Source organism: Streptomyces sp. M-16 (genome assembly GCF_052114405.1).
Classification (GTDB): Bacteria; Actinomycetota; Actinomycetes; order Streptomycetales; family Streptomycetaceae; genus Streptomyces.
Map to the genome: position 1 here is coordinate 1 of NZ_JBFRER010000057.1, position 42,082 is coordinate 42,082.

Genomic DNA, 42,082 nt, shown 5'->3' on the forward strand with positions numbered 1-42,082 from the left:
GGCTCGGCGGCCGGCACGGGCGGGCCCGGCGTGGCGGGCGCGGTGGGCACGGGCGTGGGCGTGGGCGTGGTGGGCGGGCCGGGCGGGCCCGGCGCGGCGGGACGTGCGGACATGCCGTCAGACTGCCCTGCCCGCAGGCCCGTCGGCCAGCGGATTTCAGACCTGGTCCTCCGCCAGCTCCGCGACCCCCGTGATCCGGTGGAGGGCGTACGTGCGCACCTCGTCCGCCGTGTGGTCGTAACCGGTGACGAAGCCGCCCTCCACCCGCACCGGGGCGATGACCCGCTGGCTCGCCGCCCCCTCCGCGTTCACGTACCCGATCCACACCGCCGAACCGGTCAGCGCCGCCGCCTGCACCGTCGCCAGCGTCTCCGCCGAGCTCGTGCGCGGGAGTTCACCCGGAGCCGGCACGTCACCGTCGCCCGAGGGGGCCGGTTCCTTGCGGACCGCCGTCGCCGCGAGGTCGCCCGCGCGGATCGCCCGTACCGCCGCGCCCAGCAGCGTGGCGTCCGGCACCGGCGGCCCGTCCGGGACCGGCACCGGCGCCGACCGCGCCGGGGTCCGGTGCGCGTCGGCCCGCGCCACCAGTACGTCGCCCGTACGGGACTCCGCGGCCGGGGCGTAGCCCATCGCCCGCAACCCCTCCAGCAGCGCCCCCGGTTCGGCCTGGGCCGCCAGCACGGTCGGCGCGAGGCGGCGCAGCCCCATCCCGGCCGACCGCTTGTCGGCCAGGATCTCGCCCAGCACGGCGTCGTCGTCGCAGCGCACGTACGAGGAGGCCGCCCCGACCCGCAGGTGCCCGTGTCGCCGGGCCACGTCGTCGATCAGGTACGCCAGCGGCTGGGGCACCGGGGTCCGGCTGTGCTCGGTGAGGAAGGCGTGCAGGTCCACGGCGGTGTGCCCGGCGTCCAGGGCCCGGCGCACCGACCCGGGCGTGAAGCGGTACACCGTCGCCCCGCCCTTGGACTCGACGTCGGCCAGGACCGCCAGGGTGTCGCCGAGCGGCCGCCGCAGCGGCCCCGGCGCGACCGCCGTCAGGTCGGCCTGGAGCAGGACGTGGTCCACCGGCTCCGGCAGCAGCGGGGACAGCAGCGGTGCCGGGTCCAGGCGGCGCAGCAGGGCCCGCCCGAAGACGCTGAGCGCGCCCCGGCCGGTGACGCCCAGGACCTCGGCCTCGGTCAGGGTCCAGTGCGCGAGCCGGGCCCGCAGGTCGCTCGCCCCGCGCACGGGCCGCTCCCACACGAGCCGGTCCAGGAGCGCGTCCGGGTCGGGGGAGCCGCCCTCGGGCAGGTCGGCCAGCAGGTCCAGGACCCGGCGGCGGACCTCGGGCGCGGCGGAGCGGTCCAGGTCGGGGCCGAGCGCGGACAGGGTGCGGCCCTTGGCGTCCTGCTCGCCGACCAGCCCGGCCGTACGGGTGGCGGGCAGCCAGGCCGAGGCCAGCGCCGACCACCGCTCGGCGGGCGGCAGCTCGCACCAGTCGTCGAAGGCGGGGGTGGGCGCGTATCGCTCGTCGGCCTCGCCGTCGCTGGCCAGCAGCCCGGCCGCGTAGGCCAGTTCCACCCAGAACGCCGCCGACGCCTCGGTGGTGTCCAGCGTGGACGCCGCCCGCTTGAGGTCGCGTACGGCGAGCCCGCCGGCCCGCAGCACCAGCGGCCCGGCGTGCTCCCAGGACTTCACCAGCTCCTCGACGGTCCCCAGCGCGGCCAGTGCCTGCCCGGCGGCGTTCGCGTCCACAAGCTGTGGACGGTGTTCCCGGTGCACGCCGACCTCCGGGGCCAGCGGCGCCGTCCGCCGGTGCGCGCGCCCGCCGCGCAGGTGCAGCGCCACCTCGCGGGGCAGCACCACCGTCCGGGCCGTCGCGGGCAGCAGCAGCCCCCGGTCGCGCAGCCAGCGCACCGGCGGCGTCGGGTTCGGGGTCACCTCCCCGTACGGCGGCCCCCACACGAGCCGCTCCAGCACCTGGTGGGCCTCGGCCGGGGCCTCGTCCAGCAGCGCCGACATCCGCTCGGGGTCGGTGAACAGCCCGGTCAGGGCCGTCACCGCCGACACCGGGTCATGGGTGGCGGGCAGCCCCGCCGCCGCGACGATCTCCTGGATCCGGGTCGGCGACATCCCGGCGGTGGCCTCGGCGACGGTGGGCCCCAGCCCGGTCGGCGAGGGCCGTTGCGCGGAGGGGGCCAGCAACTCGCGGGCGGTGCGGACCAGACGCAGCCGCTCCTCGTCGCCCCACACCAGGGCCTGGTCGCGCAAGGTGCCCAGGGCCCGGGGGAGGGCGGCGCGGGCGGCCTCGTCCTCGCCGCCGGTCAGCAGCGACTCCAGCACCGGGTACGGGCACGGGTCGGGCGCCACCGCGAGGGCCTCGGCCGTCTGCAGCGCGAACCGGTCCAGCCGGTCCAGGGCCCGCACCACCGACGCGCGGGTGCCGGCCCGGGTGGCCAGCTGGGTGACGTCGCCGGGCACCGGGTTCAGCAGGTCCGGGCGTGCGTGCAGCAGGGCGGCGAGCGCCACGTCGTCGCGGGCGCGCAGCGCCTCGGCGAGGGAGCGCGGGGGGTTCGCCGTAGCACTGCCGGTGCTTGCCTCGGGCACGGTGGTCGCCTCCTGGTCACGTCGGCCGGTCGTCGGCCGGTCCCCATCCGGTCAACGGTATCCGCTGTGCCGTCGGCTGCTCCATGGGCGCACGCGCTACCTTCCTGTCAGGCGGGACGTGAGGAGCCGGGGCGTGGGGATCGAGAGCGACCATCTGGTCTACGAATATCTGAGCCGGGTCGGGGACTTGGCGCAGCGCAGGCAGCTGTCGTCGGGCGACCGGATGCGGTTGGTGTCGGGGCTGCGGGACGAGATCGACCGTCGGCGCGCCAAGTACGAACCGGAGACGCCGGCGGCCGTGCGGCGGATCCTGGAGCGGATCGGCACGCCGGAGGAGGTCCTGGACACCCTGGGCGAGCTGTCCCGTCCCTCCCGCTCGCCCGCCCCGCCGCCTCCCTCCTCGGTGCCGTCGGTCCCCGCGGTCCCGGTGCAGCGCGGCGGCGGACTGCGGCGCAGGCAGGCGCCCCCGCCTGCGAAGGAGCCGCAGAACGTCCCGCCCCACCTCGCCGGACTCGACGAACTCGGCCCCGCCGACGGCGTCGAGCCCGACTGGTGGAGTTTCGCCCCGGGCGCGTCGGGGGCGGGGCCGCAGGTGGAGGGCTTCGCGGGCGGCATCGAGATCCCGGACCTCTTCAGGAAGCCGGAGAAGGAGGCGGAAGAGGAGCCGCCGGCCCCAGGGACGGCCCCCGGGACGGCCCCCGCGCCGGAGGGCTCCCCGGGCCGTCGGCTCGTGCGGTTCCTGCGGGAGCGGCACGAGCGGCGGAAGGCGGCGGCCGGGCCGGAGGAGGCCCCCGCCCCGGCGGCGGCCCGCCGGCGCCCGCACGTCTTCCTGCTGCTGGCGGCCGTGCTGCTCGTCGCCGGGACGATCACCGCGTACTGGCCCCTGCTCGGGGCCGGCGTGCTGCTGGCCTACGCGTCCCGGGTCCTCGGCCCCGCCGAGCGCAAGTGGGTCGTCCTCGGGCTGCCCGCGGCCGTCTTCACGGCCGGGATGCTGTGGGTGTGGGGCCGGGCCGCCGGCAACTGGGGCGAGGAGCTGCCGCGCGAACAGGTGGGCGCCGCGTTCCGCGACCTGTGGCCCGCCCTGGCCCGTACGGCGGGCATCACGACGGCCGCCTACCTGGCCTGGCGCTCCCGCCGCCGCTAGGCCGTCTCTTCCGGATCTTGCCTGGCCCGCGGCCCCCGGGTCCGGGCCATCGCCCCCGGACCGTCCGGGCAGTCCCGTCGGGGCCTTCGGGACCGCCCGGGTGGTCCCTGCCGTCGAGTCGGTCCTACGCGCCGTTGGAGTCTGCCTGGAGGAATCACCAGGCGCCGAGCCGACATTTCGCTAAATTTCATCGCGCGGCAAGAAGCGAACAAAGGGAGGTTCCCTGGGCTTTGCCGGGCCTCTGCAAAATGGGAACCATGACTTCCACCCCCCCAGAGACCACTGTCCCCGCGCAGCTGACCGTCGGCTTCGACCTCGACATGACCCTCATCGACTCCCGTCCCGGCATCAAGGCCGCCTACCAGGCCCTTTCCGCCGCCACCGGCAGGTTCATCGACGCCGACCAGGCGATCACCCGCCTCGGCCCGCCGCTGGAGGAGGAACTCGCGTACTGGTTCACGCCCGAGGAGATCCCGGAGATGACGGACCGCTACCGGCAGATGTACCCCTCGCACGCCATCGAGCCGACCCCGGCCATGCCCGGCGCCCGCGAGGCGATCAAGGCCGTCCAGGCGCTCGGCGGCCGCGCGATCGTCGTCACCGCCAAGAACACCCCCAACGCCATCCAGCACCTGGAACACCTCGGCATCGAACCCGACGCCGTCATCGGCTGGCTGTGGGCCGAGGCCAAGGCCGGCGCCCTGCGCGAGCACGGGGCCCAGATCTACGTGGGCGACCACGTCGGCGACGTCCGCGGCGCCCGCACCGCGGGAGCGCTCTCAGTGGCGGTTCCCACGGGCCCCTGTCCCGAAGCCGAACTGCGCGCCGCCGGCGCCGACGTGGTGCTGCCGGACCTCACCGCGCTGCCGCAGTGGCTCGCCGAGTACGTCGCCACCCGCGAGGTCTGAGCACCGTACGCGCCCTCAGGCGGCCTGGGACGCCCGGGCCGCCTTGCGCTGCGCGGCGGCCGAACGCAGCACGCCCGCCGCGGAGATGGCGAACCCGACGCCCATGAGCATGCACACGGCCCACGCGTACGACGGGAACGGATCGGTGCCGAGGAACAGCGGGGTCATCGTCACGAGGGTCGCCACGGCGCCGATGGCGAACACGATGCCGCCGGCCTTGACGAGGCCGTCGCCGGGCCGCGCGTCGTCGGGATGAGGAGTAACAGTCACCCCACCAGGGTAGTTCCCTGGCCGAAGCCGTGAAGAGGGAAGGACCGGGGAACGTCTTGTCACCCGTTTCCGGACCACTAGCCTGGAGGGGGCGGGTCGAAGGACCCGCTGCACTGCTATCCGGAGCCGCTCATCCCGGCCCACCGGACCCGACGAGCACAAGGACAGAGGACGGACGTGCCTACCGGCAAGGTCAAGTGGTTCAACAGCGAGAAGGGCTTCGGCTTTCTCTCCCGCGACGACGGCGGCGATGTCTTCGTCCACTCGTCGGTGCTTCCCGACGGGGTCGAGGCCCTCAAGCCCGGACAGCGCGTCGAGTTCGGAGTCGTCGCAGGACAGCGCGGTGACCAGGCACTTTCGGTGACGGTCCTGGATCCGGCACCCTCGGTCGCGGCCGCCCAGCGCCGCAAGCCCGACGAGCTCGCCTCGATCGTGCAGGACCTCACGACCCTGCTGGAGAACATCACTCCGATGCTGGAGCGCGGCCGCTACCCCGACAAGGTGCACGGCACGAAGATCGCCGGCCTGCTCCGCGCGGTGGCCGACCAGCTCGACGTCTGATCCCGTCGCGTCCGCGCGTGCCCCGCCGCTCCCCGGAGCCGCGGGGCACGCGCGCGTCCGGCGCCGGCCGTGCCGTTCCGCTACGGGAAGCGCAGCGCGTCCGGACCGATGGCCGGAACCAGCCCCTCGGCGGCGGCCCTGGTCAGCAGCCCGCGGACCGCCGCGTACCCGGCTTCGCCCAGGTCGGCGGTGAACTCGTTGACGTACAGACCGATGTGCTGGTCCGCGACCGCCGGGTCCAGCTCCTGCGCGTGCGCGCGGACGTACGGCCGTGACGCCTCCGGGTCCTCCCACGCCATCCGCACCGACGCCCGCGCCGACCCGGCCAGCGCGCGCAGCGTCTCGGCGCCCAGGGACCGCTTGGCGATGATCGCGCCGAGCGGGATCGGCAGACCGGTCGTGGACTCCCAGTGCTCACCCATGTCGGCCAGGCAGTGCAGCCCGTAGTCCTGGTAGGTGAACCGGGCCTCGTGGATGACCAGCCCGGCGTCCACCCGCCCGTCGCGCACCGCCGGCATGATCTCGTGGAACGGCAGCACGACCACCTCGCCGACCCCAGCCGGCAGCACGTCCGCCGCCCACAGCCGGAACAGCATGTACGCCGTCGAGCGCTCGCTCGGCACCGCGACGGTCTTCCCGCCCAGGTCCAGTCCGGGCTCGCGCGTCAGCACCAGCGGTCCGCAGCCCCGGCCCAGGGCGCCGCCGCAGGGCAGCAGCGCGTACTCCTCCAGCACCCACGGGAGCACCGCGTAGGACACCTTCAGCACGTCCAGCTCGCCGCGCTCGGCCATGCCGTTGGTGATGTCGATGTCGGCGAAGGTCACGTCGAGGGCGGGCGCGCCCGGGACCCGGCCGTGCGCCCAGGCGTCGAAGACGAAGGTGTCGTTCGGGCAGGGCGAGTAGGCGATCGCGATCGGCTCAACGGTGCTCATGGCGTTCTCCCCAGGAGACGAGTACGGGGCCCAGCGCGCGGAATCCGGCGGCGAGCGCGCCCAGCGCGTCCCCGATCCGCCAGGCGTCCCGGTCGCGCGGCCCGACGGCGTTGGACACGGCACGGACCTCCAGCACGGGCAGCCCGTACGCGGCGGCGGCCTCCGCCACCCCGAACCCCTCCATGGCCTCGGCCCCGGCCATCGGGTGGCGGGCCGCGAGCTCCGCGGCGCGGGAGGCGCTGCCGGTGACGGTGGACACGGTCAGCACGGGCGCGAGCAGCGCCCCGGTGGCCTCGGCGGCCCGGGCGGCGAGTTCGGCGGGCGGCAGGTGCACGCTCCGGCCGAAGCCGAGCGCGTCGACGGGGGCGAAACCGTCGGGGGTGCCCGCTCCCAGGTCGGCGGCGACGATCGCGTCGGCGACCACGAGGGAGCCGAGCGGGGCGGCGGGCACGAACCCGCCGCCGATGCCGGCGGAGATGACGAGGGAGTAGTCGGCCAGCGCGAGCGCGGTGGCCGTGGCGGCCGCGGCCGCGGCCGGGCCGACACCGCCGACGAGCACGTCGACGGCGGCGCCGGGCAGGTCACGGCGGGTGATGAGGTACCCGCCGCGCAGCGTGCGCGGCTCGGGGGTGACCGGGTCCGGATGAGGGGTCAGACCGGTGGCCACGGAGTCGGCCTCCGCGGCCACCGCGGTCACCACGAGCGCGCGCACGACGGTGCCCGGCTTACTTCAGCTTGAGCTTGAAGGACCAGACGGCGAGCGGCTTGCCGTCCTCGCCGACCTGGACCAGACCGAGCATCTTCGAGGCCGGAGCCTCGCCCTGGCCGCCGGTCGCGAAGACGTCGGCGCCCTGGAAGCTGCGGTAGGTGTTGCTGGACGGCTCGGTGATCGGCTGTCCGTCGAGGACCGCCTGCCACTTCTTGCCGTCCTCGACGACGGCGGGCTCGACGCCCAGGCGCAGCGTGTCGCCGCGGCCGTACTCGACGGTCTTCGCGTTCTTGAGGCCGGTGAGGCACTCCTGGACCTTGTCCATGGAGAGCTCCTTGCCGTCGCCGCGGCRCTCGGACTCGGCGGACACCGACGAGCTGCCGACGGTCACCGTCGCGAGCGGCGTCGGCTTGTCGCAGGCGGACAGGAGGAGGAGGCCGGCAGAGACGGCTCCGAGGGCCGCGACGCTGCGGCGGGCCCTACCCGGGAAAAGCGGTGCGGTCATGAGCCGAAGGCTATCGGGCCACCGGCCCGCGCCGCCGCACGGGGGGTCTTCGGCCMCGCCGCGGCCCCGGCCGGGCGGTACGGGACCACGCGGCTTCGGCCCCGCCGCGGCCCCGGCCGGGCGGTACGGGACCACACGTGCGGAGCCGCCCCCACCCCTCGGGGGCCTTTGCCCCGGCCCCGCGCCGGCCCCGCGCGCGGGAGCGATTCGTGTGCGGCGCCGTGGCCGGAGGCGGGCCCCCGGACCCCCGCGCCTCACCCGCCCGGCGGGGCCGGTCCCGCCGGGCGGGCGCTACGCCACGCGGGGGCGGGCGGAGCCCGGAGGGTGGGGGCGCGGAGTCGCCAGGAGGCCTCGGAGGGCCATGACCGTGCCCGCGGCCACCATCGTCGCGGCGACCGCCATCCCCAGCACCCCGTTCAACGGCAGCACGATCCCGATCCCGCCGCCCAGCACCCACGCCACCTGCAGCGCCGTCTCCGAGCGCGCGAACGCCGACGTCCGCACCGCCTCCGGCACGTCGCGCTGGATCATCGCGTCCAGCGACAGTTTCGCCAGCGCCTGGCAGAACCCCGCCGTGCCGGCGAGCACCGCCATGAGCAGCCCGCTGAACAGCACCGCCGCCAGCACCGCCACCGTGAGCGTCACCGACAGCACCGCCGCGATGATGGCCTCCGGGGCCCGGGCCCGCAGCCACGCGCCCACGGCCGTCCCCGCCGCGTTGCCCACTCCCGCCGACACGCCGACGATCCCGAGCGACACCGCCGCGCTCTGCCCCGCCAGGGGGTGCTCGCGCAGCAGGAACGCCAGGAAGAAGATCAAGAACCCCGACAGGGCGCGCATCGCCGCGTTCGCCAGCAGCCCGCACAGCACCGGCCGGCTGACCGTCCGCAGCCCCGGACGCTTCGAGTGCGCCTCGTGGGTGGACAGCCGTGCCCGCCGTTCCCCCTTCGCCTCGTCCACCTTGTGCGGCAGCTGGAACGCCGCGAAGGTCCCCCACACGAAGATCGCGCAGGCCCCGTACAGCGGCCACGGCGGCCCGATCGTGTGCAGCCCGGCGGCCACCGGCGCGGCGGCGCCCGTCGCGAGCAGGCCGGCGAGCGTGACCCGGGAGTTCGCCTTGACGAGTGAGAACTTCGGCGGCAGCAGCCGCGGCACCACGGCGCTGCGCACGACCCCGTACGCCTTCGACGCGACGAGCACCCCCAGCGCCGCCGGGTACAGCTCCAGGCCGCCGGTGGCCACCGCGCCGGACATCATCACCGCCAGCAGGGCCCGCGCCAGCATCGCGCACGCCATCGCCGCCCGCCGTCCGTGCGGCAGCCGGTCCAGCAGCGGCCCGATCACGGGGGCCAGCAGGGTGAAAGGGGCCATGGTGATGGCCAGGTACAGGGCCACCCGGCCGCGCGCCTCGTCCGTGGGAACGGAGAAGAACACCGTGGAGGCCAGCGCGACTGTGATCATCACATCGCCGGCGCCGTTGATGGCGTGCAGTTCGATCAGCCGGCCGAGGCCCGATTCACCCGCCCCGTGGGCGTGCGTGACGCGCCGGATTCCGCGCGCCGTACCGGTGAGGGGGAGGTGCAGGGCACGCCCGACGGCCCGGCCGGCCCGTCTGGCCGGTCCCGAGCCGTCGACGGACGACCGTACGGGTGCCACGTGGCCATAGTGCCCCACTCGGCCCTCCCGAAGCCGCCCCGGCGCGTCGCGGGYCACCGGGATGTCCGCGAATCGGACCTCGCATGTGGGCCGAAGGCTTCGGAGGAGGTAGCGTGCGTAGCGCGCCACCGGCGGTTGCTCTTGGCCGCGCGCCTCTTCGCGATCCCGCAGAATGGATCGCAGTGGGGTGCGCCCGAGGCCGATCGGGCGCGGACGTCGACGCGGCCCTCTGGTCCGCTCCGCCCGCGCTACGTACGGACGAGACCGACGGGTCGTTGTGGACGACAGTACGGACGGCGCACTCGTGAGACGGCGTAGGAGAGAACGAGACCTGTGAGTGCTGCGACGACGACGCGAAGCCGTACCCCGCGTACCCCTGACCGCCTCTGCGTCGAGGCGGTAGAACTCGCCCGTGCGGCGGCCGAGGAGGCCGCCTTCCCCGGCGGGGTGGGCGAGCACGTCTCCGCCGTCGCGGAGGGCGACCGGGTCGTCACGCACTTCTTCGAGTGCGAGGAACCGGGCTACCGCGGCTGGCGCTGGGCCGTCACCGTGACCCGTGCCTCCCGCGCGAAGAACGTCACCCTCAACGAAACGGTGCTGCTGCCGGGCGAGGACGCCCTGCAGGCACCCGAGTGGGTGCCGTGGAGCGAGCGGCTGCGGCCGGGGGACATGGGCCCCGGCGACCTGCTCCCCACGGACGCGGACGACCTGCGGCTGGAGCAGGGCTACTCGGGCGAGGACGCCCCGCCGCCGAACGCGGTGGTCTCCACCGAGATGGCCGAACTGGTCGAGGCCGAGGACGCCGACGTCACCGACCGGGTGGTCGTCCCCGCGCGCGGCTCCATCACGGCCGTCGCCGAGGAACTGGGCATGCGGCGGGCACGGGTGCTCTCGCGCTACGGGCTGCACAGCGCGGCCGACCGCTGGGACGAGTCCTTCGGCGCGAAGACCCCGATGGCGCAGGCGGCGCCCGCGTCGTGCGTCTCCTGCGGCTTCCTCGTCGCGATCGGCGGCTCGCTGGGCCAGGCCTTCGGGGTCTGCGCGAACGAGTTCGGACCGGCCGACGGCCGGCTGGTGTCCCTCTCCTACGGGTGCGGGGGCCATTCGGAGGCCGCCGTCATGCCGAAGCCGCTCCGGCCGGCGCCGCCGGTGCTCGACTCGATGGCGACGGACGAGTTCCCGCTGCGGCCCGCCGCGGGCACCGGCTCGGTCCCGGAGGCGGACCTCCCGTCCGCCGACCTCGGCCACTCCTGACCGTCCCCCCGGACACGTTCCCCGCGTACGCTCGGGGAATGGGGGAGACGGACGCTGACATGGTGGGGATGACCGGTCGGGTGACGGGGACCGTCGGGCCGGGCCTGGTCGGGGAGGTCATCGTGCGGATCCGGGGCGGGGCCGAGCACTTCCTCGCCCACCCGGCCCCGGGCGAGGGCGTACTGACGGTCGGAACCCTCGTGACGGTCGTCGAGCACCTTCCGCCGCGCACGGTCTACGTGATGGCCGCCTATCCGGCCGGCTGAGCGCGGTACAGCTCCCGCGCGCGGGCGGTGTCGACGGGGCCGTCCAGCGACAGGAAGTGCTCCAGCTGCCAGGCCTGCGTACGCTCCGCCTGCCGGCTGGTGGTGGTCACCCACGGCGGATAGACCCGGAAGGCCCGCTTGCCCCCGGCGCCGTCCACCGAGACGATGCCCCGGCGGCGGAGCACGCCGAGGGGCAGGACGAACTGGCCGAAGCCGTCGCCGTCCCGGCTGCTGACGACGAAGAGGTCGACCGGGTCCGACACGTCGAAGGGCGCGATGGGTCCGCCGCCCGGGGACCTCTTCCACACGGTGACGAACTGGCCCGCCTTGGTCGGCGTCGTCCTGGCCGACCGGAAGCGGACGGCGAGGCCGTCCAGGGTGAACGCGCACGCGTCGTACGCGGCGCTCTCGGCCTCGGGGACCGGCGGCGAGCAGTCGAACCCGCAGGGACCGTAGACGCGCTCACGCGCTGCGAGCAGGTCAGCGGGGGGCCAGGAAGGGTGCGCCGTCATCCGCCCACCCTGTCATGTCCACCGTCCGGTCCGGTCCGCGGCACCCGTGCGTATCAAGATGGCGACAAGAACGATCCCGCCACTTCTCCGGCGGCCCCACCAGGCGCAGACTCGCCCTCGTCGGTGTCGAACGGCACCGCGATAAGGGGGCGTTGCCGATGGCTATCGGCGTCGTGGCGGGAATCGTACTCGCCGCAATCATTGCTTTGATCGGCCTGTTCAAGCTCATGTGGCGGGTGGCCGAACCGAACGAGGCACTCGTCATCTCCGGCTCCACGCACAAGACCGAGGGCATCGGCGAGGGCATGGGGTTCCGGATCGTCACCGGGCGCGGAACGCTGGTGCTGCCCGGGGTGCAGGCGGTCCGCAAGCTCTCGCTGGATCTGAACGAGACCCAGCTGAACGTGGACTGCGTCACCCACCAGGGCATCCCCCTGAGGGTGAAGGGCGTCGTGATCTTCAAGATCGGCGACGACATGGTGTCCATCGCCAATGCCGCGCGCCGGTTCCTGGACCAGCAGAAGATGATGCCGGAGCGGGTGCACATCGTCTTCGCGGGCCATCTGCGGTCCATCGTCGGTGGCCTGACGGTCGAGGACATGATCCGTGACCGCGAGAAGCTGACCGGGCAGACGCGGGCGGCCTGCGGGACCGAGATGGAGAAGCTGGGTCTGATCGTGGACTCGCTGCAGATCCACGAGATCGAGGACCCGACCGGCTACATCAAGAACCTGGCCATGCCGCACGCGGCCGCCGTGCAGCGGGACGCGCGCATCGCGCAGGCCGAGGCGAACCGGCTGGCGACCGAGGCCGAGCAGACGGCCTTCGCGCGGATGGCGGAGGCCACCCGCGACAGCGAGATCCTCCAGGCCGGCTACCAGGCCGAGCGGGACAAGGCCGCGGCCACCGCCCGCCAGGCGGGCCCGCTGTCGGAGGCCGCGGCCAAGCAGGAGGTCGTCGTCCAGGAGACCCGGGTCGCCGAGCTGGAGGCGCACCGGCGCGAGCAGCAGCTCCAGGCCGACGTGCGCAAGCCCGCGGACGCGGCGGCGTACCAGACGAGGACCCTCGCCGAGGCGGAGCGCGACGCCCGCATCTCGGCGGCGCAGGCCAAGGCGAAGGAGACGGAGCTGGCGGCGGCCGCCGAGGCGACCCGGGTGCGGACGGCCGCGTCCGCGGAGGCCCAGGCCACCGAGGCGCGCGGGCTCGCGGCGGCGACGGCGACACGGGCGAGCGGTGAGGCGGAGGCGGCGGCCACCCAGGCCAAGGGCCTCGCGGCGGCCGAGTCGGCGCGGGCGAACGGTCTGGCGGCGGCGGAGGCGGCGAAGGCGAAGGGTCTCGCCGAGGCCGAGGCGATCAAGGCGCGGGCCGCCGCGCTGGCGGAGAACCAGGAGGCGGTGGTCGCGCAGCAGCTCGCCGAGAACTGGCCGGCGATCGTCGAGGCGGGCGCGGGAGCGTTCGGGAACGTCGAGCACATGGTGCTGCTCAACGGGGCCGAGGGGATGTCCGAGATGTTCGCGAAGGCCCTCACGATGGGCGGAGCGGGCCTGGGCATGGCCCGGCAGATGCTGGCCTCGATGGCCCAGCCGTCGCCGGAGCCCCGGCAGGCGCCGGAAGCCCCGCAAGCCCCTGCCGTCACCCCCGTGAACGGCAAGGGCCCGCACCAGCAGATCCCGATCGACGACCGGGCCTGAGCCCGGCCCGGCCGGGGGCCGCGATGCCCGGGGCCCGTGGGGCCCGGCGGGCGGCCCCTGCCGGGTTGCCCCGGCGGTGGCCGGAAATCGAGCTTAGGGCGTGGCCGGGCTCCGGCCCGTGCGCTGCGCGCAAGGATCGTTGACCTTGCGCGCAACGCCTCCTGCCCGAGCGGCCGCCGGCCCCGTCACGGCAGCCGTCCGGCCGGGCCGGTCCGGCGTAGTTCCGACGGGCTGGTCCCGTAGGCCTGTCGGAACGCCCGGCTGAAGACGGCCGCGCTGGTGAACCCCCAGCGGGCGGCGATCGCGTGGACGGGCCGTCCGGCCAGCGCGGGCCGCAGCAGGTCGGCGCGGCAGCCCGCCAGCCGGCGGCGCCGGATGGAGGCGGCGACCCCCTCCGGCCGCCCCTGGAACAGCAGGTGCAGGCGGCGCAGCGAGATGTGGTGGCGGGCGGCGACCATCCCGGGGGTGAGCTCCGGGTCGCCGAGGTTGTGCTCGATGAAGGCGTCGATCTGCCGCAGCAGCACCTCCTCGCGGGCTTCGGCGGGGAGGCCGTCGTACACGTCGAGGCGTTCGGCGAGGCAGGCCGCCGCGAGGCCCAGGGCGGCGGTGCCCAGGTGGGCCAGCTCCCGCTCCCCGCAGCCTTCCGCGTGGGCGTCCACCGAGCCGAGGAACCGGGCCAGGACCGCGCCCGTGCCCCGGCCCGCCGGGATCCGCTGGGCGAGCAGCCGGTCCACCCGGTCGGGGCGCAGCGGCAGCGCGGTGCGGGGGATCTGCAGGACGACGGCGCGGACCAGGGCGTCGTCCGCGCCGGGGGCGCCCGCCTCGTAGGGGTGGGAGGTGCCCCACAGCACCAGGTCGCCGTCGACCGGCCCCGGGTCGGCCCGGTGCGGGGCGATCCGCAGGGGGCCGCCGGTGACCAGGGCCAGCTGGTACTGCTCGGGGTCGCCCCGGCGGATGTGGCCCGGGGTGCGGCGCGAGCGCAGCGGGGCGCAGTCGAAGGTGGAGACCCGGACGGGGCCCAGGTCCAGAACGGCGGCGTCGGCGCGGAAGCCGCCGGGGTCCACGCAGCGGATCGCGGTCGGCGCGAGGGAGCGCGCCACGGCGTCCGGGAACCAGTCGAACCTGTCCCGCGGCGCCACGGCGGCCGAGGACATCGCCGCTCTCATTTTCCGGTACCCCTCCCACCACGCCACGGCGGCCATGAACATGACCAGTCCCGTTCCGTGGGCAGGGACGCGGCCCGACACCCGCCGGTTCCCCGCGCGTTCAGCTGCCGGACCGCCGCCTGAACAGCCGCTTTCCCCCGACGACCAGGGCCGTGGCGGCCGCCAGCACGAGCACGCCCTTGCCGTAGCCGCCGCCCTGGCCGCCGGCCGGCCCGCCGTCCGCCCGGTTCCCGTTCCCGCCGCCCGCCGCACCGGAGGGAGCCGGACCGGAGGCGGAGGGACCGCCCCCGGCGGCAGGTCCGGGCGGGACCACCGCAACGGCCACCACCCTGCTGTTCGCGCCCTCCGCCCCGAACATCAGCGTCTTYCCGTCCGGGGTGTACGTCACCGACTCCGCCTGCCCCTGCCACGGCGCGTCCACCCGCTCGCCCCCGCCCTCGGGCCGGCCGTCCTTCCACGGGTAGGTACGGGCCGTGAAGTAGCCGCGCAGCGTCAGCCGCCCGCCGTCCGGCGAGAACGCCCCGTCCGTCACCCACGGCACGTCCGCGATCCGCCGGAAGACGTTGGGCCCGTCCGCCGACAGCCGCTCCGGGCCCTCGTACAGGCCGCCCCGCTGCTCGTTCTTGCTGGCGATGTACGCCCGGCCCGTCACCGGATGCACCATCAGGGCCTCCGCGTTGCGAGGCCCGTCGGCGTAGGTCACCGTGAACTGCTCGGCCTTGACGGTGGTGTCGCGCAGCTCCTTCGGCTCCGGGAAGCGGTAGATCCACACGTGGTCCCAGGTGCCGTCCCGGTTGTCCCCGATGTCCCCGACGTACAACTGCCCGTCGGGGCCGAGCGAGATGGCCTCGACGTCACGGGGGGTCCCGATGCCGCTCATCGTCACCCGGGCCACGGTCCGGCCCGTCGCCGAGTCCACCGCGTACACGTACGGGCCGTCGTCGCTGTCGTTGTGCGTCCAGTAGACGCCGGGGTGGATCCGGCTCGCCGCCAGTCCGCTCGACTCCGTGATCCGCGGATCGGTGATGGTGAACCCGGACGCGCCGGGCCGGTCGTCCGCCGGGGCCGCCACGGCCGGGGTGGCGGCCCCCGCCGGCAGGGCCGCGCACAGGAGGGCGGCCGCAGCGGCGGCGACGGAGGGAAGGGCGGTCCGTACGGGCAACAGGCGCATTCCCCCAGCCTGCCAGCCCGCCAGGCGTGTCCGGCATCACAGGAGTACCTGTCGCGTGATCCGCGATGATGACCGGATGCGTTTCATGTTCGTCGGCGACTCCATGACCATCGGACGCGCCGGCGACTACACCTGGCGCTACCGGATGTGGCAGCACCTGGCCGCCACCCTGGACGGCCCCTTCGAGATCGTCGGCCCGCGCACCGCGCTCTACGACGCCGCCACCGGCGCGGGCACCAGTCACGCCTACGCCGCCCCCGGCTTCCCCGCCGGCGCCCGCCGCCACCTCGCCGGCTGGGGCGAGGGCTGGCAGCACATGGCCCCGCTCATCGGCCCCGCCGCCCACGAGGGCCGCGCCGACGTCCTGCTCGTCTCCCTCGGCCTGATCGACCTCGGCTTCTACACCAAGGCCGAGCAGACCGCGGCCAACGTGCGCCTCTTCGTCGACGCGGCGCGCCGGGCGCGTCCCGGGATCCGCATGGTGTTCCTGCCCGTCATCCCGAACGTCCGCGCCCAGGAGGACCCGCCCTTCGCGGCGGAGGTCACCCGGTTCAACGAACTGCTCGCCAAGGCGGTCGCCGACCTCACCACCGACGCCTCGCCGGTCCTGCTGGCCGCGCGCCCGCAGGCGTACGAGATCGCCCACGACACCTACGACGGCACTCACCCCAACGCCTCCGGAGAACACCGCCTGGCGGGCGAGTTCGCGGCCGTCCTGCACCAGGCCTGGGGCATCGGCGGCCCCTACCGCCCCGCCTGCGAGCCGTAACACGCCGACAGCGGCGGGGTCTTGCCTGGAGTGGACTCGAAGCAGTTGGCTTGGGACCCATGAAGTACACGCAGCTCGGACGCACCGGACTCAAGGTCAGCCGACTCGTCCTCGGCACCATGAACTTCGGCCCCCAGACGGGCGAGGCCGAAAGCCACGCCCTGATGGACGCGGCCCTCGACGCCGGCATCAATTTCTTCGACACCGCCAATGTGTACGGCTGGGGTGAGAACAAGGGCCGCACCGAGGAGATCATCGGCACCTGGTTCGCCCAGGGCGCCGGCCGTCGCGACAAGACGGTGCTCGCCACCAAGGTCTACGGCTCGATGGCCCCCGAGGGCGCGGCGTGGCCCAACTACGACCGGCTCTCGGCCCTGAACATCCGCCGCGCCGTCGACGACAGCCTCAGGCGGCTGCGGACCGACCACATCGACGTCTACCAGTTCCACCACGTCGACCGGCAGACCCCCTTCGAGGAGATCTGGCAGGCCATCGAGGTCCTCGTCCAGCAGGGCAAGATCCTCTACGCGGGCTCCTCCAACTTCCCCGGCTGGAAGATCGCCCAGGCCAACGAGACCGCCGCCCGCACGGGGCGGCTCGGACTGGTCAGCGAGCAGTGCCTCTACAACCTCGCGGAGCGGCGCGCCGAGATGGAGGTCATCCCGGCCGCCGAGGCGTACGGACTCGGCGTCATCCCCTGGTCCCCGCTGCACGGGGGCCTGCTGGGCGGCGCGGTCCGCAAGGCGGCCGAGTCGGGGCGCAGTGCCTCCGGCCGGTCGGCGGACGCGCTGGCCAACAGCTCGGTACGGGCGCAGGTGCAGGCGTACGAGGACCTGCTCGACAAGCACGGCCTGGAGCCCGGCGAAGTGGCCCTGGCCTGGCTGCTGACCCGGCCCGGCGTCACCGGACCGATCGTCGGTCCCCGTACCGACGAACAGCTCGCCTCGGCGTTGCGGGCGGTGGAGCTGGAGCTCTCCGGGGAGCTCCTCGCCTCCCTGGACGAGGTCTTCCCGGGGCCGGGGGTTTCGCCGGAGGCCTTCGCCTGGTAGCGGGCCGGCCGGCCGGGGCGGCCGCCGGGCGGGTCCTACTGTCCGACGGCGGCCGCCACGGCGACGACGACGAACATCAGCACGAGCACACCGGCCATGACACGGTTTCTGGTCTTCGGGTCCACCCGTCGAGATTAACGCGACCGCCCCCGCCCCCGGCGCCGGGGGCTGCGAGACTTTCGCCATGGTGGTGACCGTGGAAGACGTACGGCGGCTCGCGCTCGCGCTGCCGCGCACCGAGGAGCACCTCGTCCGCGACCGGGTGAAGTTCCGGATCGGGCGGATCGTCTACCTCGCCCTCTCCCGGGACGAGAGCGAGCTCGGGTTCGCCTTTCCCAAGGAGGAGCGGGCCGCGCTGGTCGCGTCCGAGCCGGCGAAGTTCTCCCTGCCCGGCGCCGGTGACCTGCGCTACAACTGGGTGCACGCCCGGATGTCCGCCCTCGGCCACGGGGAGCTGGCCGAGCTGGTCACCGACGCCTGGCGGATGTGCGTACCGGCGAAGGTGGCCCGCACCCACCTGGAGGGCGGGCTGCCGGCCGCGCCCGGCCTCGACGAGCTGCGGGAGGCCGCCGCGGTGTTCGGGGCCTTCCCCGGCGTCGACCGCAGCTGGCGGGCGCTGGCCGCGGACACCGCCCCCGGCCTCGACCTGTCCCGGGCCGCGCACCGCACCGCCCTGCACCGCTGGCTCAACGCCTGGGGCTGCCGCATCCGCTACCCCCGGGACGGYGAGCCCGACCCGCTGGGGACCGGGCTCGACGCCTGGTGGGGCCGGCACAGCCTGCCCGGGGCCCCGCTCGCGGCCCTGGCCGACCGGGACCTCGCCCGGCTCGCGGCCGCGTACGGGGACCTGGCCGCGCTCCCGCTCGGCCGCCGCACCCTCGGGCCGACCGCCGCCGCCAAGGCCCTGTTCGCGCTGCGGCCGCGCACCGTGATGCCCTGGGACGCGGCGATCGCGACCCGCATGCACGGCGCGCGGGACGCCGCCGCCTTCGACCGGCACCTGCGCACCGGCCGGGCCTGGGCGCGGGCGGCGCTCGCCGAGAGCGGCCTGGACGAGGACGCGCTGACCGCCTGGCTGGGCCGGCCCGGACTCCCGCTGGCCAAGGTCCTCGACGAGTACCTGTACGTCACCCTCAGCCACCGGGGCGGCGACGCCCCCGACCCGGCCGTGCGCGCTCAGCCGGCCGCGGGGACCAGTGCGGGCTCCTCGGTGATCCGGGCCGGCCGGGGCCGGGCCAGCGCGACGTAGCTCGACGTGCGCAGCGCCACCGACACGTCGAGCCGGCCCGCGTTGAACCAGATCTCCTCCTGCTCCAGCAGCTCCGGATCGACCACCACCTCCACCGACGGGTCGAAGCTCACCGGCATGATCGAACCGCTGGCGCAGCCCGTCAGCTCCTCGGCGACCGTCCGCACGGCGAAGGAGGCGTTCGTGCCCCCGTACGCCGCCCGCACCGCCTCCAGGTCGACGCGCCGGTGCCCCGGCACCACGGCGATGACGTAGCGGCGTCGTTTGCGTCCCAGCGCGACTCTGATGACCAGGCACTTGGCGGCCTCTTCGAGGCGGTGGCCGCGGATGAGGCTGGCGAGTTCGGTCTGGCCCTCCGGGGCGTGGTGGAGCAGCCGGTAGTCGGCCCCTCCGTCGCCCAGGAGGTCGAGCAGGCGGGTGTAGCTGTCCGCGATCGCGGTCGCAGAGGTCACAACGGTCCTTTCCGGAAACTTCGTTGGCGGTGGCTCAGCGGTCGCGCAGCTCCAGGGTGCAGCACTTGACGCTGCCGCCCGCCTTGAGGAGCTCGGAGAGGTCGACCCCGATCGGCTCGAAGCCGCGCTCGCTGAGCTGGGCCCGCAGACCGGTCGCCGCCTCCGGCAGCAGCACGTGGCGGCCGTCGGAGAAGGCGTTCAGCCCGAAGACCGCGGCGTCCTCGGCGGTGGCGAGGATCGCCCGGGGGAACATCGTGCGGAGCACGGACCGGCTGCCCTCGGAGAAGGCGGCCGGGTAGTACATGACCTCGTCGTCGGAGAGCACGGCCAGTGCCGTGTCCAGGTGGTAGAACTCCGGGTCGACGAGGGTCAGGCTCGTCACCGGCAGGCCGAAGAACTCCTGGGCCTCGGCGTGCGAGCGCGGATCGGTGCGGAAGCCGGTGCCGGCCAGCAGCCGGCGGCCGACGGTGAGGATGTCGCCCTCGCCCTCGTTGATGAACTCGGGCCACAGCACCTCCCGGTAGCCCCGGCGCTCGAACCAGTCGAGGTACGCCGGACCTTCCGCGGTGCGCTGCGCGTGCCGGAAGCGGGCCCCGTAGACCTTGCCGTCGACCACGGTGGCGCCGTTGGCGGCGAACACCATGTCGGGGAGGCCGTCGACCGGCTCGATCTCCTCCACGAGGTGGCCGAGGTCGAGGTACAGGTCGCGCAGCCGCTCCCACTGGCGGAGGGCGAGGGCGGTGTCGGTGCGCTGCTCCGGGTGCATCCAGGGGTTGATCGAGTACCTGACGTCGTAGTGCCGGGGACGGCACATCAGCAGCCTCCGCCGGGTGGCGACGCGGGAGGGGACCGGGAGGGTGGCGGTGGGCTCGGTGAACGGCACGGGGACTCCTTCAAGGGTGACTGGAGGGGCCGGGCCGCCCACGGGATGGGGTGGGCGGCCGTCATCGGGGCACGGTGCGTCAGCGGGCGGAGGCGGGCGGGTACTCGGCGTGAGCATGCCGGGATCGCCTCTACTGCTCCTTTTTCACCGGAATCCGGATTCCGCCCCCCGAAGTCCGGGCCACCGGAACGTGAACCGTCCCGGAACCCTGCGCTTCACCGGCCCGGGCGCGGGGCGGGCGCGGGAGCGGGACGGGGCCTGCTCAGCCCGTCAGGGGCCAGGCCTCGACGACCTCGTACCGGGGCTGCTCACCGGGGACACCGCTGGTGGGGAGGTTGCTGCGGACGAGGCTGAGGGTGTCGACCCGCCAGGGCGTGCCCTCGAAGCCCGCGAGCGCGTCGAGGAACGGCCGCAGGTCGGCGGCGCCCCGGCTGCGGGCGAGGGTGAGATGGGGGGTGTAGCGGCGGTGCTGCTCCATCGGGATCCCGGCCCGCCGGGCGGCGGCGTCGGCCCGCTCGGCGAGCAGCCGCAGGGCGTCGAGGCCGCCGGCGGCTCCGGCCCACAGGGCGTGGTCGCCGAAGTGGCCCGCGCCGTGCAGGCGCAGTGCGAAGGGCTCGGTACGGGTGGCCGCGCGGGCCAGGCGGGCGTGCAGGTCGGGGAGCAGCCGGTCGGGGACCTCGCCCAGGAAGGCGAGCGTGAAGTGCCAGCCCGCCTCGGCGGTCCACCGCAGCCCGTCCCCGCGGGGCACCCCGGCGAGCGCGGCCCGCAGCTCCTCGACGGCCCCGTCGGACGGCAACACGGCGGCGAACAGCCTCATGCCCCGACGATATCCCCGCGCGCGCGGGCTCCGCGGGCCCCGCGCCGGATTTCCGGCCGGGACACGGCCCCGGCCCCGCCCGGTGCCGTCGGCGGGGCGGGCCCCCGGGCCCGGTGCCTGCCCGGAACGGGGCCCCGGGCCCGACCGTGCCCGGAACGGGGCCCCGGGCACGGGGCCCGGGGTCCCGTGCCGGGCTCCGGCCGGGGGAAGGGCTACGCCGCCTTGACCAGGGCGCGGGCGCGGTCGGTGCGGGCGGCGGGGACGAAGGTGATCCCGCGGCGGTTCACGCTCAGGCGGAGGTTGCCGACCCGGGAGAGGACCACCGCGACGCCGAGCGCCGCCGCGAGCGAGACAAGGCCGCCGGCGGCCATGCCGAGGCGGGCTCCGTAGGTGTCGGTGATCCACCCCACGAGGGGCGCCCCGACCGGGGTGCCGCCGGTGAAGACCATCATGAACAGCGCCATGACCCGCCCCCGCATCTCGGGGTCGGTGGCCATCTGGACGCTGGAGTTGGCCACCACGTTCACGGTCAGGCCGAACATCCCGACGGGCACCAGCAGCGCCGCGAACAGCCAGAAGGACGGTGCGAACGCCGTCACCAGCAGCAGGGCGGAGAAGAGGACCGCGGCCGTCACCAGCACCCGCAGCCGTGCCTGGCCCCGGCGCGCGGCCAGCAGGGCGCCGACCAGGGAGCCCGCCGCGATCAGGGTGTTGAACAGCCCGTACGTGCCGGCGTCGCCGTGGAAGACGTCGCCGACGAAGGCCGACAGCCAGATCGGGAAGTTGAACCCGAAGGTGCCGATGAAGCCGACCAGCACGATGGGCCAGACCAGCTCCGGCCGGCCCGCGACGTACCGCAGGCCCTCCCGCAGCTGGCCCTTAGCGCGCGGCTGCGGCGTGACGGGGTGCAGTTCGCGCGTCCGCATCATCAGCAGGCCCGCGATGGGCGCCGCGAAGGACAGCCCGTTCAGCAGGAAGGCCCAGCCGGAGCCGACGGCGGTGATCAGCACGCCGGCGATCGCCGGGCCGACCAGCCGCGCGGACTGGAAGTTGGCGGAGTTCAGGCTGACCGCGTTGGCGACCTGCGCGGGACCGACCATCTCGGAGACGAACGTCTGCCGGGCCGGGTTGTCGAGCACGGTGACCAGACCGAGCAGGAAGGCCGCGAGGTAGACGTGCCAGACCTGGACGTGTCCGGCCAGGGTGAGGACGGCGAGCGCGATGCCGGTCAGACCCATGGCGCCCTGGGTGGCCAGGAGCAGCGGCCGCTTGGGCAGCCGGTCGGCGAGGACGCCCCCGTAGAGGCCGAACACGAGCATCGGCAGGAACTGCAGGGCGATGGTGATGCCGACCGCGGAGGCCGAGCCGGTCAGGGAGAGGACCAGCCAGTCCTGGGCGATGCGCTGCATCCAGGTGCCCGTGTTCGAGACTGCCTGGCCGGCCGCGAAGAGCCGGTAGTTGCGGATCCGCAGCGAGCTGAACATGGAGTTCCTGCCCGCGGGTACCGCGCTAGAGGGGGTGGATGTGTGGCCGGGTGCGGAGTCTGCTCCGGTTCCCGTACTCAAAAGCGTTCGCCTCCTGGCGTCGTTCCTACAGGTGCGCGAGCTTCTCCAGGACGGGTGCGGCCTCGCGGAGCTTGGCCCATTCGTCCTCGGTGAGCTCGGCCGCGAGCCCGGCCAGGAAGGCGTTGCGCTTGCGACGGCTCTCTTCGAGCATCGCCTCGGCCTCCTCGGTCTGGCTGACCACCTTCTGGCGGCGGTCCTCGGGGTGCGGCTCCAGCCTGACCAGTCCCTTGGCCTCCAGCAGCGCGACGATGCGGGTCATCGACGGGGGCTGGACGTGCTCGCGCCGGGCCAGCTCACCGGGGGTGGCCTGGCCGCAGCGGGCGAGGGTGCCGAGGACCGACATCTCGGTCGGGCTCAGCGATTCGTCGACGCGCTGGTGCTTCAGGCGTCGGCCCAGCCGCATGACGGCGGAGCGGAGGTCGTTCACGGCGGCAGCATCGTCGCCATGGGAAAGGTCAAGCATGTACTTAGAATAACTCATTACTTTTCCTAAGGAACACCGGGTGGGGGTCGTCACTCGTACGGGTGAGTCGGCGGCGGAAAGTGACACGCGTCCACGCCGTCTGGCCCGACCCTTTCGGCATGGGGACACATGTGCTGAGCGTGCGCATAGACGGGGAGCTGCTGGAGCGGCTCCGCAACCATGCCGCCAAACGCGGAATGAGCGTCCAGGACTATGTCGTCCGGACGCTCATTCGCGATGACTTCGACGAGCGGTTCAAGACCGCGGTCGACGAGACGGAGAAGTTCTACGGTCTGACGTGACCGCCTGTGGCTCGGGGCGGCTACGTGAGGCCGAGGGCCGGCATCGCGTAGTAGAAGGCGAACACGGCCGAGACGACGTACATGGCGGCCGGGACCTCGCGACCCCGGCCGGTCGCCAGGCGCAGCACGCTGAAGCTGATGAAGCTGATGCCGATGCCGTTGGTGATCGAGTAGGTGAAGGCCATCATCACCATGGCCAGGAAGGCCGGGACGGCGATGGTGAAGTCGTTCCAGTCGATGTCCCTGACCGAGCCGGCCAGGATCAGGAAGCCGACCGCCACGAGGGCGGGGGTGGCGGCCTGCGAGGGCACCATGGTGGCCAGCGGGGTCAGGAAGAGCGAGACGGCGAAGAGGCCGCCGGTCACGATGTTCGCCAGACCGGTGCGGGCGCCCTCGCCGACGCCGGCGGTGGACTCCACGAAGCAGGTGGTGGCCGAGGACGAGGTCGCGCCGCCGGCGGCCACGGCCAGGCCGTCCACCAGCAGGACCCGGTTGATGCCGGGGAAGGTGCCGTCCGGCTGCGTCAGCTTGGCCTCGTCGCCGATGCCGAGGATCGTGCCCATCGCGTCGAAGAAGCAGGACAGCAGCACGGTGAAGACGAAGAGCACGCCGGTCAGCACGCCGACCTTGCCGAAGCCGCCGAACAGGCTGACCTGGCCGACGAGGCCGAAGTCGGGCGCGGCCACCGGGTTGCCGGGCCACTGCGGCACGGTCAGGCCCCAGGCCAGGTCCGGCAGGTCGGCGACCGCCTGGACGGCGACCGCGACCAGGGTCATGGCCACGATGGAGATCAGGATCGCGCCGGGCGTCTTGCGGATCAGCAGGGCGAGCGTGAGCAGGACGCCGACCACGAAGATCAGGACCGGCCAGCCGTGCAGGTGGCCGTTGCTCCCGAGCTGGAGCGGGACGGTGGTGTGCGCGGCGTCCGGGATGCGGGTGACGAAGCCGGAGTCGACCAGGCCGATCAGCATGATGAACAGGCCGATGCCGATCGCGATGCCCTTGCGCAGCCCCAGCGGGACCGCGTTCATGACCCGCTCGCGCAGGCCGGTGGCGACCAGCAGCATCACCACGAAGCCCGCCAGCACCACCATGCCCATGGCGTCGGGCCAGCTCATCCGCGGGGCGAGCTGGAGGGCGACGACGGTGTTGACGCCGAGGCCGGCCGCGAGGGCGATCGGGACGTTGCCGATCACGCCCATGAGGAGGGTGGCGAAGGCCGCCGTCAGCACGGTGGCCGTGACGAGCTGGCCGCTGTCGAGCTGGTGGCCGTACATGTCCTTCGCGCTGCCCAGGATGATCGGGTTCAGCACGATGATGTAGGCCATCGCGAAGAAGGTCGCGAACCCGCCCCGGAACTCCCGGGCCACGGTCGAACCGCGCTCCGAGATCTTGAAGTAGCGGTCGACGCGGGTGGTGGGGGCCGCGGCGGGTGCCGAGGTGCTCATGCGGTCCTCAAACGGGTTGATTGGGTGGTTCATACGAACGAAACCGGCCGTAGGCAAACCGTTTCAGTATGAACACATGAAGGACGGGCAGTCCATCTCCGCGCGTAGACCCCAAATCCGGCCACCTAGACTGGTCTCCATGGCGAAGTGGACTGCTCAGCACGAGGCGCCCGAGCCCCTTGAGGGCCCGGTGGTCGCCACCATCACCGGCGGCACGATCCTCTGGTTCGCCATGTTCCTCGTCCAGCTGCCCTTCTACGGGTGGTTCGCGGACCAGGACCTGCTGTGGTGGGTGTGGACCTGCGCGGCCGGCGGCGGGCTCGGCCTCATCGGCATCTGGTACGTCCGGGGCCGCGACGCCGCCCTCAAGCGCCACGCCGCCGAGCAGGCGGCCGCTGCCGCCCAGGGCACCGGAGCGGACCCCGCGTCCCCCGGTACGCCCGGCACGCCCGGCTCCGAGCGGTAGGGCCCGGACGCCGGCCCCGGCGCGGGCCCGGGCCCCGGCCTCCACACCGCCCCCGGCCCCGACCCCGACCAGGGGACGATTCCACTCATCCTGAAGTCGGATCTTCCGGCTTCTCGGCGGGTGAACCGTCCCGGCGCCCTTTACCGTCGAAAGCATGACGCAGCGGGCGAAGATCGACCATGACGGGCCGGAGCGCTCCGGCACCGGCCCCGCCATCGACGCGGGAGCCGAGCTGGATCCCGTCCACCCGGTGAAGCCCCCCGCCCCCCGCTTCAAGCCGGGCGGCCTCCTCACCGCCGAGGTCGCCGAGCGGGTCGCCCGCGGCGACGTCAACGACGTGCCCGTCCGCTCCTCCCGCTCCACGGCCGAGATCGTCCGCGCCAACGTCTTCACCCGCTTCAACGCCATCATCGGCGTCCTCTGGGTGATCATGCTCATCGTCGCGCCCATCCAGGACAGCCTCTTCGGTTTCGTGATCGTCGCGAACACCGGCATCGGCATCATCCAGGAAATGCGCGCCAAGAAGACCCTCGACGGGCTGGCCGTCATCGGCGAGGCCAAACCCAGCGTCCGCCGGGACGGCGCCACGGTGGAGATCTCCACCTCCGAGATCGTCCTCGACGACGTCATCGAACTCGGCCCCGGCGACAAGGTCGTCGTCGACGGGACCGTCGGCGAGGCCGACGGACTGGAGATCGACGAGTCCCTGCTCACCGGCGAGGCCGACCCCGTCCTCAAGAAGCCCGGCGACCAGGTCATGTCCGGGTCCTTCGTCGTCGCCGGGGGCGGCGCCTTCACCGCCACCAAGGTCGGCCGCGAGGCCTACGCCGCCCAGCTGGCCGAAGAGGCCTCCCGCTTCACCCTCGTCCACTCCGAGCTGCGCAGCGGCATCTCCACCATCCTCAAGTACGTCACCTGGATGATGATCCCGACCTCGATCGGCCTGATCGTCAGCCAGCTCGTCGTCAAGCAGAACAACGTCAAGGACGCCATCGCCCGCACCGTCGGCGGCATCGTCCCGATGATCCCCGAGGGGCTCGTCCTCCTCACCTCCGTCGCCTTCGCCGTCGGCGTCATCCGGCTCGGCCGCAAGCAGTGCCTCGTCCAGGAGCTCCCCGCCATCGAGGGCCTCGCCCGCGTCGACGTCGTCTGCCTCGACAAGACCGGCACCCTCACCGAGGGCGGCATGGACGTCACCGAGCTGCGCCCCCTGGGCGGCGCGGACCAGGCCTACGTCAGGAAGGTGCTGGGCGCCCTCGGCGAGTCCGACCCGCGCCCCAACGCCAGCCTCCAGGCCATCATCGACGCCTACCCCGACAGCGCCGAGTGGCGCTGCACCGAGTCCCTGCCCTTCTCCTCCGCCCGCAAGTACAGCGGCGCCAGCTTCAGCGAGGGCGACGGCGAGAACAACACCTGGCTGCTCGGCGCCCCCGACGTGCTGCTGCCCGCCGGGGACCCGGCGCTGGAGGAGATCGAGGGCCTCAACGAGCAGGGCCTGCGGGTCCTGCTGCTGGCCCGCTCGGCGCGCGAGCTCGACGACGCGGCCGTGGCCACCGGCAGCAGGCCCACCGCCCTCGTCGTCCTCGAACAGCGGCTGCGCCCCGACGCCGCCGACACCCTGCGCTACTTCGCGGAGCAGGAGGTCAAGGCCAAGGTCATCTCCGGCGACAACGCCGTCTCCGTGGGCGCGGTCGCCGGGAAGCTCGGGCTGCCGGGCGCGCACAGCACCGTCGACGCCCGCAAGCTGCCCGCCGAACGCGAGGGGATGGCCGCCGTCCTCGACGAGAACGCCGTCTTCGGCCGCGTCACCCCGCAGCAGAAGCGGGAGATGGTCGCCGCCCTCCAGTCCAAGGGGCACACGGTCGCCATGACCGGCGACGGGGTCAACGACGTCCTCGCCCTCAAGGACGCCGACATCGGCGTCTCGATGGGGTCGGGCTCGGAGGCCACCCGCGCCGTCGCGCAGATCGTCCTCCTCAACAACAGCTTCTCCACCCTCCCCTCGGTGGTCGCCGAGGGGCGCCGCGTCATCGGCAACATCACGCGCGTCGCGACCCTCTTCCTCACCAAGACGGTCTACTCGGTCCTCCTCGCCGTCCTGGTGGTCTGCTCCCAGGTCGAGTACCCCTTCCTGCCCCGCCACCTGACCCTGCTGTCCACGCTCACCATCGGCATCCCCGCCTTCTTCCTGGCCCTGGCGCCGAACACGGAACGCGCGAAGCCGCACTTCGTGAAGCGGGTCATGCGGTACGCGATCCCCGGCGGGGTGATCGCGGCCGTCGCCACCTTCGTCACCTACCTGCTCGCCCGCGCGCACTACAGCGGCCCGGACGCCCTCCAGGCCGAGACCAGCGCGGCGACGCTGACCCTGTTCCTCACCTCGATGTGGGTCCTGGTGATCATCGCCCGCCCGTACACCTGGTGGCGGGTGGCGCTGGTCGGCGCGATGGGCGGGGCCTTCCTGATCGTCCTCGTCGTGCCGTGGCTCCAGGAGTTCTTCCAGCTCAAGCTGGTGGGCGTCACGATGCCGTGGATCGCGGTGGCGATCGCGGCGGCCGCGGCCGCCGCGATCGAGTTCACCTTCCGGTGGGTGGACCGCAGGTTCCCGGCCTGACGGGGCCGCGGGTCACCGCGGCGCCGCGGTGAACGGCCCGGCACCGTCCGCCCGGGCCGGAGGCGGTGAGGACCGCGGCGGCGTCGCGGTCGCCCATCAGTCGAACCAGCGGTCGCGGGCCAGTTCCGCCGTGCGGGACGGGTCCTCCAGGAGGGCCGCCAGCTCGAAGCGGCGGGGCCACTGGCCCGCGGACCAGGCGAGGCCGGCCGCCACGCCCTCCAGGGTGGCCGCGTGGAGGGTGCCGTCCGGGGTGCGGCGCCAGTCCAGTTCCTTGCCGCCCGCGATCAGTTCCTCGTGCTCGACGTACGTCGGCGGCGTGGCCGGGCCCAGGAGGATCCGTACGGCCTCCGGTACCTCGTGCTCCTCGCCCGGGGTGGTCACCTCCGCCGGGACGGTGTCCGAGAGGCGGCGCACCTGGAGGAGCTCCGCCAGGTCGGCCGCGCGGGACGGGGCGACCGGCAGGAGAGGCAGGCCCCCGGCGAGGGGGAGCAGGTCCGGGGCGTCGGCGATGAGGGCGTCGGCCGCGTCCACCACGACCACCTCGCCGTCGACCACCGCCCGCAGCTCGTCGGGGAGGGTGACCTGCTCGGGGTCCAGCTCGGCCAGGGCCCCGTAGAGGCCGTGCAGCTGGCGGCCGGTCACCTCGCGGTCCGGGTCGGCGAGGCGGGACAGCAGCTCGGCGGCGCCCCCGGGCTCGTCCAGGAGCGCGGTGACCGTGGTGCGTACGCCGAGGGCGCGCAGGACCTGCTCGTCCTCGAAGCCGGCGGCGTCGGCCGGGGTGTAGAGCCCCTCCAGGAGCGGGTCGCCGCCGGCGGCGCGCAGCCCGGCGGGGCGGCGGCCGTCGAGCACGGGGTGGTCGCGCAGCCACCAGGCGGTGTACGGGCGCACGGACTGCGTGGTGCCGTCCGGGAGCAGGATCCGCACCGGCTGGGTCAGGGCGTCGCGCAGCGGGGGCTGCGCGAGCATCGCCAGGGCCCGGGGCCAGTGGTCGTCGTCGACGAGGTCCAGGTCGCGGACGGCGATCAGCTCGGTGGCCACCGGGGGCACCGGGGTCTCGGGCAGCTGGTCGAGGAGGTCCTCGCACCACACGTCGACCGCGTCGAGCAGCCCCGCGTCGTCCGGCTCGGCATAGTCCCCGTCGCGGGGCTCCAGTTCGTCCGGGTCCAGGACCACGTCGGTGGCGCGGACCAGCTGGAACGTGGTCAGCACGCCGCAGGCGGCCAGGACGTCGGCGTCCCAGCGCTCGGCGAGGCCGGCGTCCAGGTACGGGATCTCGTCCTCGCGCAGGACGGAGGCCAGCGGGCTGCCGGCGAGGAGGAGTTCACCGGCCGGGGTCGGTTCGCCGTCCTCGTCGGGCAGGGCCAGCGCGCCCAGCCAGGGCTCGTCGCCGGGGGCCAGGGCGGAGTCGCGGACCAGGGTGAGGACCACCTCGGCCAGTTCGTCGGCGTCCAGGGCGTCGGCGTCCTCGTCCCAGATCTCGCCCGCGTCCAGGGAGGCCGCCACGGCGGCCCGGACCTGCGGGGTCGTCAGGACGGCGCGTGCGGTGGCGGGGAGGGCGCCGAGCTTCTCCAGCAGCGGGTGCGCGGCGTCCGGGTGGGCCACCTTCAGCCCCAGGCGGGCCAGGGACGCGGGGGTGTCGGCGTAGGGCAGCAGGACGTGGCGCGGGCCGATCGTGGTGCGGCCGTCGGCGAGGGGGACGGGCAGGCCGGACAGCCGGTCGGGGTCCACCCCGGCCAGGGTGTCGTACAGGCGGTGCCACCAGTCCGGGGTGCGCTCGATGCCGGCGATCCGCTCGATGGCGTCGCCGAGCGGCAGCCGGCCGACGCCCAGGGTGCGCAGCTCGGCGCGCCGCTCCAGGCCGGCGGGAAGCAGGGTCGGGAGCACCTCGGCGAGGACCCGTACGGTGTCGGCGCCCGCGCCCTCGACGACCTCGGCCTCGAAGGGGCGCAGCCGGGTCAGCTCCTCGGAGGGGGCGGCCGGGGCGAGGAAGGCGGTGCGGGGCAGGCGCGTCAGGACGGCGGCGCGCAGGGCACCGTCGAGTTCGCCCTTGCCGAGCGGGCCGGGCACCAGGTCGACCAGGCCGGTGCCCACCGGGTCCCAGGCGCCGAGGAGTTCGGCGTACGCGTCCGCCGCGCGCGCGACGAGGAAGTCGGTCAGCGGCCCCGGCGCGGGGTGGCGGCGGGAGGTGTCCAGCGGCAGGGAGGCGATGAGCAGGGCGGGGATGCCGAGCGGTTCGTCGGTGGGGGTCGGCGCGTGCACGACGGGGGCGGTGCGGGGGCGTTCGGGCGCGCCGTCGGGGTCCACGGGCACGGCCCAGGTGACGGTCCAGACGGGCCGCAGCCGCTCCTCCACGGGCCGGTCGGCGAGGAGTTCCCGCTCGATGGGGCCGCTGTGGCGGACGGTGCGCCAGCGGTGGGTGCCGGAGGCGGAGTCCTCGATGACGGTGTACGGGCCCTCGGTGCGCCGGTACAGGGTGCGGGCGCCGTCGGCCGGCGTCTCGACGACGATCTCGCGCAGTCCGGGCAGGGTCAGGAGCAGGGCGTCGTCGACGCCCGACAGCAGCCGCTGCGCGAGGTCCTCGGCGGCGCTGTCGCGCAGCGGGAGGACGACGACGGTGTCGTAACCCTCGGGGGCGGTGCCCTCGGCGGGCAGCGGCAGGCGCAGCAGGGGGACGTGTCCGTCGCGCCGGCGCAGTTCGTCGCCGAGTCCGGGGCTGAACGCGGAGGCCTCGCGGGCCATTTCGCGGGCTTCCGCCAGCGACCAGCGCACGCCCCCGTGGCGGCCGAGGACGGCCGGTTCGTCGGAGACGGCGAGGACGGCGGCGAAGCCGACGCCGAAGCGGCCGACGGAGTCCCGGGCCTCCTCGCGCTTGGCGGAGGCGCGCAGGGTGCTGAGCGACTCGACGCCCGTCGCGTCCAGCGGGGCGCCGGTGTTGGCGGCGGCGAGCACGGCGGGGCCGTCGGGTCCGGCGGGGTGCAGGGTGAGCCGCAGCCGGCCGGGGACCCGGGCGCGGGCCGCGGCGTCGGCGGCGTTCTGGGCCAGCTCGACGACGAGCCGGTCCCGGTAGCCGCCGAGCGCCAGGTCCTCCTCGGCGTTGGCGTCCTCGCGGAAGCGGGCCGGGCCCGAGCCCCACGCGTCGAGCACCGAGCGCCGCAGCCGGGCCGTGCTGAAAGGGTCCACGCCGCTCTGGGCCGCCGTCACTCGCACGTTCACGCCGCTGCCTCCAAGATGTGCTGGGCCTGGGAACCTCCTGCCCGGACGCCTTGAAGGTATCGCGTGCGGGGACACCCCCTGCGCCGCGCCCGTCAGGTGGGCGAACACGACGACGTCGCGGTCCCGGTGGCGGTCGTCGGTGAGCCGGTGCCCGGCCGGGCGCCGCGTCGCCCCGCCCCGGCGTCACCCCGCCCCGCGAACGCCGGAGCCCCCGGCGACACGTGGTCGCCGGGGGCTCCGGATGCCGGTCAGGCCCGGCCGCGCCGGGTCAGAGCTGCTCGATCACGTAGTCGATGCACGCGGTCAGCGCCTGCACGTCCGCCGGGTCGACCGCCGGGTACATGGCGATGCGCAGCTGGTTGCGGCCGAGCTTGCGGTACGGCTCGGTGTCCACGATGCCGTTGGCGCGCAGCACCTTCGAGATCGCCGCCGCGTCGATGTCGTCCGAGAAGTCGATCGTTCCCATGACGGCCGAACGCTTGTCGGCGTCCTGCACGAACGGGCTGGCGTACTTCGAGGCCTCGGCCCAGCCGTACAGGTGGCGCGCACTGGCCGCCGTACGGCCGGTCGTGAACTCCAGGCCGCCCTGGGAGTTCATCCACCGCAGCTGCTCGTCCATCAGGAACAGGGTGGACAGCGCCGGGGTGTTGTACGTCTGGTTCTTCAGCGAGTTGTCGATCGCCGTCGGCAGCGAGAAGAACTCCGGGATGTGCCGGCCGGAGGCGTGCACGCGGGCGGCGCGCTCCAGCGCGGCGGGGGAGAACGCCGCCAGCCACAGGCCGCCCTCGGAGGCGAAGGCCTTCTGCGGGGCGAAGTAGTAGACGTCGGTCTCGGTGATGTCCACCGGAAGTCCACCCGCGCCGGAGGTCGCGTCCACCAGGACGAGCGAACCGGCGTCGGCGCCCGCGACGCGCTTGATCGGCGCCGCCACACCCGTCGAGGTCTCGTTGTGCGTGTACGCGTACGCGTCCACGCCCGCCTCGGCGACCGGCTCGGGGTGCGAGCCCGGCTCGGAGGAGATCACCGACGGCTCGTCCAGCCACGGCGCGAGCTTCGCGGCCTTGGCGAACTTCGAGGAGAACTCGCCGAAGGTGAGGTGCTGCGACTTCCGCTCGATGAGACCGGCGGTCGCGATGTCCCAGAAGGCGGTGGAGCCGCCGTTGCCCAGGATCACCTCGTAGCCCTCGGGGAGGGAGAAGAGGTCCCGGAGTCCCTGGCGCACCGAACCGACCAGGTTCTTTACCGGGGCCTGGCGGTGCGATGTTCCGATCAGGGAGGTACCGGTGGCGGCGAGGGCGTCCAGCGCCTCGGTCCGCACCTTGGAGGGGCCCGCGCCGAAGCGTCCGTCGGCGGGCTTGATGTCAGCGGGAATCTGGATCTCGGCCACGAGCGGAGCGTATCGGGTCCCCGACCGACCGTCGGAGGCGCGTCCACCCGATGAGACGCACCCGCGCGGTGGCAGGCTGGGCACCGTGACGTCACCCGGGGAACTCGAACGGACATTGCGGGCGAACCTGCGCGGGGAGGTGGACTTCGGTGCCGCCGCGCGGGCGTTGACGACGATGGACGCCTCCAACTACCGGCGCGTCCCCGTCGGTGTCGTCACCCCGCGCGACGCCGACGACGTGGCCGCCGCCCTCGCCCTCTGCGCGGAGGCCGGCGTGCCCGTCGTACCGCGCGGGGGCGGCACCTCCATCGCCGGACAGGCCACCGGCACGGGCGTCGTCCTCGACCTCACCCGGCACATGGACGCGCTGCTCGCCGTCGACCCGGCCGCCCGGACCGCCGTCGTCCAGCCCGGCTTGGTCCTCGACCGGCTGCGCGACGCCGTCCGCCCCCACGGACTGACCTTCGGACCCGACCCCTCCACCCACTCCCGCTGCACCCTCGGCGGGATGATCGGCAACAACGCCTGCGGCGCCCACTCGGTGGCCTGGGGCACCACCGCCGACAACGTCGACGAGCTCGCCGTCACCGCCTACGGGGGCACCGCGCACCGCCTCGCGCGCGGCTGGGCGGGCGCCCCGGCGGGCCTGCGGGAGCTCGTCGAGGGGAACCTCGCGGTGCTGCGCACGGGCATGTCCGGCGGCTTCTCCCGCCGGATCTCCGGCTACGGCGGGCTGGACGCGCTGCTGCCCGAGCGGGGCACCGGCCTCGCCCGCGCCTTCTGCGGCAGCGAGGGCACCCTCGGCGTGGTCACCGAGGCGGTGGTCAGGCTCGTGGAGCTCCCGGCCGCGCCCGTGCTCGTCGTCCTCGGGTACGCCGACGAGAGCGCGGCGGCGGACGCGGCCGCCGGGCTGCTGCCCCACCGGCCGCTCACGGTCGAGGGCATGGCCGAGGACCTGGTACGCGGCCCCGCCGGGCTCCCCCGGGGCGGCGCCTGGCTGTTCGTGGAGATGCCCGACGAGGGGGCCGCGCGGGCCCTGCTGCGCGGCGCCGACGCCCTCGACGCGGCGCTCGTCACCGACCCGGCCGGGCAGCGGGCCCTGTGGCGGCTGCGCGAGGACGCGGCCGGTACGGCGACGCGGATGCCGGACGGGAGTATGGCCTGGCCGGGGTGGGAGGACTGCGCGGTGCCGCCCGCGCGGCTGGGCGCGTACCTGAGGGAGTTCCGGGCGCTGCTGGCGGCGCACGGTCTGCGCGGAAGTCCGTACGGGCACTTCGGGGAGGGCTGCGTCCACGTCCGGATCGACTTCGACCTGGTCACCCGGGAGGGCGTGGCCCGCTTCCGGACCTTCTCCGAGGAGCTCGCCGACCTGGTCGTGGCCCACGGCGGGTCCCTCTCGGGGGAGCACGGCGACGGCCAGGCGCGGGCGGAGCTGCTGCCGCGCATGTACGGGCCCGAGGTCATCGCGCTCTTCGCGGCGTACAAGGACGTGTGGGACCCGGCCGGCGGGATGAACCCCGGGATCCTGGTCCGCCCGGCCCGCCTCGACGAGAACCTCCGCTTCGCGGTGCTGCCCCCCACCCCCTTCGCCGGGGAGGTGGCCACCTGCGTCGGCGTCGCGAAGTGCCGCTCCACGGAGGTCGGCGGGGCGGGGGTGATGTGCCCCTCGTACCGGGCCACCGGCGAGGAGCGGCACTCCACGCGCGGCCGGGCCCGGCTGCTGCACGAGATGCTGGCCGGGGAGACGATCACCGGCGGGTGGCGCTCGCCGGAGGTCGCCGAGGCCCTCGACCTGTGCCTGGGCTGCAAGGGCTGCCGCAGCGACTGCCCGGTCGGCGTGGACGTCGCCGCGTACAAGGCGGAGTTCCTGCACCGCCACTGGGCGGGCCGGCTGCGGCCCGCCTCCCACTACCTGCTGGGCGGCCTGCCGGACTGGCTCCGCACGGTCACCGCCCTGCGCGCGACCCGGGCCGCGAACGCGGCCGCCCGCCGGGTCCCGTTGCCGGGGCTGGCCCGGGAGCGGGACCTGCCGCCGCTGGCGCCGGTGCCGTTCACCCGGTGGTGGCGCGGGCGGCCGGCGGTGCCGGCCGGGGAACCGGCCGGGGAGCCGGCCGTGACGGTGACGCTGTGGCCCGACACCTTCTCGGAGTACCTGGCCCCCGAGGCCGGCCGCGCGGCGGTACGGGTCCTGGAGGCCGCGGGCCTCGCCGTCGCCGTCCCCGCCCGCCGGGTCTGCTGCGGGCTGACGTACGTCTCCACCGGCCGCCTGGACCGGGCCCGTACGGTGCTGCGCCGCACCCTGGACGCCGTCGGGGAGGTACGGGAGCCCGTACTGGTCCTCGAACCCAGCTGCGCGGCCGCCCTGCGCACCGACCTCCCGGCCCTGCTCCCCGACGACCCCCGCGCGCACCGGCTCGCGGCGGCCGTGCGCACCTTCGCGGAGACCCTGGAGGAGTACGCCCCGCACTGGAGCCCGCCCCGTCTGGACCGGCCCGTGGCCGGCCAGACCCACTGCCACCAGCACGCCGTCCTCGGCGACGCCGCCGACCGGCGGCTGCGCGGGCGCGCGGGGCTGAGCGGGGAACTCAGCGGGGGCTGCTGCGGCCTCGCGGGCAACTTCGGCTTCGAACCCGGCCACCACGCCGTCTCGGTGGCGTGCGCGGAGGAACAGCTGCTGCCGTCCCTGCGGGCGGCCGCCCCGGGCACGGCCGTCCTCGCCGACGGCTTCTCCTGCCGCACCCAGATCGCGCAGCTGTCCGGCGGCCACCGGGCCCGCCACCTGGCGGAACTGCTGGCGGAGGCGCTGGGAGGGGACGCACTGTGAAGACCACATGGCGGTAAGGCAGAACGCGGAGGTACGGTCCTTACGTACCCCTTAGTCTGGATTCATGCCCGCACCCTCCTCGTCCCCGACGACCACCACCAGCTCCCCCAGCTCCACCAGCACCACCAGTACTGCCGGCCCCGCCCCCGCCCCCGCCGCGTCGGCCCCGGCCCCGGCCCGGAACCGGTTCGGCCCGGTCGCCCTGGTGGTCTCGGCCGGTGTCTCGGTGCAGTTCGGCGCGGCCCTCGCGGTCACCCTGATGCCGCGGGCGGGCGCCGCGGGCGTGGTCACCCTGCGCCTCGCCGCGGCCGCGCTGGTGCTGCTGGTGGTGTGCCGGCCGAAGCTGCGCGGCTACACCCGCTCGGACTGGGGCACGGTCGTCGCCTTCGGCCTGGCCATGGCGGGCATGAACGGCCTCTTCTACCAGGCCATCGACCGCATCCCGCTCGGCCCGGCCGTGACCCTGGAGGTCCTCGGCCCGCTGGCCCTCTCGGTGATCGTCTCCCGCCGCCTGGTGAACCTGCTGTGGGCGGGCCTCGCCCTCGCCGGCGTCGTCCTGCTGTCCGGGCACGGCGGGGGCGGCTTCGGCTTCGGCTCCCTCGACCCGGCCGGCGCGGCCTTCGCCGTCGGGGCGGGTGCGATGTGGGCCGCGTACATCGTCTTCAGCGCCCGCACCGGCCGCCGTTTCCCGCAGGCCGACGGCCTCGCCCTGGCGATGGCGGTGGCTGCCGTCATCTCGCTGCCGCTGGGCGTCGCCCAGGCGGGTTCCGCCCTGCTCGTGCCGAGCACCCTCGCCCTCGGGCTGGGCGTGGCGGTGCTGTCCTCCGTGCTCCCGTACACGCTGGAGCTGCTCGCCCTGCGCCGTCTGCCCGCCCCGACCTTCGCGATCCTGATGAGCCTGGAGCCGGCCATCGCGGCGAGCGCCGGGTTGCTGGTGCTGGGGCAGGCGATGTCGGTGCTCGACGGCGTCGCGATCGCCCTGGTGATCGCCGCCAGCATGGGCGCGGTGCGTTCCCAGATCGGCAAGAAGGCACGCGCGGCGCTGTAGGCGACGGCGACGTGCGGGGCCCCTCGACCCGCCCGCCGGTGTCCGGATGTGACAGAGAGCCGTCATTGCGGCCATCCGGCGGCCCCGTGACCATGGACGCATGTCCCCTTCCCACCGCGTCGTCATCGCGGTCTTCCCGGACGTCGACCTGCTCGACGTCACCGGCCCGGCCGAGGTCTTCGCCCTGGCCAACCGGGAGAGCGGGGGCCGCGCGGGCTACGAGGTCCGGCTCGCGGCTCCCGACGCCGGGCCGGTGCGCACGGCGGCCGGGGTGCGTCTGGTCGTCGACCTGACCTTCGACGAGGTCGGGGCCGCCGTGGACACCCTGCTGGTGCCCGGCGCCGTGCGGACGGGCCCGGACGGGCCGGTGGCCCGGGTCGACGAGCACGTCGTCGAGTGGGTGAGGGCCACCGCGCCGCACGCCCGCAGGATCGCCTCCGTCTGCGTGGGCGCGCACCTGCTCGCGGCGGCCGGGCTGCTGGACGGCCGCCGGGCGACCACGCACTGGTCGACCGCCGCCCAGCTCGCGGCCGAACACCCGCGGGTACGGGTCGACGCCGACCCGATCTTCGTGCGGTCCGGCCGGGTGTGGACCGGGGCCGGCATCAGCGCCTGCATGGACCTCGCGCTCGCGCTGGTCGCCGAGGACCACGGCGAGGAGCTGGCGCTCGCGGTGGCCCGGCAGCTGGTGATGTACCTGCGCAGGCAGGGTGGCCAGAGCCAGTTCAGCGTGCCGCTGAGCCGGCCCGCGGCGGCCCGCAGGGACATCGACGAGCTGCGCCTGTTCATCACCGAGCACCTCGACGGCGAGCTGTCGGCGGCCGCGCTGGCCGGGCGGATGTGCCTGAGCGAACGGCACTTCGCCCGGGTCTTCCGGCAGGAGACCGGCACCAGTCCGGCCGCCTACGTGGAGGCCGCCCGGGTCGAGGCGGCCCGCAGGCTGCTGGAGACCACCGACGAGCCGCTGGAGCGGGTCGCGGCGGCCACCGGGATGGGCTCGGTGGAAACGCTGCACCGCGCCTTCCGCAAGCAGCTCGACATCACGCCGGCGTCCTACCGGCGCCGCTTCCGCACCGCCTCCTGACCACCCCCGTACCCCGTCCGGGCGCCCCGGACCGCGTCCGCGCGCCTCCGTACCGCTCCCGCACATCCCCGTACCGCTCCCGCACATCCCCGTACCGCGTCCGGGCGCCCTCGTAGCGCTCCCGCACGCCCCCGTACCGCTTCCGCACACCGCTTCGCGACCTTCCCGACCCCCGGCACGCGGGCCCCGTGGCTCCGCCATGCCTCCTCACCGAAAGGAACACCCCACCATGACCCCCTCCGTGAGCCTGCGCGACGTCATCGGCCTCGACAACACGCCGCCCCGCCTGGCCGAGAGCACCCTGGTCCTGATCGACTTCCAGAACACCTACCGCAGCGGCGTCATGGCCCTCGACGGCGCCGAGGCGGCCCTGGCCGCCGGGGCCCGGCTGCTCGCCGCCGCCCGTGCGGCCGGCACGCAGGTCGTCCACGTCGCGGACGCCGGCTACGACCTCACGTCCGAGGCCGGCTCCATCAGTGCCGAGGTGGCGCCCGCGGACGGCGAGCCGGTCGTGGTCAAGCAGGTGCCGAACGCCTTCCACGGCACCGGCCTGGAGAAGGTCCTGCGCGACCTGGGCGCCGGCCCCGACCTGGTGCTGGCCGGGTTCATGACGCACATGTGCGTCGCCTTCACCGCCCAGGGCGCCTTCAACCTGGGCTACCGGCCCACCGTCGTCGCCGAGGCGACCGCCACCCGCTCGCTGGCCGCGCCCGACGGCACGGTCGTCCCCGCCGCCGCCCTGCGGACGGCGGCCCTGACCACCATCGCCGACGTCTTCGGCCTCGTCGTCCCCACCGTCGCCGACCTCGCTCCCTGACCTGTACGGGGGTCAGGACAGGGGCAGGTCCAGGAAGGACGGGGTGGGCTCGGGGGAGGTGAAGGCGAGGGTGGCGCGGGGGAGGTTGGCGTCCCCGTAGAAGGGGTCGCGGGCGGCCAGCACCAGCATCACGCGGTGGCCGGGCGGGACGTCGTAGGCCGTGGCCTGGAGGGAGATGTCCGCGCAGATCAGGCTGTCCGGGGCCGAGTGGAGGTCGCTGAACGGGGCGTGCGTGACCAGGTGCGCCGAGCCGTCGGGCGCCAGGTCCATCAGGTACGCCACGAACGTGGAGCCGGGGTTCGCGGCGCGGTAGGTCACCCGGAGCCGGGGAGTGCCGCGCAGCCGGGCGGTCTCCGGCACCGGCGGGGAGGTCCAGACGGCCGCCACCGTACGGTCGACGGCGTCGGCCCGGTAGACCGCGGGCAGGCCGGCCAGCTCCGCGGATCCGGAGCGCACGACCTCGTCGGCGACCCGCACCCGGGTCTCCACCCCGCACACCACCCCGGCCGTCCAGCCCGGCTCGGGCGCTTCGGCGAGCACCCCGCCGCCGGTGAGGTGCAGGCGGCGGATGCGGCGGGTGAGGGAGTTCCAGGTGGGGTGGCGTTCCAGGGCGCGGGTCCACATCACCTCGCCGAGCACCTGTCCCTCGTCGGCGATGCCGTTGTCGGCGTCCCGGAGGTGGTGGTCGAACCAGCGGTGGGCGTCGGTCCAGATCCGGTTCGGCAGGCCGAGCAGGCCGGTCGTCTCGCGGCCGGCGTGGTCGCCGATGGAGGCGTCGAGCCGCTTGGGGCCGGTGAGTTCGCCGAACAGCTTCAGGGTCTGGTTGGCGGGGAAGAGGGTCTCGTGCCACGCCAGGGAGAGGAAGACCGGCACCCGGCGGCGGTTGATCTCCTTGAGGTGGGTGAAGGGCGAGCGCTGCTCCGCCCACAGCAGGTTCTCCTCCGCGTCCCGGCCGGCCAGGACGTTCTCCAGCACCCGCTCGGTCCGCCGGCCCAGCCGGGCGCGGGCCGCCGCCGCGTACAGGGCCTGGACGGCGCAGGCGCGGGCGGTGGAGTTCTCGTAGAGGACCTCCCCGAGGTCGCCCCAGGCGCCGAGCGCCGCGACCGCGTCCACCCGGGTGTCGTGCGCGGCGGCGAGCAGGGCGATGCCCGAGCCGTAGGAGTGGCCCAGGAAGCCGATCCGGGTGACGGGCCCCGCCGTGCGTTCGAGCAGGTGGTCCAGGGCGTGCCCGGCGTCGGCGACGTCGAGCGGCCCGGCGGCGTCCACGTGGCCCTGCGAGGCGGCGAACCCGCGGGCGCTGTAGGCGAGGACGTCGTAGCCGCGCGCCGCGAAGAGGCTCGCCTGGACGGCGTACGTGACCCAGCCCTGGTCCGTCCACGAGGCGGGGATCACCACCACCGGACGCGGCCCGGATCCCGTGTGCCGCCAGAGCGCGGCGTCGAGCAGGTCCCCGCCCGCGCCGGCCACCTTGCCCCGGCTGAAGACGGCGACGGCCCGGACGGCCGCCACCTCGGCGGCGCGGGCGGGCGGCAGCCCGGCGGGATCGCCGCTCTCCAGGGCGGCGGCGAAGGCGCCGAGGGCCGTCACGTCGAGTTCGGGGTGGAGCGGCAGGGATGCTGGGTTCACGGCGTTCATCCTCGTCGTCGATGGGCGTGGACGTGTTCGGATGCGGATGCGCGAGCGGGCGGCGGAACCTCCAGTATCGGCGCGCCGGACGGCGCCGTCCGGGGGCTTCCCGGCGGACGGCCGAAAGCCTCCCCGGCCGGACGCGGGGGCGACCGGGGGAGCGGGCGGGTGGCGCGGTCAATGCGCCAACTCGGTCTCACCCGAACGGGTTTGGGGGTGCTGGCGGGAACCGGCCGGGCGCTGCAAAAATCATGCAAGCATGCTTGATTGTTTAAACGGAGGCTGCCAGGCTTCCCCTCACGCCGAGAGGGGAGCACACCGTGCCCGATCCGTCCGCCGTCGCCGTCTTCACCGATCTACGGGAGGAGAGCGGGGAACTAGACGCCCTCGTGGGGGAGTTGCCCGCGTCCGGCTGGGCCGCTCCCACCCCCGCGAGCGGCTGGACCATCGCCCACCAGATCGCCCACCTGCACTGGACCGACCAGGCCGCGCTGCTCGCCCTCACCGACCCCGACGCCTTCGCGCTCAGGGTCGAAGAGGCCCTGAAGGCCCCCGACTCCTTCGTCGACGAGGGCGCCGAGGAAGGGGCCCGGCTGGCCCCCGCCGAGCTCCTCGCCCGCTGGCGCGAGGGCCGCCGCGCGCTCGACACCGCCCTCGCCGCCGCCTCGCCCGACGCCCGCTTCCCCTGGTACGGGCCCCCGATGAAGGCCGCCTCCATGGCCAGCGCCCGCCTGATGGAGACCTGGGCGCACGGCCAGGACGTCGCCGACGCCCTCGGGGTCCGCCGCACTCCCGGCGCCCGGCTGCGGCACGTCGCCCGGATCGGCGTACGGGCCCGCGCCTACGCCTACACCGTGCGCGGACTGCCGGTGCCCGAAGCGGAGGTCCGGGTGGAACTCACCGCCCCGGACGGCCGCGAGGTGTGGGCGTACGGACCCGCCGACGCCCCGCAGCGCGTCACCGGCCCCGCCCTGGACTTCTGCCTGCTGGTCACCCAGCGCGCCCACCGCGCCGACCTCGCCCTCACCGCCACCGGCCCCGACGCCGACCGCTGGCTCGACATCGCCCAGGCCTTCGCCGGACCCGCCGGCTCCGGCCGCGCCCCGCGGGAAGCCCGGTGAACCGCCGCCCGCTGCGCATCGGCAACGCCTCCGGCTTCTACGGGGACCGGCTCGGCGCCCTGCGCGAGATGCTGACCGGCGGCCCGCTGGACGTCCTGACCGGGGACTACCTGGCGGAGCTCACCATGCTGATCCTCGGCCGCGACCGCCTCAAGGACCCCGGCCTCGGCTACGCCAAGACCTTCCTGCGACAGCTGGAGGACTGCCTGGGCCTCGCGCACGAGAAGGGCGTACGGATCGTCACGAACGCCGGCGGACTCCACCCGGCCGCCCTCGCCGACGCCGTACGGGAACTGGCGGCCAAGGCGGGCGTCCCCGTCGCCGTGGCCCACGTCGAGGGCGACGACCTCATGCCCTACGAGGAGGGCGCGCTCACCGCCAACGCCTACCTCGGCGGCGCCGGGATCACCGCCTGCCTGCGGGCGGGCGCGGACGTGGTGGTCACGGGCCGGGTCACCGACGCGGCCCTGGTCAGCGGGCCCGCCGCCTGGTGGTTCGACTGGGCGCCGGACGCGTACGACCGGCTGGCCGGGGCGGTGGTCGCCGGGCACGTCCTGGAGTGCGGCACCCAGGCCACCGGCGGCAACTACTCCTTCTTCACCGCCCACGACGTGCGACGCCCCGGCTTTCCGCTCGCGGAGGTCTCCGAGGACGGCTCGGCCGTCATCACCAAGCATCCGGGCACCGGCGGGGCCGTCACCCCCGGGACCGTCACCGCCCAGCTCCTCTACGAGACCCAGGGCCCCCGCTACCTCGGCCCCGACGTCACCGCCCGCCTGGACACCGTCCGCCTCCACCCCGACGGCGCGGACCGGGTCCGGATCAGCGGCGTCCTCGGAGAGCCCCCGCCGGCGACCCTCAAGGTGGGCGTCACCCGCATCGGCGGCTGGCGCAACGAGGTCGTCTTCGTCCTGACCGGCCTCGACGTCGAGGCCAAGGCCGCCCTGGTGACCGAACAGCTGGCCGGCCCGCTGGCCGGGGTGGAGTCCGCCGACTGGACCCTGGCCCGGACCGACCACGAGGACGCCGCCACCGAGGAGACCGCCAGCGCCCTGCTGCGGCTGGTGGTCCGCGACCCGTCCCCCGACCGGGTCGGGCGCGCCCTGACCTCGTCGGCCGTCGAACTGGCCCTCGGCAGCTACCCCGGCTTCCACGTCACGGCCCCGCCGGGACCGGCCCAGCCGTACGGGGTGTTCACCTCGACGGCGATCCCCGCCGCCCGGGTGCCGCACACGGCGGTCCTCCCGGACGGCACCCGGGTGCCGGTGAGCCCGTCCGGTCCGCCCCCGCGGGCGAGTGGGGCCATTGGGGCCCCGCCGGGGACGGCGCCCGTTCCAGCCCCGCCGGCGTCTGAGGCGCGGCGGTCCGGGGACGGAGCCCCCGACGGGCCCGGGGCGGAGCCCCGGGACGGGGCCCCGGGGGCGCGGCCCCCGGTCCCGGCAGGGGGCGGGGTGGGGRAGAGCCCCGCAGGGCCCGCCGGCCCGGCCGCCTCCGTGGCCCACGCCGGCCCGGCCGCCTCCGTGGCCGACGCTGGCCCGGCCGCCTCCGTGGCCC

The 42,082-nt window shown here is 74.8% G+C and carries 36 protein-coding genes; 18 read left to right on the forward strand and 18 right to left on the reverse strand.

What is annotated here, in order from left to right; translation table 11 throughout:
• Window positions 1-156 precede the first annotated feature (156 nt).
• Entirely contained in the window at window positions 157-2,586 is a 2,430-nt protein-coding gene (locus AB4039_RS24505; RefSeq protein WP_266840755.1) for a helicase C-terminal domain-containing protein, read from the reverse strand.
• 133 nt (window positions 2,587-2,719) lie between these two features.
• Between AB4039_RS24505 and AB4039_RS24510 the strand changes: the two genes are divergently transcribed.
• Together AB4039_RS24510 and AB4039_RS24515 are read left to right on the forward strand one after the other, a co-directional pair.
• A complete protein-coding gene (locus AB4039_RS24510) occupies window positions 2,720-3,730 on the forward strand; it encodes a hypothetical protein (RefSeq protein WP_266840757.1) in 1,011 nt (336 codons plus the stop codon).
• Between the two features lie 257 nt (window positions 3,731-3,987).
• Window positions 3,988-4,638 carry an HAD family hydrolase gene (locus AB4039_RS24515; RefSeq protein WP_266840759.1) on the forward strand — a complete coding sequence of 217 codons (651 nt, stop codon included), beginning with the start codon at window positions 3,988-3,990 and terminating at the stop codon, window positions 4,636-4,638.
• Between the two features lie 15 nt (window positions 4,639-4,653).
• Here the strand turns inward: AB4039_RS24515 and AB4039_RS24520 are convergent, their stop codons facing one another.
• Window positions 4,654-4,908 carry a hypothetical protein gene (locus AB4039_RS24520; protein ID WP_266840761.1) on the reverse strand — a complete coding sequence of 85 codons (255 nt, stop codon included), beginning with the start codon at window positions 4,906-4,908 and terminating at the stop codon, window positions 4,654-4,656.
• A 177-nt stretch (window positions 4,909-5,085) separates the two neighbouring features.
• Here AB4039_RS24520 and AB4039_RS24525 point away from each other — a divergent pair, with 177 nt between their 5' ends.
• Window positions 5,086-5,469, forward strand: a complete 384-nt coding sequence (locus tag AB4039_RS24525) for a cold-shock protein (protein ID WP_356212774.1) — start codon at window positions 5,086-5,088, stop codon at window positions 5,467-5,469.
• An 80-nt stretch (window positions 5,470-5,549) separates the two neighbouring features.
• Here AB4039_RS24525 and AB4039_RS24530 read toward each other — a convergent pair whose 3' ends face one another.
• The 4 genes from AB4039_RS24530 to AB4039_RS24545 form a co-directional block, all read right to left on the reverse strand.
• A complete protein-coding gene (locus tag AB4039_RS24530) occupies window positions 5,550-6,401 on the reverse strand; it encodes a 1,4-dihydroxy-6-naphthoate synthase (protein ID WP_442271830.1) in 852 nt (283 codons plus the stop codon).
• On the reverse strand, window positions 6,388-7,113 hold the full coding sequence (locus tag AB4039_RS24535) for a futalosine hydrolase (protein ID WP_442271831.1): 726 nt from the start codon (window positions 7,111-7,113) through the stop codon (window positions 6,388-6,390). The genes AB4039_RS24530 and AB4039_RS24535 overlap by 14 nt, the downstream gene beginning before the upstream one ends.
• A 13-nt stretch (window positions 7,114-7,126) precedes the next feature.
• Window positions 7,127-7,615, reverse strand: coding sequence for a DUF2771 domain-containing protein (locus tag AB4039_RS24540; protein ID WP_442271832.1), 489 nt, complete (start codon window positions 7,613-7,615; stop codon window positions 7,127-7,129).
• A 291-nt stretch (window positions 7,616-7,906) separates the two neighbouring features.
• Window positions 7,907-9,289 carry an MFS transporter gene (locus AB4039_RS24545; RefSeq protein ID WP_266840767.1) on the reverse strand — a complete coding sequence of 461 codons (1,383 nt, stop codon included), beginning with the start codon at window positions 9,287-9,289 and terminating at the stop codon, window positions 7,907-7,909.
• 315 nt (window positions 9,290-9,604) lie between these two features.
• Between AB4039_RS24545 and AB4039_RS24550 the strand changes: the two genes are divergently transcribed.
• Both AB4039_RS24550 and AB4039_RS24555 read left to right on the forward strand, forming a co-directional pair.
• Window positions 9,605-10,525, forward strand: a complete 921-nt coding sequence (locus tag AB4039_RS24550) for a DUF3027 domain-containing protein (RefSeq protein WP_266840768.1) — start codon at window positions 9,605-9,607, stop codon at window positions 10,523-10,525.
• 38 nt (window positions 10,526-10,563) lie between these two features.
• Window positions 10,564-10,791 (forward strand): hypothetical protein, encoded by a 228-nt coding sequence (locus AB4039_RS24555; protein ID WP_266840769.1) that lies wholly within the window; start codon window positions 10,564-10,566, stop codon window positions 10,789-10,791.
• On the opposite strand, the gene AB4039_RS24560 is transcribed toward AB4039_RS24555, so the two are convergent.
• A complete protein-coding gene (locus AB4039_RS24560; RefSeq protein ID WP_266840770.1) occupies window positions 10,776-11,303 on the reverse strand; it encodes a MepB family protein in 528 nt (175 codons plus the stop codon). The genes AB4039_RS24555 and AB4039_RS24560 overlap by 16 nt on opposite strands.
• A 158-nt stretch (window positions 11,304-11,461) precedes the next feature.
• On the opposite strand from AB4039_RS24560, the gene AB4039_RS24565 reads away from it, so the two are divergent.
• The gene (locus AB4039_RS24565; RefSeq protein ID WP_266840772.1) at window positions 11,462-12,994 is read left to right on the forward strand and encodes an SPFH domain-containing protein; all 1,533 of its coding nucleotides are present in this window, start codon (window positions 11,462-11,464) and stop codon (window positions 12,992-12,994) included.
• 185 nt (window positions 12,995-13,179) lie between these two features.
• Here AB4039_RS24565 and AB4039_RS24570 read toward each other — a convergent pair whose 3' ends face one another.
• Window positions 13,180-14,148: a helix-turn-helix domain-containing protein gene (locus AB4039_RS24570; protein ID WP_266840774.1), complete on the reverse strand. Its 969-nt coding sequence runs from the start codon at window positions 14,146-14,148 to the stop codon at window positions 13,180-13,182.
• Window positions 14,149-14,260: 112 nt separating this feature from the next.
• Window positions 14,261-15,331 carry a WD40 repeat domain-containing protein gene (locus AB4039_RS24575; protein WP_266840776.1) on the reverse strand — a complete coding sequence of 357 codons (1,071 nt, stop codon included), beginning with the start codon at window positions 15,329-15,331 and terminating at the stop codon, window positions 14,261-14,263.
• Between the two features lie 76 nt (window positions 15,332-15,407).
• Between AB4039_RS24575 and AB4039_RS24580 the strand changes: the two genes are divergently transcribed.
• The 3 genes from AB4039_RS24580 to AB4039_RS24590 all read left to right on the forward strand — a co-directional run bounded on the left by AB4039_RS24580 (window position 15,408) and on the right by AB4039_RS24590 (window position 18,398).
• On the forward strand, window positions 15,408-16,100 hold the full coding sequence (locus AB4039_RS24580; protein WP_266841796.1) for a GDSL-type esterase/lipase family protein: 693 nt from the start codon (window positions 15,408-15,410) through the stop codon (window positions 16,098-16,100).
• A gap of 59 nt (window positions 16,101-16,159) precedes the next feature.
• Window positions 16,160-17,149, forward strand: a complete 990-nt coding sequence (locus tag AB4039_RS24585) for an aldo/keto reductase (RefSeq protein WP_266840778.1) — start codon at window positions 16,160-16,162, stop codon at window positions 17,147-17,149.
• A gap of 184 nt (window positions 17,150-17,333) precedes the next feature.
• Complete coding sequence (locus AB4039_RS24590) at window positions 17,334-18,398, forward strand: MmcQ/YjbR family DNA-binding protein (RefSeq protein ID WP_442271833.1); 1,065 nt, start codon at window positions 17,334-17,336, stop codon at window positions 18,396-18,398.
• On the opposite strand, the gene AB4039_RS24595 is transcribed toward AB4039_RS24590, so the two are convergent.
• The 5 genes from AB4039_RS24595 to AB4039_RS24615 all read right to left on the reverse strand — a co-directional run bounded on the left by AB4039_RS24595 (window position 18,326) and on the right by AB4039_RS24615 (window position 22,578).
• Window positions 18,326-18,850 carry a YbaK/EbsC family protein gene (locus tag AB4039_RS24595; RefSeq protein ID WP_442271834.1) on the reverse strand — a complete coding sequence of 175 codons (525 nt, stop codon included), beginning with the start codon at window positions 18,848-18,850 and terminating at the stop codon, window positions 18,326-18,328. The genes AB4039_RS24590 and AB4039_RS24595 overlap by 73 nt on opposite strands.
• Before the next feature lie 34 nt (window positions 18,851-18,884).
• Window positions 18,885-19,733 (reverse strand): dimethylargininase, encoded by an 849-nt coding sequence (gene ddaH / locus AB4039_RS24600; protein ID WP_442271835.1) that lies wholly within the window; start codon window positions 19,731-19,733, stop codon window positions 18,885-18,887.
• A gap of 262 nt (window positions 19,734-19,995) precedes the next feature.
• On the reverse strand, window positions 19,996-20,550 hold the full coding sequence (thpR, locus tag AB4039_RS24605; RefSeq protein ID WP_266840784.1) for an RNA 2',3'-cyclic phosphodiesterase: 555 nt from the start codon (window positions 20,548-20,550) through the stop codon (window positions 19,996-19,998).
• Between the two features lie 212 nt (window positions 20,551-20,762).
• Entirely contained in the window at window positions 20,763-22,115 is a 1,353-nt protein-coding gene (locus tag AB4039_RS24610; protein ID WP_442271836.1) for an MFS transporter, read from the reverse strand.
• 25 nt (window positions 22,116-22,140) lie between these two features.
• Window positions 22,141-22,578: a MarR family transcriptional regulator gene (locus AB4039_RS24615; protein ID WP_266840788.1), complete on the reverse strand. Its 438-nt coding sequence runs from the start codon at window positions 22,576-22,578 to the stop codon at window positions 22,141-22,143.
• Between the two features lie 119 nt (window positions 22,579-22,697).
• On the opposite strand from AB4039_RS24615, the gene AB4039_RS24620 reads away from it, so the two are divergent.
• Complete coding sequence (locus AB4039_RS24620; RefSeq protein ID WP_030239290.1) at window positions 22,698-22,880, forward strand: ribbon-helix-helix protein, CopG family; 183 nt, start codon at window positions 22,698-22,700, stop codon at window positions 22,878-22,880.
• Between the two features lie 20 nt (window positions 22,881-22,900).
• Here AB4039_RS24620 and AB4039_RS24625 read toward each other — a convergent pair whose 3' ends face one another.
• Entirely contained in the window at window positions 22,901-24,328 is a 1,428-nt protein-coding gene (locus tag AB4039_RS24625) for an NCS2 family permease (RefSeq protein ID WP_266840793.1), read from the reverse strand.
• 139 nt (window positions 24,329-24,467) lie between these two features.
• Between AB4039_RS24625 and AB4039_RS24630 the strand changes: the two genes are divergently transcribed.
• Together AB4039_RS24630 and AB4039_RS24635 are read left to right on the forward strand one after the other, a co-directional pair.
• Window positions 24,468-24,794, forward strand: a complete 327-nt coding sequence (locus tag AB4039_RS24630; protein ID WP_442271837.1) for a DUF2530 domain-containing protein — start codon at window positions 24,468-24,470, stop codon at window positions 24,792-24,794.
• 154 nt (window positions 24,795-24,948) lie between these two features.
• A complete protein-coding gene (locus tag AB4039_RS24635; RefSeq protein ID WP_266840797.1) occupies window positions 24,949-27,408 on the forward strand; it encodes a cation-translocating P-type ATPase in 2,460 nt (819 codons plus the stop codon).
• 96 nt (window positions 27,409-27,504) lie between these two features.
• Here the strand turns inward: AB4039_RS24635 and AB4039_RS24640 are convergent, their stop codons facing one another.
• The gene (locus tag AB4039_RS24640) at window positions 27,505-30,621 is read right to left on the reverse strand and encodes a sacsin N-terminal ATP-binding-like domain-containing protein (protein ID WP_442271838.1); all 3,117 of its coding nucleotides are present in this window, start codon (window positions 30,619-30,621) and stop codon (window positions 27,505-27,507) included.
• Between the two features lie 268 nt (window positions 30,622-30,889).
• Window positions 30,890-32,008, reverse strand: a complete 1,119-nt coding sequence (gene serC / locus AB4039_RS24645) for a phosphoserine transaminase (RefSeq protein ID WP_266840801.1) — start codon at window positions 32,006-32,008, stop codon at window positions 30,890-30,892.
• Between the two features lie 85 nt (window positions 32,009-32,093).
• On the opposite strand from serC, the gene AB4039_RS24650 reads away from it, so the two are divergent.
• The 4 genes from AB4039_RS24650 (at window position 32,094) to AB4039_RS24665 (ending at window position 37,781) form a co-directional block, all read left to right on the forward strand.
• Window positions 32,094-34,832: an FAD-binding and (Fe-S)-binding domain-containing protein gene (locus AB4039_RS24650; RefSeq protein ID WP_442271839.1), complete on the forward strand. Its 2,739-nt coding sequence runs from the start codon at window positions 32,094-32,096 to the stop codon at window positions 34,830-34,832.
• 64 nt (window positions 34,833-34,896) lie between these two features.
• A complete protein-coding gene (locus AB4039_RS24655) occupies window positions 34,897-35,880 on the forward strand; it encodes an EamA family transporter (protein WP_442271840.1) in 984 nt (327 codons plus the stop codon).
• Between the two features lie 100 nt (window positions 35,881-35,980).
• Entirely contained in the window at window positions 35,981-36,964 is a 984-nt protein-coding gene (locus AB4039_RS24660) for a DJ-1/PfpI family protein (RefSeq protein ID WP_266840805.1), read from the forward strand.
• 229 nt (window positions 36,965-37,193) lie between these two features.
• Entirely contained in the window at window positions 37,194-37,781 is a 588-nt protein-coding gene (locus AB4039_RS24665; RefSeq protein ID WP_442271841.1) for an isochorismatase family protein, read from the forward strand.
• Between the two features lie 12 nt (window positions 37,782-37,793).
• On the opposite strand, the gene AB4039_RS24670 is transcribed toward AB4039_RS24665, so the two are convergent.
• Window positions 37,794-39,416: an alpha/beta fold hydrolase gene (locus tag AB4039_RS24670; protein ID WP_266840809.1), complete on the reverse strand. Its 1,623-nt coding sequence runs from the start codon at window positions 39,414-39,416 to the stop codon at window positions 37,794-37,796.
• A gap of 311 nt (window positions 39,417-39,727) precedes the next feature.
• On the opposite strand from AB4039_RS24670, the gene AB4039_RS24675 reads away from it, so the two are divergent.
• Window positions 39,728-40,528 (forward strand): TIGR03084 family metal-binding protein, encoded by an 801-nt coding sequence (locus tag AB4039_RS24675; RefSeq protein WP_266840811.1) that lies wholly within the window; start codon window positions 39,728-39,730, stop codon window positions 40,526-40,528.
• Between the two features lie 68 nt (window positions 40,529-40,596).
• On the forward strand, window positions 40,597-42,082 hold a 1,486-nt coding region (locus tag AB4039_RS24680), incomplete at its 3' end, for an acyclic terpene utilization AtuA family protein (RefSeq protein WP_442271842.1).

Bases quoted from the DNA above. Each gene is read 5' to 3' on its own strand.
- AB4039_RS24570 (WP_266840774.1), bottom strand. From the start codon at position 14,148: ATGTCCTCGGCCGCCGTGGCGCCGCGGGACAGGTTCGACTGGTTCCCG.
- AB4039_RS24635 (WP_266840797.1), top strand. From the start codon at position 24,949: ATGACGCAGCGGGCGAAGATCGACCATGACGGGCCGGAGCGCTCCGGC.
- AB4039_RS24620 (WP_030239290.1), top strand. From the start codon at position 22,698: ATGGGGACACATGTGCTGAGCGTGCGCATAGACGGGGAGCTGCTGGAG.
- AB4039_RS24630 (WP_442271837.1), top strand. From the start codon at position 24,468: ATGGCGAAGTGGACTGCTCAGCACGAGGCGCCCGAGCCCCTTGAGGGC.
- AB4039_RS24625 (WP_266840793.1), bottom strand. From the start codon at position 24,328: ATGAGCACCTCGGCACCCGCCGCGGCCCCCACCACCCGCGTCGACCGC.
- AB4039_RS24615 (WP_266840788.1), bottom strand. From the start codon at position 22,578: ATGCTTGACCTTTCCCATGGCGACGATGCTGCCGCCGTGAACGACCTC.
- AB4039_RS24530 (WP_442271830.1), bottom strand. From the start codon at position 6,401: ATGAGCACCGTTGAGCCGATCGCGATCGCCTACTCGCCCTGCCCGAAC.
- AB4039_RS24585 (WP_266840778.1), top strand. From the start codon at position 16,160: ATGAAGTACACGCAGCTCGGACGCACCGGACTCAAGGTCAGCCGACTC.
- thpR (WP_266840784.1), bottom strand. From the start codon at position 20,550: ATGAGGCTGTTCGCCGCCGTGTTGCCGTCCGACGGGGCCGTCGAGGAG.
- AB4039_RS24515 (WP_266840759.1), top strand. From the start codon at position 3,988: ATGACTTCCACCCCCCCAGAGACCACTGTCCCCGCGCAGCTGACCGTC.
- AB4039_RS24655 (WP_442271840.1), top strand. From the start codon at position 34,897: ATGCCCGCACCCTCCTCGTCCCCGACGACCACCACCAGCTCCCCCAGC.
- AB4039_RS24560 (WP_266840770.1), bottom strand. From the start codon at position 11,303: ATGACGGCGCACCCTTCCTGGCCCCCCGCTGACCTGCTCGCAGCGCGT.
- AB4039_RS24565 (WP_266840772.1), top strand. From the start codon at position 11,462: ATGGCTATCGGCGTCGTGGCGGGAATCGTACTCGCCGCAATCATTGCT.
- AB4039_RS24670 (WP_266840809.1), bottom strand. From the start codon at position 39,416: ATGAACGCCGTGAACCCAGCATCCCTGCCGCTCCACCCCGAACTCGAC.
- AB4039_RS24555 (WP_266840769.1), top strand. From the start codon at position 10,564: ATGGGGGAGACGGACGCTGACATGGTGGGGATGACCGGTCGGGTGACG.
- AB4039_RS24660 (WP_266840805.1), top strand. From the start codon at position 35,981: ATGTCCCCTTCCCACCGCGTCGTCATCGCGGTCTTCCCGGACGTCGAC.
- AB4039_RS24665 (WP_442271841.1), top strand. From the start codon at position 37,194: ATGACCCCCTCCGTGAGCCTGCGCGACGTCATCGGCCTCGACAACACG.
- AB4039_RS24580 (WP_266841796.1), top strand. From the start codon at position 15,408: ATGCGTTTCATGTTCGTCGGCGACTCCATGACCATCGGACGCGCCGGC.